57 protein-coding genes and 1 pseudogene (2 of these 58 cut by a window edge) are annotated in these 55,251 nt (G+C 71.6%); 30 read left to right on the top strand and 28 right to left on the bottom strand.

Going from position 1 to position 55,251, the window contains the following annotated elements:
* Nucleotides 1-2,469, top strand: the 3' portion of a protein-coding gene (locus tag QSK39_RS01550) for an error-prone DNA polymerase (RefSeq protein WP_285475865.1). 834 nt of this gene lie to the left of the window's left edge; 2,469 of the gene's 3,303 nt are visible here — the last part of the coding sequence; its start codon lies off the left edge, out of view; the stop codon is at nt 2,467-2,469.
* Nucleotides 2,470-2,550: 81 nt separating this feature from the next.
* A complete protein-coding gene (locus QSK39_RS01545) occupies nt 2,551-4,515 on the top strand; it encodes a cellulose binding domain-containing protein (protein ID WP_285475864.1) in 1,965 nt (654 codons plus the stop codon).
* Between the two features lie 34 nt (nt 4,516-4,549).
* Here QSK39_RS01545 and QSK39_RS01540 read toward each other — a convergent pair whose 3' ends face one another.
* Entirely contained in the window at nt 4,550-5,545 is a 996-nt protein-coding gene (locus QSK39_RS01540) for a hypothetical protein (protein WP_285475863.1), read from the bottom strand.
* Between the two features lie 46 nt (nt 5,546-5,591).
* Entirely contained in the window at nt 5,592-6,002 is a 411-nt protein-coding gene (locus QSK39_RS01535; protein ID WP_285475862.1) for a MarR family winged helix-turn-helix transcriptional regulator, read from the bottom strand.
* Between the two features lie 53 nt (nt 6,003-6,055).
* Here QSK39_RS01535 and QSK39_RS01530 point away from each other — a divergent pair, with 53 nt between their 5' ends.
* Both QSK39_RS01530 and QSK39_RS01525 read left to right on the top strand, forming a co-directional pair.
* The gene (locus tag QSK39_RS01530) at nt 6,056-6,460 is read left to right on the top strand and encodes an SRPBCC family protein (protein WP_285475861.1); all 405 of its coding nucleotides are present in this window, start codon (nt 6,056-6,058) and stop codon (nt 6,458-6,460) included.
* Nucleotides 6,457-7,140, top strand: a complete 684-nt coding sequence (locus QSK39_RS01525; RefSeq protein WP_285475860.1) for a class I SAM-dependent methyltransferase — start codon at nt 6,457-6,459, stop codon at nt 7,138-7,140. The genes QSK39_RS01530 and QSK39_RS01525 overlap by 4 nt, the downstream gene beginning before the upstream one ends.
* On the opposite strand, the gene QSK39_RS01520 is transcribed toward QSK39_RS01525, so the two are convergent.
* Entirely contained in the window at nt 7,111-9,138 is a 2,028-nt protein-coding gene (locus tag QSK39_RS01520) for an amylo-alpha-1,6-glucosidase (RefSeq protein WP_285475859.1), read from the bottom strand. The two genes, QSK39_RS01525 and QSK39_RS01520, sit on opposite strands and share 30 nt — an antisense overlap.
* A gap of 112 nt (nt 9,139-9,250) precedes the next feature.
* Here QSK39_RS01520 and QSK39_RS01515 point away from each other — a divergent pair, with 112 nt between their 5' ends.
* Genes QSK39_RS01515 through QSK39_RS01500 form a run of 4 tightly spaced genes read left to right on the top strand, consistent with a single transcriptional unit; the run spans nt 9,251 to nt 13,496 of the window.
* Complete coding sequence (locus QSK39_RS01515) at nt 9,251-10,360, top strand: LacI family DNA-binding transcriptional regulator (protein ID WP_285475858.1); 1,110 nt, start codon at nt 9,251-9,253, stop codon at nt 10,358-10,360.
* A gap of 25 nt (nt 10,361-10,385) precedes the next feature.
* Nucleotides 10,386-11,615 carry a sugar ABC transporter substrate-binding protein gene (locus tag QSK39_RS01510; RefSeq protein WP_285475857.1) on the top strand — a complete coding sequence of 410 codons (1,230 nt, stop codon included), beginning with the start codon at nt 10,386-10,388 and terminating at the stop codon, nt 11,613-11,615.
* Between the two features lie 4 nt (nt 11,616-11,619).
* A complete protein-coding gene (locus QSK39_RS01505; protein WP_285475856.1) occupies nt 11,620-12,684 on the top strand; it encodes a carbohydrate ABC transporter permease in 1,065 nt (354 codons plus the stop codon).
* The gene (locus QSK39_RS01500; protein ID WP_285475855.1) at nt 12,681-13,496 is read left to right on the top strand and encodes a carbohydrate ABC transporter permease; all 816 of its coding nucleotides are present in this window, start codon (nt 12,681-12,683) and stop codon (nt 13,494-13,496) included. Before QSK39_RS01505 ends, QSK39_RS01500 begins: the two co-directional genes overlap by 4 nt.
* Here QSK39_RS01500 and QSK39_RS01495 read toward each other — a convergent pair whose 3' ends face one another.
* Nucleotides 13,497-14,354 carry an LLM class flavin-dependent oxidoreductase gene (locus tag QSK39_RS01495; RefSeq protein ID WP_285475854.1) on the bottom strand — a complete coding sequence of 286 codons (858 nt, stop codon included), beginning with the start codon at nt 14,352-14,354 and terminating at the stop codon, nt 13,497-13,499. It lies immediately after the preceding gene.
* Nucleotides 14,354-15,373, bottom strand: coding sequence for an aldo/keto reductase (locus tag QSK39_RS01490; protein ID WP_285475853.1), 1,020 nt, complete (start codon nt 15,371-15,373; stop codon nt 14,354-14,356). The genes QSK39_RS01495 and QSK39_RS01490 overlap by 1 nt, the downstream gene beginning before the upstream one ends.
* 92 nt (nt 15,374-15,465) lie before the next feature.
* Between QSK39_RS01490 and QSK39_RS01485 the strand changes: the two genes are divergently transcribed.
* From QSK39_RS01485 to QSK39_RS01455, 7 genes are all read left to right on the top strand, one after another.
* Nucleotides 15,466-16,002 (top strand): TetR/AcrR family transcriptional regulator, encoded by a 537-nt coding sequence (locus QSK39_RS01485; RefSeq protein WP_285475852.1) that lies wholly within the window; start codon nt 15,466-15,468, stop codon nt 16,000-16,002.
* A complete protein-coding gene (locus QSK39_RS01480; protein WP_285475851.1) occupies nt 15,999-17,102 on the top strand; it encodes a cytochrome P450 in 1,104 nt (367 codons plus the stop codon). Before QSK39_RS01485 ends, QSK39_RS01480 begins: the two co-directional genes overlap by 4 nt.
* Before the next feature lie 4 nt (nt 17,103-17,106).
* Complete coding sequence (locus QSK39_RS01475; RefSeq protein ID WP_285475850.1) at nt 17,107-17,538, top strand: pyridoxamine 5'-phosphate oxidase family protein; 432 nt, start codon at nt 17,107-17,109, stop codon at nt 17,536-17,538.
* A gap of 118 nt (nt 17,539-17,656) precedes the next feature.
* On the top strand, nt 17,657-18,856 hold the full coding sequence (locus QSK39_RS01470; protein ID WP_285475849.1) for a cytochrome P450: 1,200 nt from the start codon (nt 17,657-17,659) through the stop codon (nt 18,854-18,856).
* A gap of 5 nt (nt 18,857-18,861) precedes the next feature.
* Nucleotides 18,862-19,509, top strand: a complete 648-nt coding sequence (locus tag QSK39_RS01465) for a TetR/AcrR family transcriptional regulator (RefSeq protein ID WP_285475848.1) — start codon at nt 18,862-18,864, stop codon at nt 19,507-19,509.
* Complete coding sequence (locus QSK39_RS01460) at nt 19,506-19,706, top strand: ferredoxin (protein WP_285475847.1); 201 nt, start codon at nt 19,506-19,508, stop codon at nt 19,704-19,706. Before QSK39_RS01465 ends, QSK39_RS01460 begins: the two co-directional genes overlap by 4 nt.
* Nucleotides 19,703-20,878, top strand: coding sequence for an NAD(P)/FAD-dependent oxidoreductase (locus tag QSK39_RS01455; protein WP_285475846.1), 1,176 nt, complete (start codon nt 19,703-19,705; stop codon nt 20,876-20,878). Before QSK39_RS01460 ends, QSK39_RS01455 begins: the two co-directional genes overlap by 4 nt.
* On the opposite strand, the gene glmS is transcribed toward QSK39_RS01455, so the two are convergent.
* Entirely contained in the window at nt 20,827-22,650 is a 1,824-nt protein-coding gene (glmS, locus tag QSK39_RS01450; RefSeq protein ID WP_285475845.1) for a glutamine--fructose-6-phosphate transaminase (isomerizing), read from the bottom strand. The genes QSK39_RS01455 and glmS overlap by 52 nt on opposite strands.
* 39 nt (nt 22,651-22,689) lie before the next feature.
* Complete coding sequence (locus QSK39_RS01445; protein ID WP_284743808.1) at nt 22,690-22,962, bottom strand: hypothetical protein; 273 nt, start codon at nt 22,960-22,962, stop codon at nt 22,690-22,692.
* Nucleotides 22,963-23,055: 93 nt separating this feature from the next.
* Between QSK39_RS01445 and QSK39_RS01440 the strand changes: the two genes are divergently transcribed.
* Nucleotides 23,056-23,787, top strand: coding sequence for a class I SAM-dependent DNA methyltransferase (locus tag QSK39_RS01440; protein WP_285475844.1), 732 nt, complete (start codon nt 23,056-23,058; stop codon nt 23,785-23,787).
* Here the strand turns inward: QSK39_RS01440 and dapA are convergent.
* Entirely contained in the window at nt 23,766-24,632 is an 867-nt protein-coding gene (gene dapA, locus QSK39_RS01435; RefSeq protein ID WP_285475843.1) for a 4-hydroxy-tetrahydrodipicolinate synthase, read from the bottom strand. The two genes, QSK39_RS01440 and dapA, sit on opposite strands and share 22 nt — an antisense overlap.
* A gap of 72 nt (nt 24,633-24,704) precedes the next feature.
* Between dapA and QSK39_RS01430 the strand changes: the two genes are divergently transcribed.
* Together QSK39_RS01430 and QSK39_RS01425 are read left to right on the top strand one after the other, a co-directional pair.
* The gene (locus tag QSK39_RS01430) at nt 24,705-25,586 is read left to right on the top strand and encodes a LysR family transcriptional regulator (RefSeq protein WP_285475842.1); all 882 of its coding nucleotides are present in this window, start codon (nt 24,705-24,707) and stop codon (nt 25,584-25,586) included.
* A gap of 76 nt (nt 25,587-25,662) precedes the next feature.
* On the top strand, nt 25,663-26,022 hold the full coding sequence (locus QSK39_RS01425) for a VOC family protein (RefSeq protein WP_285475841.1): 360 nt from the start codon (nt 25,663-25,665) through the stop codon (nt 26,020-26,022).
* 75 nt (nt 26,023-26,097) lie between these two features.
* On the opposite strand, the gene infA is transcribed toward QSK39_RS01425, so the two are convergent.
* The 5 genes from infA to QSK39_RS01400 all read right to left on the bottom strand — a co-directional run bounded on the left by infA (nt 26,098) and on the right by QSK39_RS01400 (nt 30,516).
* On the bottom strand, nt 26,098-26,322 hold the full coding sequence (gene infA / locus QSK39_RS01420) for a translation initiation factor IF-1 (protein ID WP_285475840.1): 225 nt from the start codon (nt 26,320-26,322) through the stop codon (nt 26,098-26,100).
* Nucleotides 26,312-27,094 carry a GNAT family N-acetyltransferase gene (locus tag QSK39_RS01415; protein WP_285475839.1) on the bottom strand — a complete coding sequence of 261 codons (783 nt, stop codon included), beginning with the start codon at nt 27,092-27,094 and terminating at the stop codon, nt 26,312-26,314. The genes infA and QSK39_RS01415 overlap by 11 nt, the downstream gene beginning before the upstream one ends.
* Before the next feature lie 170 nt (nt 27,095-27,264).
* Nucleotides 27,265-27,873 carry a TMEM175 family protein gene (locus tag QSK39_RS01410; RefSeq protein ID WP_285475838.1) on the bottom strand — a complete coding sequence of 203 codons (609 nt, stop codon included), beginning with the start codon at nt 27,871-27,873 and terminating at the stop codon, nt 27,265-27,267.
* Between the two features lie 23 nt (nt 27,874-27,896).
* Complete coding sequence (locus QSK39_RS01405; protein ID WP_285475837.1) at nt 27,897-29,393, bottom strand: phosphodiester glycosidase family protein; 1,497 nt, start codon at nt 29,391-29,393, stop codon at nt 27,897-27,899.
* 97 nt (nt 29,394-29,490) lie between these two features.
* Nucleotides 29,491-30,516 carry a hypothetical protein gene (locus QSK39_RS01400; RefSeq protein ID WP_285475836.1) on the bottom strand — a complete coding sequence of 342 codons (1,026 nt, stop codon included), beginning with the start codon at nt 30,514-30,516 and terminating at the stop codon, nt 29,491-29,493.
* 1,133 nt (nt 30,517-31,649) lie between these two features.
* Here QSK39_RS01400 and QSK39_RS01395 point away from each other — a divergent pair.
* The 3 genes from QSK39_RS01395 to QSK39_RS01385 all read left to right on the top strand — a co-directional run bounded on the left by QSK39_RS01395 (nt 31,650) and on the right by QSK39_RS01385 (nt 34,365).
* The gene (locus QSK39_RS01395) at nt 31,650-32,597 is read left to right on the top strand and encodes a hypothetical protein (RefSeq protein WP_285475835.1); all 948 of its coding nucleotides are present in this window, start codon (nt 31,650-31,652) and stop codon (nt 32,595-32,597) included.
* Nucleotides 32,598-33,271: 674 nt separating this feature from the next.
* Entirely contained in the window at nt 33,272-33,436 is a 165-nt protein-coding gene (locus QSK39_RS01390; RefSeq protein WP_285475834.1) for a hypothetical protein, read from the top strand.
* Nucleotides 33,436-34,365 carry a hypothetical protein gene (locus QSK39_RS01385; RefSeq protein ID WP_285475833.1) on the top strand — a complete coding sequence of 310 codons (930 nt, stop codon included), beginning with the start codon at nt 33,436-33,438 and terminating at the stop codon, nt 34,363-34,365. The genes QSK39_RS01390 and QSK39_RS01385 overlap by 1 nt, the downstream gene beginning before the upstream one ends.
* A 94-nt stretch (nt 34,366-34,459) precedes the next feature.
* On the opposite strand, the gene QSK39_RS01380 is transcribed toward QSK39_RS01385, so the two are convergent.
* Complete coding sequence (locus tag QSK39_RS01380; RefSeq protein WP_285475832.1) at nt 34,460-36,442, bottom strand: APC family permease; 1,983 nt, start codon at nt 36,440-36,442, stop codon at nt 34,460-34,462.
* A 165-nt stretch (nt 36,443-36,607) separates the two neighbouring features.
* Between QSK39_RS01380 and QSK39_RS01375 the strand changes: the two genes are divergently transcribed.
* A complete protein-coding gene (locus tag QSK39_RS01375) occupies nt 36,608-36,970 on the top strand; it encodes an STAS domain-containing protein (RefSeq protein WP_285475831.1) in 363 nt (120 codons plus the stop codon).
* 37 nt (nt 36,971-37,007) lie between these two features.
* Nucleotides 37,008-37,301 (top strand): DUF1330 domain-containing protein, encoded by a 294-nt coding sequence (locus QSK39_RS01370; protein ID WP_285475830.1) that lies wholly within the window; start codon nt 37,008-37,010, stop codon nt 37,299-37,301.
* Nucleotides 37,302-37,408: 107 nt separating this feature from the next.
* Here QSK39_RS01370 and QSK39_RS01365 read toward each other — a convergent pair.
* From QSK39_RS01365 to QSK39_RS01355, 3 genes and pseudogenes are all read right to left on the bottom strand, one after another.
* A pseudogene (locus QSK39_RS01365) lies at nt 37,409-37,521 on the bottom strand (Hsp20/alpha crystallin family protein); the annotation flags it as partial.
* Nucleotides 37,522-37,541: 20 nt separating this feature from the next.
* On the bottom strand, nt 37,542-38,333 hold the full coding sequence (locus QSK39_RS01360; RefSeq protein ID WP_285475829.1) for a GAF and ANTAR domain-containing protein: 792 nt from the start codon (nt 38,331-38,333) through the stop codon (nt 37,542-37,544).
* Nucleotides 38,323-38,712, bottom strand: coding sequence for an STAS domain-containing protein (locus tag QSK39_RS01355; RefSeq protein ID WP_285475828.1), 390 nt, complete (start codon nt 38,710-38,712; stop codon nt 38,323-38,325). Before QSK39_RS01355 ends, QSK39_RS01360 begins: the two co-directional genes overlap by 11 nt.
* Before the next feature lie 164 nt (nt 38,713-38,876).
* Between QSK39_RS01355 and QSK39_RS01350 the strand changes: the two genes are divergently transcribed.
* A complete protein-coding gene (locus QSK39_RS01350) occupies nt 38,877-39,638 on the top strand; it encodes a methyltransferase (RefSeq protein WP_285475827.1) in 762 nt (253 codons plus the stop codon).
* On the opposite strand, the gene QSK39_RS01345 is transcribed toward QSK39_RS01350, so the two are convergent.
* The gene (locus QSK39_RS01345; RefSeq protein WP_285475826.1) at nt 39,614-40,201 is read right to left on the bottom strand and encodes a TetR/AcrR family transcriptional regulator; all 588 of its coding nucleotides are present in this window, start codon (nt 40,199-40,201) and stop codon (nt 39,614-39,616) included. The genes QSK39_RS01350 and QSK39_RS01345 overlap by 25 nt on opposite strands.
* Nucleotides 40,202-40,307: 106 nt before the next feature.
* Here QSK39_RS01345 and QSK39_RS01340 point away from each other — a divergent pair, with 106 nt between their 5' ends.
* A complete protein-coding gene (locus QSK39_RS01340; RefSeq protein ID WP_285475825.1) occupies nt 40,308-41,201 on the top strand; it encodes an SDR family oxidoreductase in 894 nt (297 codons plus the stop codon).
* Here QSK39_RS01340 and QSK39_RS01335 read toward each other — a convergent pair.
* Nucleotides 41,198-42,865, bottom strand: coding sequence for an alpha/beta fold hydrolase (locus QSK39_RS01335; protein WP_285475824.1), 1,668 nt, complete (start codon nt 42,863-42,865; stop codon nt 41,198-41,200). The genes QSK39_RS01340 and QSK39_RS01335 overlap by 4 nt on opposite strands.
* Nucleotides 42,866-43,024: 159 nt before the next feature.
* On the bottom strand, nt 43,025-44,149 hold the full coding sequence (locus QSK39_RS01330; protein ID WP_285475823.1) for a serine hydrolase domain-containing protein: 1,125 nt from the start codon (nt 44,147-44,149) through the stop codon (nt 43,025-43,027).
* 138 nt (nt 44,150-44,287) lie between these two features.
* On the opposite strand from QSK39_RS01330, the gene QSK39_RS01325 reads away from it, so the two are divergent.
* Together QSK39_RS01325 and QSK39_RS01320 are read left to right on the top strand one after the other, a co-directional pair.
* Nucleotides 44,288-44,905: a ScbR family autoregulator-binding transcription factor gene (locus QSK39_RS01325; protein ID WP_285475822.1), complete on the top strand. Its 618-nt coding sequence runs from the start codon at nt 44,288-44,290 to the stop codon at nt 44,903-44,905.
* Between the two features lie 52 nt (nt 44,906-44,957).
* On the top strand, nt 44,958-45,908 hold the full coding sequence (locus tag QSK39_RS01320) for a zinc-binding dehydrogenase (protein ID WP_285475821.1): 951 nt from the start codon (nt 44,958-44,960) through the stop codon (nt 45,906-45,908).
* On the opposite strand, the gene QSK39_RS01315 is transcribed toward QSK39_RS01320, so the two are convergent.
* From QSK39_RS01315 to QSK39_RS01290, 6 genes are all read right to left on the bottom strand, one after another.
* On the bottom strand, nt 45,905-46,957 hold the full coding sequence (locus QSK39_RS01315; RefSeq protein WP_285475820.1) for a pentapeptide repeat-containing protein: 1,053 nt from the start codon (nt 46,955-46,957) through the stop codon (nt 45,905-45,907). The genes QSK39_RS01320 and QSK39_RS01315 overlap by 4 nt on opposite strands.
* Nucleotides 46,958-46,987: 30 nt before the next feature.
* Nucleotides 46,988-47,920, bottom strand: coding sequence for a PDR/VanB family oxidoreductase (locus QSK39_RS01310; RefSeq protein ID WP_285475819.1), 933 nt, complete (start codon nt 47,918-47,920; stop codon nt 46,988-46,990).
* Nucleotides 47,917-48,081, bottom strand: a complete 165-nt coding sequence (locus tag QSK39_RS01305; protein WP_285475818.1) for a hypothetical protein — start codon at nt 48,079-48,081, stop codon at nt 47,917-47,919. The genes QSK39_RS01310 and QSK39_RS01305 overlap by 4 nt, the downstream gene beginning before the upstream one ends.
* Nucleotides 48,078-49,109, bottom strand: coding sequence for a Rieske 2Fe-2S domain-containing protein (locus QSK39_RS01300; protein WP_285475817.1), 1,032 nt, complete (start codon nt 49,107-49,109; stop codon nt 48,078-48,080). Before QSK39_RS01300 ends, QSK39_RS01305 begins: the two co-directional genes overlap by 4 nt.
* Before the next feature lie 83 nt (nt 49,110-49,192).
* Complete coding sequence (locus QSK39_RS01295; RefSeq protein ID WP_285475816.1) at nt 49,193-49,951, bottom strand: IclR family transcriptional regulator; 759 nt, start codon at nt 49,949-49,951, stop codon at nt 49,193-49,195.
* 100 nt (nt 49,952-50,051) lie between these two features.
* Nucleotides 50,052-50,717 carry a DUF4097 family beta strand repeat-containing protein gene (locus QSK39_RS01290; RefSeq protein ID WP_285475815.1) on the bottom strand — a complete coding sequence of 222 codons (666 nt, stop codon included), beginning with the start codon at nt 50,715-50,717 and terminating at the stop codon, nt 50,052-50,054.
* 462 nt (nt 50,718-51,179) lie between these two features.
* Between QSK39_RS01290 and QSK39_RS01285 the strand changes: the two genes are divergently transcribed.
* Together QSK39_RS01285 and QSK39_RS01280 are read left to right on the top strand one after the other, a co-directional pair.
* The gene (locus QSK39_RS01285) at nt 51,180-51,734 is read left to right on the top strand and encodes a hypothetical protein (protein WP_285475814.1); all 555 of its coding nucleotides are present in this window, start codon (nt 51,180-51,182) and stop codon (nt 51,732-51,734) included.
* Between the two features lie 783 nt (nt 51,735-52,517).
* Nucleotides 52,518-53,564 (top strand): T6SS phospholipase effector Tle1-like catalytic domain-containing protein, encoded by a 1,047-nt coding sequence (locus QSK39_RS01280; protein ID WP_285475813.1) that lies wholly within the window; start codon nt 52,518-52,520, stop codon nt 53,562-53,564.
* 10 nt (nt 53,565-53,574) lie between these two features.
* Here QSK39_RS01280 and QSK39_RS01275 read toward each other — a convergent pair whose 3' ends face one another.
* On the bottom strand, nt 53,575-54,444 hold the full coding sequence (locus QSK39_RS01275; protein ID WP_285475812.1) for a LysR family transcriptional regulator: 870 nt from the start codon (nt 54,442-54,444) through the stop codon (nt 53,575-53,577).
* A 103-nt stretch (nt 54,445-54,547) separates the two neighbouring features.
* On the opposite strand from QSK39_RS01275, the gene QSK39_RS01270 reads away from it, so the two are divergent.
* Nucleotides 54,548-55,180, top strand: a complete 633-nt coding sequence (locus tag QSK39_RS01270; protein WP_285475811.1) for a dihydrofolate reductase family protein — start codon at nt 54,548-54,550, stop codon at nt 55,178-55,180.
* On the opposite strand, the gene QSK39_RS01265 is transcribed toward QSK39_RS01270, so the two are convergent.
* Nucleotides 55,161-55,251, bottom strand: the end of a protein-coding gene (locus tag QSK39_RS01265) for an alpha/beta fold hydrolase (protein WP_502873231.1). Its footprint extends 734 nt past the window's final position; the window shows 91 of its 825 coding nt (coding positions 735-825); its start codon lies off the right edge, out of view; its stop codon occupies nt 55,161-55,163. The two genes, QSK39_RS01270 and QSK39_RS01265, sit on opposite strands and share 20 nt — an antisense overlap.

The following is a 55,251-nucleotide window of genomic DNA, read 5'->3' as shown; positions in this document are numbered from 1 at the left end:
GTCGCCGCCGTCCGGGCCCGCCGGTCGGCCGAGGAGCTCGAAGGCTGGCGGCCGCCGTCGGGCCAGGCGTTCCTGCGGTCCGGGATGGAGCAGCGCCGCCGGTTCGAGCGACGCTATCCCGGCGCCGTCGGACGCGCCGCCGTCCTCGGCGTCGAGGTCGCGTTCGACCTGAAGCTCGTCGCCCCCGACCTCCCGCCGTTCCCGGTGCCGGCCGGGCGCGACGAAATGTCGTTCCTGACCGAACTGACCTGGCGTGGCGCGGCAAAACGCTACGGATCGCGGGAGGACAACCCGAAGGCCTACGCCCAGCTCGACCACGAGCTCGCCATCATCGAAAAACTCGGTTTCCCCGGCTATTTCCTGGTGGTGTGGGACATCGTCCGGTTCTGCAAGGAAGCGGACATCCTCTGCCAGGGCCGAGGTTCCGCGGCGAACTCCGCCGTCTGCTACGCCCTGGAAATCTGCCACGCCGACCCGGTGAAGTGGAACCTGCTGTTCGAACGCTTCCTCGCCCCGGAACGCGACGGCCCGCCGGACATCGACATCGACATCGAGTCCGGCCGCCGCGAGGAGGCCATCCAGTACGTCTACGAGAAACACGGCCGCTTCCACGCCGCGCAGGTCGCCAACGTCATCACCTACCGCGCGCCGTCCGCGATCCGCGACGCCGCGAAAGCCCTCGGTCACAGCCCCGGGCAGCAGGACGCCTACAGCAAGCTCGTCGATCGCTGGGGTGGTGCCCGGCAGCAGACGGCCGGCGAGATCCCCGCCGACGTCCTCGACCTGGCCGCCCGGATCGAGGACTTCCCGCGCCACCTCGGCATCCACTCCGGCGGCATGGTGATCTCGAAGCAGCCGGTGTCCGAAGTGGTCCCGGTCGAATGGGCGACCATGGCCGACCGATCGGTGTTGCAGTGGGACAAGGACGACTGCGCGACCGTCGGCCTGGTCAAGTTCGACCTGCTCGGCCTCGGCATGCTCTCCGCACTGCACTACACGATCGACCTCGTCGCCGAGCACCACGATTCCACAGTGGACATGGGCAAGCTCGACCTCGCCGACCCGAACGTCTACGACATGCTCTGCGAAGCCGACGCCGTCGGAGTGTTCCAAGTGGAGTCGCGCGCGCAGCTGGCGACGCTGCCCCGGTTGCGGCCGCGGGAGTTCTACGACCTCGTCGTCGAAGTCGCGCTGATCCGGCCCGGCCCGATCCAGGGCGGCTCGGTGCACCCGTACATCCGGCGCCGCCGCGGGGAAGAGAAGTGGCAGCACGCCCACCCGCTGCTGGCGTCCAGTTTGGACCGGACGCTCGGCGTGCCGCTGTTCCAGGAACAGGTGATGCAGATGGCCGTCGACGTCGCGAGCTTCACCCCGGCCGAGGCCGACCAGCTGCGCCGGGCCATGGGCGCCAAGCGGTCCAGCGCGAAGATGAAGGCGCTGATGGCGCGGTTCTTCGCCGGCTGCGAAGCCAACGGCCTCGACCGCGAGCTGGCGACGCGCATCTTCGAGCAGATCCACGCCTTCTCCGGCTATGGCTTCCCCGAAGCGCACAGCATGAGCTTCGCGCTGCTGGTGTACGCGAGTGCGTGGTTCAAGCACTACTACCCGGCCGCGTTCTGCGCCGGGCTGCTGCGCGCCCAGCCGATGGGCTTCTACAGCCCGCAGTCCCTGGTCGCCGACGCGCGCCGCCACGGCGTCCGCGTCCGGGAACCCGACATCAACACCAGCCTCGCGCACGCCACCCTCGAACCCGATGCCGGGAGCACCGGCGGCGTCGCGCTCCGCCTGGGCCTCGCCGGGGTCCGGCACCTCGGTGACGACGTCGCCGACCGGATCGTCGCCGAGCGTGACGCGAACGGCCCGTACGGCGGGGCCGGCGACCTGACCCGCCGCGTCCAGCTGAAGAAGAACGCCGTCGAAGCCCTGGCCACGGCCGGCGCGTTCGGCGGCGACCGGCGTCAGGACCTCTGGGCCGCGGGCGCCGCGGCGGCCACCCGGCCCGGGCACCTGCCCGGCCTGGCCCCGGGCCTCGACGCGCCCGCGCTGCCGGGCATGACGCGGCTGGAGGTCACCGCCGCGGACCTGTGGGCCACCGGCGTCTCCCCGGACAGCCACCCCGTCGAATACCTGCGCGAATTGCTCACCGCGCGCGGCGCGATCACGACGGCCGAGCTCCTGCGGGTCGAAGACGGGACGCGGGTGTGGGTCGGCGGCGCGGTCACGCACCGGCAGCGTCCGGCCACCGCCGGCGGGATCACGTTCCTCAACCTCGAGGACGAGACGGGCATGGCCAACGTCCTCGTCTCGCCCGGCCTGTGGCAGCGGCAGCGCCTGGTCGCCCGCACCAGTGCCGCGCTGCTGGTCCGCGGGCAGGCGCAGGCCGCCGAGGGGGTCGTCACGCTCGTCGCCGACCGGTTGGAACGCCTCGACCTGTCGATGCGGCCGGGGCCGTCCCGGGACTTTCGTTGACTTCCGGGCCGCACACTGGTTCTCTGCTCTGAGAGCGCTCTCAGCCATCCGTGCGTCTCGACGAGTGAGGATGGACGATCCATGACAGCTCGACGTCTGCGCTGGGCAGCGTGGCCGGTGGCCGCCGTGCTCGTGGCGGCCGTGCCGGCGGCGGCCGCGGCGACTCCGCCCGAAGCGACCGTGACGGTCGACGCGCGAGCGGGGCTGGCCACCGTGCCGGACACCGCCCTCGGCGTCAACCACGCGGTGTGGGACAGCCAGCTCGGCACCGATGCCGTGGCCGACCTGTTCGGCGCCGCCGGGGTCGCCGCGATGCGCTACCCCGGCGGCTCCTACGGCGACATCTACCACTGGAAGGACAACACCGCGCCGGGCGGCTACGTGGCGCCCGGCACGGACTTCGACACGTTCATGGGCGGGGTGAGACGGGCCGGCGCGCAGCCGATCGTCATCGCCAACTACGGCACCGGGACGCCGCAGGAGGCCGCGGACTGGGTGCGGTACGCGAACGTCACGAAGGGTTACGGCGTCAAGTACTGGGAGATCGGCAACGAGCTGTACGGCAACGGCCACTACGGTGCGAACTGGGAGGCCGACGACCACGAGGACAAGAGCCCGGCCGCGTACGCCGCGGGCGTCGTGGCCTACGCCGACGCGATGAAGGCCGCCGACCCGTCGGTGAAGATCGGCGCGGTGCTCACGACGCCGGCGAACTGGCCGGACGGCATCGTCGGCGCGGGCGACACCGGCACGTGGAACCAGACGGTGCTGTCGATCGCGGGCCCGCACGTCGACTTCGTCGTGCTGCACTGGTACCCGGGTGGGTCGACGGCCGCGGAAGCGCTTTCCAAGACCGAGCAGGTGGACGACATGATCTACCTGGCGCGCGACCAGATCACGCGGTACGCGGGCCGGCCGCTCGGCATCGCCCTGACGGAGACGAACACGCCGATCGGCATGAACACCCAGCCGGGCGCGCTGTTCGCGGCCGAGGCGTACGCGTCCCTGCTGGAGAACGGCGTGTTCACGGTCGACTGGTGGGACACGCACAACGGCGGGACCGCACTGTCCACAGTGGCCGGCTACCCGGACTACGGTGACTACGGCCTGCTGTCCAGTGCGACGTGTCTCGACGGTGGTTGCGAGCCCGCGCTGAACACGCCGTTCGCGCCCTATTACGGGCTGAAGATGCTGAGCGCGTTCGCGCGTCCCGGCGACCAGTTCGTGCGAGCCAGTGCGGACGACCCGCTGCTCGACGTGCACGCGGTCCGCCGTCCGGACGGGGATCTCGCGGTGCTGCTGGTGAACAAGGATCCTTCGTCGGCTCGGGCGGTGACGGTGGACTACGCAGGTTCTGTCGCCGAGGTGTTCACCTTCACGAACGGCGCATCGTCGATCACCCGCGCGACGTCGTGGGACCGGACGCTGCCGCCGTACTCGCTGACGACGGTGGTGCTGCATCCTGCGGCGGCTCCGGTCGGGGTCGCGGCCCCGGGGCAGCCGACCGCGACGACGACCGACACGACGGCGACGATCAGCTGGCCACCGTCGGCGTCCGGCGTGAAGTACGAGGTGTACCGGCAGGAGGGCGGCCAGTGGGGCGAGACGACGGCGACGTCGTTGACGGTGCGGAACCTGCTTCCGGGAACGCGTTACACGGTGAACGTCCTGGCGCGCGACGCGGCGGGGAACGTGTCGTGGGCGTCCCCGCCGTTGACACTGACGACGGGCGCGCCGGCCGCGAGCAGTTGCACGGTGCGGCTGACGGACGTGAACGACTGGGCGAGCGGGTTCGTCGGCGGGATCCACGTGGTGTCCACGGATCCGACGACGGACTGGACGTTGACGTTCTCGTGGCCGACGGCGCGACAGCGGGTGACGAGCGGCTGGAACGGGACGTGGACGCAGGAAGGTGCGGCGGTGAAGGTGATTTCATCGGGGTCGTTGGCGGGTGGTGTGGATGTCGGGTTCGTGGCGGATTATGGCGGGCCGAACATCCTGCCGACGGCGTTCAGGCTGAACGGGACGCTCTGTTCGGTGGGCTGACGGTGGCGCGGGTGGCAGGTTCGCTTGCCACCCGCTAACCGGCGGTGGCCAGGCAACCCGGGTCTGTCGGAATGCCGGTCGCGTCTTCAGCCCATTCGCGAAGGCGTTCGGCGAGGCAGTCCGAAAGTTCGCTGAGGTAGCCGTCCGGATTGTCCGGCGGGTAGTCGGCCGCTCGTATGAGCTGTTCGATGGTCACCATGACACCGCCCTGGGCGAACTCCTTGCTCTTGCACCGTTTCAACGCGGGGAGCAGGGCCTTGATGAGCTTGCCGACGCAGGCTTTGACTTTGATTTCAGGGTCCGTGGAGACGCCGTGAAGCCGCACCGCGACCGATCTCAGCGCCGCTTCGTTCGCGGGTTTTCCCGGGCACGTGGTCATGTTCACCAGCGCTTCGACGAGGAGGAGTTTGGTGCGTTTGCCGAACTCCTCTCGCCAGCAGCCGTCGATCACGGCCGGCCAGTGCAGGGACTGGGTGGCGGTCAGCCTGGTCGCGTTCCGGCACAGGAGTTCGGCGGCCATCAGCTGAGCGTTGCGGCAGTCCGCGGACAGGGCGCCGTTGATCACCAGGATCGCGATTTCGTTGGCCACCTGGCACCGGTCGTTGTCCTGGCGCTTGCCGTCATCGGCGACCCGGACGGACCACAGGTCGACCAGCAGGGAAACGGCCAGCTCGGCCTGGTTGAGGTTGGTCAGTGCCACCAGTCCCGATGCCAGCGCGGACGGGCTGGCCGAAGAGCCGTCCTCCGGTGCGATCAGCCGGCCCGCTCGCATCGCCGCGTCCAGTTCGAACTGGCGGTTCTGCTTGACTTGCGCCTGACGCTGTACCGAAAAGCCGATGACGGTCGCGGTGAAGGTCACCAACGCTCCGACGAAGGCGAGTACGGCGGTGGTGAGCTGGTCGGACATGCCCCGGCCGAGCGGGCTGAGCACGAGGCCGGCCGCGATCAGGCCGAACACCATTGCGGCAGTTACCCTCTTCGCCAGCCACCACCGGCCATCCTCACCGGTCCGGCCTTTCTCCGCGTTCACGACGATGAAGTCGCCCGCGACGGGTGAAACGTGACAGCGGCACTGGTCAGTCCGAGTGGGCCAGGTGTGCCAACCCCGCCCGCAACACCCGCCGCTCCTCGGTGGTCATCCCCGCCAGCAACTCCTCCTCCACCACCCGGATCGCGTCGCGCACCGCGGCATGACGGCCTACCCCGAGCGGCGTCAACCGCACCACCCGGGCCCGCCGGTCCGACGGGTCGGGCGAGCGGCTCACCAGCCCCTCCGCGACCAACCCGTCCAGCAGGGCGATCAACCGCGTCTTGTCGTAGTGGATCTGCTGGGCCAACACCAGCTGGCTCGGCGCCGCCCCCGGGGACAGGGCCGACAGCACCACGTACTGCCACATCGAGAGCCCGTGCTCCTCCAGCACCGGGCGCTCGGCCTCGGCCAGCACGCGGGCCGCTCCGGCGCACAACGCTCCGAGATCCTCGCTCACCGGCCAGATCTTACGCGTGGACAAATCATACGCAGGTGCGTATCGTTTCCGGCATGACATCAATCGAGACAGGGCGCGCCGAGACGCGCACGATCACCCTCACCGCGAAGCCCGACCGTGTCTTCGACTACCTCTCCGACGCCCGTCACCTGCCCGAGTGGGCGCCCGGCTTCGCGCCGGCCGTCGAGCACGAACACGGCGACGTCTGGCGGATCCCCGACGAGACCGGGCCGCGGCGAGTCGCCGTCAAGGTCGCGAAGGACCACGGTGTCGTCGACTTCGTCAGTGCCGACGCCCCGAACCTCGGCCTCTTCGCGCGCGTCGTGCCCAACCTGACCGGCGCCGAACTCATCTTCAGCCTCTTCTTCCCCGCGGGAACCGACCCGGCGGCGGTCGACGCGCAGATGACGGTCGTCGACCAGGAACTGAAGACCGTGCGAGAGCGCGTCGAAGCGTGAACCGGGACGTCCGGTCGGTCGAAGACCTCCTGCGGATCCTGGACGGCCTCTTCGAAGACATCGAGTGGGACGGCTTCTACGAGGACCGCGACCGGCCCGTCCCGTTCTTCGCCGACCAGCCCGACGAGAACCTCGACGCCTGGCTCCGCGAAGGGCCGCTGACCGGGGGCCGCGCGCTGGAACTGGGCTGCGGGCCCGGGCGCAACGCGCGGAGGCTCGCCGAAGCCGGCTACGACGTGGACGCCGTCGACCGGTCGCCCGCCGCGATCGCCTGGGCGACCGAACGCGGCACCGGCGTCCGCTTCCACCAGGCCGACATCTTCGCCATGGGCCTGCCGCACGAGACCTACGACCTGATCTACGACTCGGGCTGCCTGCACCACCTCGCGCCGCACCGGCGGATCAGCTACCTGGCCCTGCTGGAGCGGCACCTGAAACCGGGTGGCCACTTCGGCCTCGCGTGCTTCGCCGCCGGCACCCGCGATCCCGGCTCCGGCAGCGAAGTCCCGGACGCCCAGCTCTACCGCGACCGCAGTCTCCACGGCGGCCTCGCGTACACGCCGGACGAGCTGCGCCGGCTGTTCGGCGCCTACACCGAGGTCGAACTGCGCCCGATGCGGCCCGGCACCGGCCTGTTCGGCGTGCCCTTCCTACTCGTCGGACCGTTCCGGAAGGACTGAGAAACCCGGGGGCAGCCGCAACTCCGTCACTTCGCCGGCCGCGTCGATCGTGACGTCCAAAGTGGACCCGGCCAGTGGCAGGCCCTGGACCCGCAGCGCCCCGACCGGGCTCGGCCGGGGCGGGTCCAGGGTGACCGTCCGGGCGGGAACGTCGACGTCCAAGCCGAGGAACGCCATGAGCAGGCTCACCGCGGCCGCCGCCGACCACGCCTGGGGCCGGCACGACGCCGGGTAGGGGAGGGGCGACGACGTCTCCGCGACGTCGTGTCCGGAGAACAGCTCCGGCAGCCGGTAGCCGAACGCCGGGGCGGCCGAAAGCAGTTGGGTGGCCAGGGAAGCCGCACGCGAACCCTGCCCCGACCGCTGCAGGCCGCGGATGACGACCGCCGTGTCGTGCGGCCAGACCGAGCCGCAGTGGTAGCTCAACGGCGAGTAGCCGCCCGAGGCTGCGCTCATCGTGCGCAGGCCGAACCCGGACGCCAGCGCGGGGTCCAGCAGCAGGGCCCCGATCGCCGAGCTTTCCGGGGCGGACAGCAGGCCGGTGCCGAGGAGGTGGCCGATGTTGCTCGTCAGGGCGTCCACCGGCCGCTTGTCGCCGTCCAGGGCCAAAGCCGGGTAGTGACCGTCCGAAGTGGACACCCAGAACCGGTCGCGGAACCGGGTCCGCAAGGCCGACGCCCACTCGGGAAGACCGTCGGAAGCTTCGCCGAGAGCCGTCAGCAACTCGGCCGCGCGCACGACGGCTTCGTGCTGGTACGCCTGGACTTCAGCGAGGGCGATCGGCGGTTTCGCCTGCTCACCGTCGTGGAAGCGGACGGCGTCCCCGGAGTCCTTCCAGCCCTGGTTGGCCAGGCCGTGGCCGCTCTCGTCGCGGTACTCGGCGAACCCGTCGCCGTCGGAATCCGCGGCGCCGGTGATCCAGGACAACGCGAACCGCAAGGTCGGCAGCAGGTCGCGGACCTCGTCCTCGGGCAGGCCCCAGCGCCAGGCGTCGTGCAGCAGGCAGACCCACAACGCGGTCGCGTCGACGGTCCCGTAGTACTCGGCGGGCAGCGAAGCGCCACCGATCGTCTCGAAGACGTCCCGGCGCCGCTCGTGCAGGATCTTGCCCGGCGCCTCGCCCGTCGCCGGGTCGTGCCGGGTGCCCTGCGCCCGGGCGAGCGTCCGGAGCGTGCCGAGTGCGACGTCGACCGAGAGCGGCAACGCGAGCCGCGCGGCCCAGAGGCTGTCGCGCCCGAACAGCGTGAGGAACCAGGGCGCGCCGGCGCCGGCGAACGCGTCGCCGGGGTGGTCGCGCTCGGCGAGCAGGAGGCCGTCGAGGTCGTCGAGGGCGCGGTCCAGCAACGCGGTGAGCCGGCGGTCGTCGGCGTGCACCGCCGGGCGCGGCAGCCGGGTGCCGGCCGGCACGAACAACGCGCGTTCGTCGGAAACCCGCAGTGACCAGCGCAGCGTGGCCGGCGCCTCCACCGTCCAGCGCAGCCGGACGCGGGGACCGTCGGCGACGGCTTCGGCGCCCTCGGCCGTCACCTCGGCCGTCGCGGAGTCCGCGGCCCACCGCGTGCCGTCCGGGGCCACCGGCGGGCGGCGGCCGCCCGACTTGATCTCGTCGATCGGCGCGAAGTCGGCCGCCAGCACCACTTCCACGACGCAGCGCCGGCTCACCCCGTCCGTCGAGACGAGTTCCATCTCTTCGCTCATCCCGGACGCCGTGACGCGGCGGTCGCGCCGCAGCCACACCGTCGGATCGGGCCCGGGGCTGCCGAGCCGGCGCAGCAGCCCGGTGAACCGCGCGTGGTCGGCGCCCGGTTCGTCGCTGCCGATGGCCTCCGGCTCGTCGCCGTCGACCGTCACGACGGCTTCGCTGAGCAGCCGCAGGTCCCCGTGCAGGAGGCCCTGCGTGCCGCCGCCGCGGATCTGCCCGTCGCGGCCGGACAGGACGACGGTCGGCGCGTGCAGGGCGATCGCGAGGTCGTGGAGAAGGGGCTGGAGGTCGGCCATGACTACGATTGGATCGATCAAACGAAAGAATGTCAACTGGATTCGAGGTCTTGACAGCTCAGCGCCACGGGTTCAGAGTAGCCGCGAGTTGAACGTTCAAAACGGAGGCGACATGGGACGGCCCACGCTGAACTCGGTGGCCGAGGCGGCCGCGGTGTCGCGGCAGACCGTGTCCAACGTGATCAACTCGCCCGAGGTGGTCAGCCCGGAGACGCGCGAACGCGTGCTGGCGGCCATCGAGCGGCTGGGGTACCGCCCGAACACGGCGGCGCGGCAGATGCGCACGACGCGGTCGCAGATCATCGGGCTGTGCATCCCGCCGTCGGGCAACGGCGTCAGCGGCGTCGTGCTCGACCAGTTCCTGCACTCGCTGACCGCGACGGCCGAGCGCTACGACCACCGGATCATGCTGTTCACCGCGGCGGACGACGAGGCCGAGACCCGGGCGTACGCCGACCTGATCGCCTCGGTCGGGATCGACGGTTTCGTGCTGACCAACACCCACCACGACGACCTGCGCACCCGCTGGCTGCTCGAGCGCGAGCTGCCGTTCGTCACGTTCGGCCGGCCGTGGGGGGCGGAGGACACCCACCCGTGGGTCGACGTCGACGGCGCGGCGGGCACCCGGCTGGCCACGGACCACCTGGTCCGCCAGGGCCACCGGAGGATCGCGTTCGTCGGCTGGCCCGAGGGATCGGGCAGCGGCGACGACCGCCGCGCGGGCTGGGCGGCGGGGCTCGCGGCGGCCGGGCTCGGTGAGGGCCCGCAGGCCGCGGTGTACGACGGGGTGGAGGGCGGCCGCTCGGCGGCGGCCCGGCTGTTGGACGCAGGTGGGCGCGGCAGCTCGGCGGGCACGCTCGGCAGCGCAGGGGCGGCCGGGAGCGAGGAAGGCGGCCGTTCGGCGAACCAGCCCAGCGGCGAGGGCCACCCCGCGCGCCTGCCCGACGCCGGCCCGCCCACCGCGTTCGTCTGCGCCAGTGACTCGCTCGCCCTCGGCGTCACCGCCGAACTGCGCGACCGCGGCATCCGCCCCGGTGCCGACGCCGCCGTCATCGGCTTCGATGACACCCCCACCGCCTCCGTCCTCGGCCTGAGCAGCGTCGCGCAGCCGATCGCCGACGTCGCCGCCGAGTGCGTGCGGCAGCTGCGGACCATCCTGCGCGGCAAAGCCGAACCCGCGACCACCCTCTTCACCCCGCACCTCGTACTCCGCACCACCTGAGTCCCCGCGCGATCAAGGAGGATCGATGCTTCCCCGCCGAACTGTGGCCGCCTTCGCGGCAGCCGGCCTGCTGCTCCCGCTTTCCGCCTGTGGCAGTGGCTTCAGCGACTCGTCGCAGCCCGCCACCCAGCAGGCCGGGCCCGCCACCCTCAAGGTGATGATCGCCGCGAGCGGGGGCGCCGAGCTCAAAGCCATGCAGGACGCCGCCGCGGCCTGGGGCAAAGACGGCTCCAAAGCCGAGGTCGTCTCCGCCAACGACCTCGCGCAGCAGCTGAGCCAGGGCTTCGCCGCGGGCAGCCCGCCGGACGTCTTCGCCGTGGACGCCACCAAGTTCCAGGGCTACGCCGCCGAAATGCTCCCGTACGGCGACGGACTGTCCTACAAGGACGACATCTACCCGACCCTGCGCACGACGTTCACCCAGGACGGCAAGCTCTACTGCGCCCCCAAGGACTTCTCGACGCTCGCGCTGGCGATCAACACCGACGACTGGGCCGCGGCCGGGCTCACCGACGCCGACTTCCCCAAGACCTGGGACCAGCTCAAGACCGTCGCGCAGAAGCTGACCACCGGCGGCCGCACCGGGCTGGTCTTCAACGACACCCGCGACCGCATGGGTGCGTTCCTGGTCCAGGCCGGCGGCTGGGCGGTCGACGCCGACCAGAAGAAAGCCACCGCGGACAGCCCGCAGAACCTCCAGGCCCTGACCTACGTCCGCGACCTGCTTGCCTCCGGGGTGGCCAAGTACCCGAAGCAGATCGGCGCCGGCGACTCCGGCGAGGCCTTCGGCCAGCACAAGGCGTCGATGAGCATCGACGGCAACTGGATGGTCGGCGGCATGAAGAAGGACTACCCGGACGTGAAGTACCGCGTCGTCGCGCTGCCCGCCGGCCCGGCCGGGCCCGGGACGCTGTCGTTCACGCAGTGCTGGGGCATCGCCGCCAAGAGCAAGTTCCAGGACCAGGCCAAGCAGCTCGTCGACTCGTTCATGCAGCCGCAGCAGCAGCTCGCGTTCGCCGAGGCCTTCGGCGTGATCCCGTCGCGGCAGTCCGTGCGGGCGCAGTACGAGCAGAAGTTCCCGGCGCAGTCGGCGTTCGTCGCCGGCGCCGACCACGCGCACGGCCCGGTGACCCTGACCAAGATGGACCCCGTGCTGACCGACTTCGACGCCCAGCTGCAGCAGTTGCCGGGCGCCGACCCGAAGCGGATCCTGCAGCAGCTGCAGCAGAACACCGCGGCCGCGCTGGGGCAGTGACGCCATGGGCACGCTGCTCACCACGCCGGTGGCCCCGGGTACCGCACCCCTGCGCGGCACCCGGGGCCGCCGCCCCCTCCGGCGCGACGGCAAGGCAGGCTGGCTCTTCCTCGCCCCGACGCTGATCGTGCTCGGCCTGTTCATGGTGCTGCCGATCCTGATGGCGCTCTGGGTGAGCGTCAGCGACTGGACCGGCAACGGCAGCCCGTTCTCCTCCCGCGTGCACTTCGTCGGCGGGGACAACTACGCCGCCCTGCTCGCCGAACCCGGGCTGACGCGGCAGAACTTCGCCACCAGCGTCCGCAACAACGGTTACTTCGTGCTGTTCGTCGTGCCGCTGCAGACGGCGCTGGCGTTGTTCCTCGCCCTGCTGCTGCACCGGAAGAAGCTGAAGGGCCGCCAGTTCTTCCGGACCGCCTTCTACTTCCCGACCGTGACCAGCTCGGTCGCGATCTCCGTGGTGTTCCTGTTCCTCTTCTCCAGCACCGGCACGGTGAACGCCGCGCTGAAACTGTTCGGAGTGGACGGTCCGAGCTGGTTCGCCGACCCGCGCGGCATCTTCCACCTCGCGCTCGGCGACCCCGCGAACCCGCCGTCCGCGCTGGCGGGCCACGGTTTCCTCGGACTGTCCTGGTGGGACTGGCTGGCCGGCCCGAGCGTGGCGATGTGCTCGATCATCGTGCTCGTCGTCTGGACCTCCACCGGCGGGTTCATGCTGATGTTCTACGCGGCGCTGCAGAACCTGCCGCCGTCGGTCGACGAGGCCGCCCTCATCGACGGCGCGACGTCGTGGCAGCGCTTCTGGCGCGTCACGCTGCCGCAGCTGCGCCCGACGCTGTTCCTCGTGCTGACGCTCGGCCTGATCGGCACCTGGCAGGTCTTCGACCAGGTGTACGTGCTCAGCCGCGGCAACCCGGCCAACACGACGCTGACGCCGGCGTACCTGTCGTACTCGTCGTCGTTCATCGGTCACCAGTGGGGCCAGGGCGCGGCGATCGCGTTCCTCCTGTTCCTCGTGATCGTGGCCTTCACACTGGTGCAGCGCTGGGTCCTGCGGGAGCGCCGATGAAGAAACGCTGGCTCGGGTACGCGGTGCTGCTGCTGGTCGCGGCGCTGTACATCTACCCCTTCCTCATCCAGCTCGCGACGGCGTTCAAGACCGACGCCGACGCCACCGCGCACCCGCTCCTGCCCTGGCCCCGGGAGTGGTCGGCGAGTGTCTTCAAGACGCTCGCCGAGCAGGACTTCCCGCGCTGGGCGGCGAACTCGGTGTTCGTCTCGGTGACGATCACCGTCGGCCGGGTCGTGTTCAATTCGCTCGCCGGGTACGCGCTGTCCCGGCTGCGGTTCCGCGGCCGGCGCGCGGTGTTCGGGGCCGTCCTGGCGGTCATCGCGGTCCCGAGCGTGGTGCTGCTGATCCCGAAGTTCCTGGTGCTCAACCAGCTCGGCATGTACGACAGCTATTCGGGGATGATCATCCCGCTGCTGGTCGACGGCACCGGGGTCTTCATCATGAAGCAGTTCTTCGACACGGTGCCGGTGAGCGTGGAGGAGGCGGCCCGCATCGACGGCGCCGGCCCCTTCCGCACGTTCTGGTCGGTGGTGCTGCCGATGTCGAAACCGGCGTTGATCACCGTGACCATCCTGTCGTTCCAGGGATCCTGGAACGAGCTGCCGCACTACATCGTGTCGCGGCAGGACCCGGCGCTGAACACGCTGACCTCCGGGGTGGCTTCCCTGGTGTCCGGCGAGCTGGGCCAGGGCAACCAGTTCCCGCTGAAGCTCGCCGCGGCGCTGCTGATGACACTGCCGGTGGCGATCGTGTACTTCGTGTTCTCGCGCCGGTTCACCCAGGGCACGTACGAAGGTGTCGACAAGTAGCTAGCGGATCAGCTCGTCGGCAACCCACCGCACCACGCCGTCCGGGTACGGGTTCGCCAGGCCGAGGACGATGTGCCCGAAGCCGGCGCCGGCGGCTTCCTCGATCTTCTCGCGCGTGGCCGCGGGCTTGTCGTAGTCGACCGGCAGGAAGATCGACCGCGTGATCTCCGCCGGGTCGCGGCCGACCTCGGCGCAGAAGCGGTCGAGGAGCTTGCTGCGGCCCGCGAGGTCCTCGATGTCGCCGCCGCCCGGGATGTTCCACAGGTCGGCGTGCTCGGCGACCACGCGCAGCGTCGCGCTCGCCCGGCCGCCGATCATGATCGGCGGGTGCGGCCGCTGCACCGGCTTCGGGTTGCCGAACGCGCCCTTCAGCTTGACGTACTCGCCGTCGAAGTCGAACGGCCCGTCCTCCGTCCACAAGCGACGGATCACGGTGCAGGCCTCGGCGAGCGCGGCGACGGCGTCGTCCTGGCTGTGGTACGGCAGGCCGTGGCCGTCGTACTCGCGGCGGGCCAGCGGATGGCTCGGGCGCGAGCCGGCGCCGATGCCGAAGTCGAGCCGGCCGCCCGACACGATGTCCACGGTGGTCGCGATCTTCGCCAGCATCGCGGGCGGCCGGAAGCGGTTGCTGGTGACGAGCAGGCCGAGGCGCATCCGCCGCGTCTGCGCGGCCAGCGCCGAAAGCAGCGTCCAGCCTTCGAAGATCGGGCCGTCCGGGTCGCCGCCGATCGGCATGAGGTGGTCGAACAGCCAGGCGTGCTCGATCTCGGGGATCTCGTCGGCCTCGCGCCAGACGCGCAGGACCTCGTCGTAGCCGACGTTCATGGGTGCGGTCAGGATGCCGAAACGGGGGGTCATCAACGCCTCCGGAGGGACGGGTCGAGCAGGGCGGGCGGGGTGTCGAACTTCTCGTGCGCGGCCAGGTCGACGCCGGGGGCGACGATCGTGTCGATCTCGTCGAGCACATCGGCGGGCAGCACGGTGTCGGCCGCTTCCAGCTGCGACTTCAGGTGGTCGAGCGTCCGGGGGCCGATGAGCGCACTGGTCACGCCCGGGTGCGCGGTCACGAAGCCGAGCGCCAGCCGGATCAGCGAAAGTCCCGCCTGGTCGGCGAGCTTGGCCAGCTTCTCGACGGCGTCGAGGCGGGCCTGGTTGACCGGGTCGGTGAGGTCGAAGCGCTGGGGCAGGACCTTCGACCGGCTGGTCGTGATCTCCTGCCCGGCGCGGACGGCGCCCGACAGCCAGCCCGACGCGAGCGGGCTCCACGCCAGGACGCCGAGGCCGTACTCCTGCGTCACCGGGAGCACGTGGGCCTCGATGCCGCGCTGCAGGATCGAGTAGCCGGGCTGCTCGGTGGCGTACCGGCCCAGGTGGTTTTCCCGCGCGGCCCACTGGGCCTGGACGATGCGGTAGGCCGGGAACGTCGACGAGCCGAAGTAGCGGATCTTGCCCGCGCGCTGCAGGTCGGTGAGCGCGGAAAGCGTTTCCTCGTCGCTCGTGGCGGGGTCCCAGCGGTGCACCTGGTAGAGGTCGACGTGGTCGACGTCGAGCCGCCGCAGGCTGTCGTCCAGGGCTTTGAAGAGCCAGCGGCGCGAGCTGCCGCGGTGGTTGCGCTCGTCGCCCATCGGCATGGTGGCCTTCGTGGCCAGCACGAGGTCGTCGCGGCGGCCCTTGATCGCCTGGCCCACCATCTCCTCCGACTCGCCCTGGCCGTACATGTCGGCGGTGTCGACGAGGTTGATCCCGGCTTCGAGGGCGGCGTCGACGAGGGCGGTGGCCTCGTCCTGGGTGGTGCGCCCGATGGCGCCGAAGTTCATCGCGCCGAGCGCGAGCGTGCTGACCTGGACGCCGGTGCGGCCCAGGGTGCGGTACTGCATTTCGATGGCCTCCGTGACAAGATGGCAAACGGAACGTTGCTCCGCTAACGATACGGAGCAGTGTTCCGTTTAGCAACCCGGGAGGTCGTGTGGTGGGCAAACCCAAGCGGGCCGACGCGCAGCGCAACGAGAAAACGCTGCTCGACGCGGCCGCGGCGGTGTTCGTCGCGTCCGGGGTCGACGCGCCGGTCCGCGACATCGCGGCCAAGGCGGGCGTCGGGATGGGCACGATCTACCGCCACTTCCCGACGCGGGCGGACCTGATCGTCGCCGTTTACCGGCACCAGGTGGAGGAGTGCGCCTCGGCCGGTCCGGCGTTGCTGTCCTCGGCCGCTTCCCCGCACGCGGCGCTGGCGGAGTGGATCGACCTGTTCGTCGACTTCCTGGTGACCAAGCACGGGCTGGCCGGCGTCCTGCAGGGCGACGGCTTCGACACGCTGCACGCGTACTTCCTGGACCGCCTGGTCCCGGTGTGCGCCGAGCTGCTCGAAGCGGCCGGGCTGACCGCGCGGGTGCGGGCGCTGGAGCTGATGCGCGGCGTCGGCAACCTCTGCATCGGTGCGGAGGACAACCCGGACTACGACGCGCGCCGCCTGGTCGGCCTCCTGATCGCCGGGCTGAAGGCGTGATCGAGCAGCTCACGGCCGACCCGTACCCGCTGCTGGCCCGGCTCCGCGCGACCGAGCCGGTGGCCTGGCTGCCGGAGTTGCACGGCTGGCTGGTCACGCGGCACGACCTCGCCGTGCAGGTCATGCGCGACGCGGCCACCTTCACCGTGGACGACCCCCGCTTCTCGACGGCCCGGGTCGTCGGCCCGTCGATGCTTTCGCTGGACGCGGCCGAGCACACCCGGCACCGGACGCCGTTCTCCCGGCACTTCCGGCCCCGGGAGATCGAGGACCGGTTCGCCGGGTTCGTCCGCGCCGAATGCGCCCGGCTGGTCGACGGGTTCGCGGCGGCCGGGAAGGCCGAGCTGCGGCGGGCGCTGGCCGGCCCGCTATCGGTCGCGGTGGTGGCCGAGGCGCTGGGCCTGGCCGGCACCGAGGCGGCGCAGGTGCTGGCCTGGTACGACGCGATCGTGTCCACAGTGGACGACATTTCGGCGGGCCGTCCGCCGGGTTCCCGCGGTGGCGAAGCGTTCGGCGAACTGCGTGCGCACCTCGAGGGCTCGGTCGGCCGGCGCTCGCTGCTGACCGAGGCGGCGGAGACCCTGGCGCTGCCGGAGGTGGTGTCGAACGCGGCGGTGCTGATGTTCGGCGGCATCGAGACCACCGAAGGCATGATCACCAACCTCCTGCTGCACCTGCTGCGCGAGCCGGCGCCCCTCGACCGTGCCCTCATCCCGGCGGCGATCGAGGAGTCGCTGCGGCTCGAACCCGCGGCGGCGGTGGTCGACCGGTACGCGACCCGCGACGTCTCGCTCGCGGGCGCGTCGATCGCCCGGGGCGACCTCGTCACTGTGTCGCTCACGGCCGCCAACCGCGACCCCGCGGTGTTCCCGGACCCGGACGTCTTCGACGTGCACCGCCCGAACCTGCGCAAGCAGCTGGCGTTCGCGCACGGCCCGCACTTCTGCCTCGGCGCCGACCTCGCCCGGCTGGAGACGCGGATCGCCGTGGAAACCGTGCTCGACCGGTTGCCGGGCATCACCTTGGCGGAGCCGGCCGCGCCGTCGGGGCTGGTGTTCCGCAAACCCGCGGCGGTGCACGCCCGGTGGCTGCCATCATGACCGCATGACGGCGTGGCGTGAGTTCGAAGCGGCGGAACCGGAGTTCGCTCGGCGCGTGCAGGGGTTGTTCGACGCGCACAAGCACAAGACGATGGCGACCCTGCGGGCCGACGGGGCACCGCGGATCTCCGGCATCGAGACGAAGTTCGCCGACGGCGAGCTGACGTTCGGCTCGATGCCGAACGCCCGCAAGGGCGTGGACCTGAAACGCGATCCCCGGCTGGCGCTGCACAGCGCGACGGTCGACCCGGTCGACGGTGAAGAGGCGAAGTGGCCGGGGGAGGCGAAGATCTCCGGCCGGGCGGTCGACACGGGTGACGGCTTCCGCGTGGACGTCGCCGAGGTGGTGCACACCCACCTGAACCCGGAGGCCACGCTGCTGGTCGTGGAGTGGTGGACGCCCGAGGGCGGGCTGCGCAAGGTCGAGCGCGAGTAGGCGTCGCCCGCGTCGCCGAGCATCCTCTCGTCGGCAAGATTTAAGTCAAGCGCTTGACGTAATGACGGACCTTGGCCATGCTCGGTGGCAGGGGACATTCACCAACGAGGAGTCCGTCATGACGCAAAGCCACACCGAGCTGCCGCGCTTCCCGTTCGACGCCGAGACCGCGCTCGCGCCGCCGGCCGAATGGGCGGAATTCCGGGCGAAGTGCCCGGTCGCGCACGTGCGGCTGGCCAGCGGGGACGAGGCCGCCCTCATCACCCGCTACGCCGACGTCAAGAGCGTGCTCTCCGATCCGCGGTGGACCCGGCCCACGCCCGCCGACAATGCCGCGCGGGTCGCCGACACCGAGTCCGGCGGGGTCTTCAACAGCGAGATGGCCACCGTCCTCCCGCAGCACGGCGAGGCCCACCTCACCTGGCGCCGCACGCTCGGGAAGTGGTTCACCGCCAAGCGGATGACCGCCCTGCGGCCCGGCATGGCCGCGATGGCCGAGCAGCTCATCGACGACCTCGTCGCCAAGGGCGCGCCGGGGGACCTCAAGGCCGGGCTGGCTTTCCCGCTGCCCGTCTGGGTCATCTGCGACATGCTCGGCGTGCCCGACGCCGACCGCGACCGGTTCGCGCACTGGTCGGACGTCATGCTCAGCATGACCCGCTACACGCAGGCCGAGTTCGACGCCGCGCAGCAGGAGTTCGGGGCGTACATGGGCGGGCTCATCGCCGCCAAGCGCGCCGAACCCGGCGAGGACATCCTCAGCGCGCTGCTGCCCGAGGGCTGGTCCGACGCCAAGCTGATCGCCACCGGCATCGGCCTGCTGATCGCCGGCCACGAGACCACCGCCAACATGATCGCCAAGATGGTCGCGATGCTGCTCGCCGACCGGAGCCGGTGGGAACGGCTGCTGGCCGACCCGGCGCTGGTGCGCACCGCCGTCGAGGAGTCGCTGCGCCTGGACGCCAACGCGGGCGTCGGGATGATGCGCTACTTCACCGACGACTTCGAGGTCGCCGGCACCGTGCTGCCCGGCGGGACCACCGCGATGTGCAGCATGGCCGCCGCCAACCGCGACGAGGGCGCGTTCGAGAACGCCGCCGAGATGGACTTGGGCCGCAGCCCGAACCCGCACCTGTCCTTCGGCGCCGGCGCGCACGCGTGCCTCGGGCAGCCGCTGGCTCGCACCGAGCTGCAGGTCGTCCTGGAGGTCCTGCTGCGCAAGCTGCCCACGCTCGAGCTCGCCGTCCCGGCGGACGAGCTGCGCCGCGTCGAAGGGCTCGCCGTCGGCGGACTGCGGGAACTGCCCGTCCGGTGGTGACCGCGGTGGACCGGGCGCACGCGACGCGGGAGGCGATCCTGACCGCGGCGGAACGGCTCTACGCCGAGCACGGCGTGCTCGCCGTGTCGAACCGGCAGATCAGCGAGGCCGCCGGGCAGGGCAACAACACCGCCGTCGGCTACCACTTCGGCACCCGGGCCGACCTCGTGCGCGCCATCGCCCGCCGGCACTCCGCGGCGGTCGAGGACTTGCGCGGGCGCATGCTGGCCGAGGTCGGCGACAGCGCGGACCTGCGCGACTGGGTCCGCTGCCTGGTGCACCCGTCCACCGAATACCTGGCCGCGGCGGGCCGGCCGAGCTGGTTCGCCCGGTTCACCGCGCAGGTGATGACCGAGCCGTCCCTGCGCTCGGCCGTCGCCGCGGAGACGCTGTCGTCGCCGTCGCTGGCGCGGACCGTCGAGGGGCTGAGCCGGTGCCTGCCCGAGCTGCCCGCCGAGGTCCGCGCCGAGCGCAACGCCATGACCCGCCAGCTGCTGATCCACACGATGGCCGAGCGCGAACGCGCGGTCGCCGAAGGCGGCGACACCCCGAGAGCCAGCTGGCGCGAAGCCGCCACCGGCCTGACCGACGCACTGGTCGGGCTCTGGCTCGCACCCGTGACCCACCCCCGCGAAGGAGAGGAACGACCATGAAGGTCACTGTGGACGAAGGAAAGTGCTGCGGCGCCGGGACGTGCGTGATGCTCGCGCCGGAGGTGTTCGACCAGCGCGACGACGACGGCATCGTGATCCTGCTCGACGAGACCCCGGGTGAGGCTCTGCACACGACCGTCCGGGAGGCGGCGAGCGTGTGCCCCGGCGTCGCGATCTCGGTGAGCGAGGACGCGTGACGGTCCTGGTCGTCGGGGCTTCGGCCGCCGGGCTCGCCACGGTGGAAGCGTTGCGGCGCAAAGGCTACGAGGAGCGCGTGACCGTGCTGGGTGCGGAAGCGCACCTGCCCTACGACCGGCCGCCCTTGTCCAAGCAGGTCCTCGCCGGGAGCTGGGCACCCGAGCAGGCGAGCCTGCGCACCCCCGATGCACTGTCCGCATTGGACGCCGACTTCGTGCTCGGCGACCCGGCTGTGCGGCTGGACGCCCGCACGCGGACCGTCCACACCGGAAGCGGGCGCACCCTGACCGCCGACGCGATCGTGCTCGCCACCGGGCTGTGGCCGCGCACCCTGCCGGGGCAGGACGGCCTCGCAGGTGTCCACGTCCTGCGCACGCTCGACGACGCGCTGGCCCTGCGCGCGGACCTGGCACCGGGCAAGCGGGTGGTGGTCGTCGGGGACGGCGTCCTCGGCGCGGAGATCGCGGCGACCGTGTGCGGCCTGGGCGTGGCGGTGACGCTGGCCGGGCCGCAGCCCGCGCCGCTCGCGTACCAGTTCGGGCCCCTGGCCGCCGGGCTGCTCGCCGAGCTGCACGCCGCGCGCGGTGTCCACTTGCGGCTCGGCGCGGCGGTCACCGGACTGTCCTCACAGGACGGACGCGTCACCGGCGTCTGCTTGGCGACGGGAGAAGAGCTGCCCGCCGACGTCGTCGTGGTGGCGTTCGGCGCTGCACCGGTGACGGACTGGCTGGCGGGCAGCGGGGTGCTGTGCGACAACGGCGTCGTGTGCGACTCCCGGTGCCGGGCGGCGGACGGGATCTACGCGGCCGGTGACGTCGCCCGCTGGCACCACGAAGGCCTCGACGTGCTGCTGCGCCTGGAGAACCGGACCAACGCGACCGAGCAGGCAGTCGCCGTCGCGGGGAACATCCTCGGTGACGACCGCCCGTACACGCCGGTCCCGTACTTCTGGACCCACCAGTTCGACGCGCGGATCCACGTGCACGGCACGCTCTCCGCGGACGCGGAGGTGTCCATTGTGGATGGCGACGTGACGGCGGGCCGGTTCGTGGCCGAGTACCGCGAGGGCGGCCGCGTGACCGGGGTGCTCGGGTGGAACATGCCCAAGCAGGCCCGGGTTCACTCCACCGTGACGGACTTGGCGAGGTTGCGCGGCTTGTCGATGTCGTAGCCCAGCGTCAGCGCGGCGTGGTAGGCGAGCAGCTGCAGCGGGATGGTCAGCAGGATCGGGTCGAGCTCCGGCTCGGTCCGCGGCACCACGATCCGCGGGACGTCCAGCTCGCCGAAGTCGACGTCGTCGTGCGTCACGGCCAGGACCGCGCCGCCGCGGGCCCGGATCTGCTGCATCGCGGCGAGGTTGCGGTCGGCCAGCTCGTCGGCGGGCACGATCGCGACCGTCGGGAGCGACTCGTCGATCAGGGCGAGCGGGCCGTGCTTCAGCTCGGACGTCTGGTAGGCCTCGGCGTGGCGGTAGGAGATCTCCTTGAACTTCTGCGCGCCTTCGCGGGCCACCGGGAAACCGCGGACGCGGCCGATGAAGAACAAGCTGTTCGCGGCGGCCGCGACCTTCGCGTGCTCGGCGATCTCCGCTTCCGCGGCCAGGACCGTCCGGATCTGGTCCGGCAGCGCGCGGATCGCCTCGATGATCCGCTGTCCGTCCGCATTGGACAGATCGCGCACCCGGCCGAGCGAGAGCGCGATCAGCGCGAACCCGACGGCCATGTTGGTCAGCGCCTTGGTCGAGGCGACCGCGATCTCCGGGCCGGCGTGCAGGTAGACGCCGCCGTCGCAGGCGCGGGCGATCGTCGAGCCGACGACGTTGACCAGGCCCGCGACCCGGCCGCCCTTGCGCTTGATCTCTTCGACGGCGAAGGCGGTGTCGATCGTCTCGCCGGACTGGCTGACCGCGATGTAGAGCGTGTCCGCCTCGATGATCGGGTTGCGGTAGCGGAACTCCGACGCGGCTTCGGCGTCGGCCGGGATCCGGGCCAGCTCCTCGATCATCGTCGCGCCGATCTGCCCGACGTAGTACGCGGAGCCGCAGCCGAGGATCTTCACGCGGCTGAACCCGCGCAGTTCGCGGGGTGTCAGGTTGAGGCCGTCGAGGCGGGCGACGCCGAACCGGTGGTCCAGCCGGCCGCGGATCATCCGCTCGACGGACTCGGGCTGCTCCTGGATCTCTTTGGCCATGTAGTGCGGGAACCCGCCGAGGTCGAGGTCTTCGGCGGCGATGTCGATCTCGGTGGCCGGCTTGGTGGTGTCGCTCTCGTCGACGGTGAAGGTCCGGTAGCCGGTCGCGAAGACCGTCGCGAACTCGCCGTCGTCGAGGTGCGCGACCTGCGAGGTGTGCCGGACCAGCGCGGCGAGGTCGCTCGCGACGAACATCTCGCGCTCGCCGACGCCGATGATCAGCGGCGAGCCGTTGCGCGCGATGACCAGGCGGTCCGGGTGCGCGGAGTCGGTGACGGCGATCGCGTACGTGCCGGTGATCCGCGAGACCGCCTCGACGACGGCGTCTTCGAGGGTGTCGGCGCTCGACCGCGCGATCAGGTGGGCGAGGACCTCGGTGTCGGTCTCGGAGGTGAGCTTGACGCCGGCGTCGGCGAGCTGGGCGCGCAGGGCGTCGGCGTTGTCGATGATGCCGTTGTGGACGACGGAGATCCGGCCGTCTTCGGAGGTGTGCGGGTGCGCGTTGTCCTCCGACGCGGGACCGTGCGTCGCCCACCGCGTGTGACCGATGCCGACCTTCCCGGTCAGGCGCTTGGGCAGCGCGGCGGTGAGGTTGCGGACCCGGCCGACGACGCGGTGGACCTGCGTGGTGTCCTTCGGGCCGAGGACGGCGATGCCCGCGGAGTCGTACCCGCGGTACTCGAGCCGGGTCAGGCCCTCGAGGAGGATGGGGGCGGCGTTCTGGCCGCCGATGTAGCCGACGATCCCGCACATGGCGAACCTCTTCTTCTAGGGGGCTGAGTCGGGCCTGTTTCAGCCGTAGACGATGCGGCGCAGCTGGCGCTCGGACAGGTCGGGCGCGGCGACGAGCCGGCCCCGGAGCTCGGCGGCGATCAGCGGGAAGATCTCGGGGTTCTTCCGGCCTTCGGCCTGCAGTTCGGCGTGCCTGCGGCGCACGTACTGCTCGGTGGGTGTCCGGTAGAAGGCGAGGACGTCGTCGACGACGCGGGCGGCCACGCCCGGCGGCAGGCCGGTGGACGCGGCCACGCGCTCGACGATGTCGGTGTCTTCCACGCCGGTCATCATGCACTGCGCGGGAGTGAAACCCAAATTCTTGCCCGAAATCGGGCAAGTTCAAATCGTTGGACAGTTTCAGGGGTTGCGTCGAGGGTGGTCCGCGTGCGCCAGGAAGACATTTGGGACGTCGAGACCGCCGAACGCTACGACACCCCGGGCCGCGGCGTGTTCGCGCCCGAGGCCGTCGACCCCGTCGTGGACCGCCTCGCCGCGCTGGCCGGGGGCGGGCGGGTGCTGGAGTTCGCCGTCGGCACCGGCCGGATCGCCGTCCCGCTGGCCGCGCGAGGCGTGTCCGTCACCGGCATCGAGCTGTCGGAGCCGATGCTGGGGCAGCTGCGGAAGAAGGCCGACCTCCCGGTGGTCGTCGGGGACATGGCGACGGCCGCGGCCCCGGGCCGCTTTTCGCTGGTCTACCTGGTCTTCAACACGATCGGGAACCTGCTCACCCAGGACGAGCAGGTCGAGTGCTTCCGCAACGCGGCCCGCCACCTGGACCCCGGCGGCCGGTTCGTGATCGAGCTGGGCGTCCCCGAGCTGCGGCGGCTCCCGCCAGGGCAGGCCGCGGTGGTGTTCGGCGGCGAGTCCGGGTACCTCGGGGTGGATACCTACGACACCGTGCGCCAGCACCTGGTGTCGCACCACTTCACGTTCGGCGAGGGCCGGTCGGCGCGGCTGGGGCGGTGTCCGCAGCGCTACATCTGGCCGGCCGAGCTGGACCTGATGGGCCGGCTGGCGGGCTTCGGGCTGGAGTCCCGGCACGCGGACTGGACCGGCGGGGAGTTCACGACGGAGTCGTCGTCGCACGTGTCGGTCTACCGGCTGCCCACGAGCTGACGGATGGCCGGCCGGTCGTGGCCCTCGACCAGCGGGAGCCGGACCGTCGCGTGCGGGAGCACGCCCAGTTCGGCCAGCGCCGCCTTGGCCGTCGTCACGCCGGGGCCGGAGCGCATGATGGCGTCGGTCAGCGGGAGCAGTGCGTCGTTGATCTTCCGGGCCGACTCGAGATCGCCGCGGCGGACCGCGTCGATGAGGCCCGCCGTGCGGTCGGCCGTCACGTTGGCCACGACGCTCACCACGCCCGCCGCGCCGCACGCCAGGTACGGCAGGTTCAGCTCGTCGATGCCGCAGTAGTACGCCAGCGACGTGCGGGTCATGACCGTCATCGCCTCGAACAGGTCGCCCTTGGCGTCCTTGACCGCCCGGATCCGGGGGTGGGCGGCCAGCTCGATCAAGGTCGACGGCGTCATCGCGATGCCGGCCCGCGCCGGGACGTCGTAGAGCATCACCGGCAGCTCGGTCGCGTCGGCCACCGCCAGGCAGTGGGCGATCACCCCGGCCTGCGTCGGCCGGGAGTAGTAGGGGCAGACGAGCAGCAGCCCGTCCGCGCCGGCCGCCTCGGCTTCGCGGGCCCGGCGGACGCTCGCGGCCGTGTCGTAGGTGCCGATGCCGGCGATCACGCGGGCCAGGTTCCCGGTCCGTGCCACCACGCTGCGGACGAGCCCGGCGGCTTCGGGCTCGGTCAGGGTGGGGGACTCGCCGGTGGTCCCGCCGACGACGAGGCCGTCGCAGCCGGTGGCCAGCAGGTGCTCGACGAGGCTCGCGAGGCCGGGTTCGCTGAGCGCTCCGCCGGGCTCCATGGGGGTCACCATCGCGACGAGGTTGGCGCCGAAATCGGTCATGGTTCGACCTTGCCCGGCGCAATTGATGTGGTCCAGCGATGCTTTCTTGCCGATATTGCGTAATCTGGCTTAATGATCGAGGTAGGTGCGCTCCGGGCGCTGCGGTCGGTGGCGGCGCTCGGGACGCTCGCGCGGGCGGCCGACGAACTGGGGTTCACGGCGTCCGCGGTGTCGCAGCAGCTCAAGCGGCTGGAGCGGCAGGTCGGGGTGCCGGTGCTCGCGCCGGCGGGCCGCGGGGTCGTGCTGACCCCGGCCGGGCAGGCCATCGCCGACTCGGCGCCGGAGGTGTTCCAGGCCTTGGAGCGCTGTGCGGAAGCGGCCCAGTCGGTCTCCGAAGGCGCGCCCCGCGGCACCCTGCGCGTGGTGGCGTTTTCGACCGCCATCCGCGGCCTGCTCGCGCCGGTGCTGGGCGGGTTGTCGGTGCGGTGTCCCGAGTTGCGCGTCGAGATCACCGAGCAGGACCCCGACGAAGCCCTGCGCAGCGTCGACGCCGGGACGGCCGACCTCGCCCTCGTCCACGACGCCGACGGGCTGCCGGCCGCGCAGCCGCCGTCGGTGACGCAGCGGCTGGTGCACACCGACGTCGGCGACGTGGTGATGAGCCGGTCACACGCGCTCGCGTCGGAGGCCGGCCCGCTCGACGGCCTCGCGGGCCACGCGTGGGTGACCAGCCCGCCGGGAACGGTGTGCCACCAGTGGTTCCGGCGCCTGTTCGCGGACGCACCGGAGGAGCCGGACGTCCGCCACCTGGTCGACGACTTCGCGACGCAGCTGTCGTTGGTCGCTTCCGGTGAGGTGCTCGCGCTGGTTCCCCGCTTGGCCCGGCCCCCACTGGGCGAGGACCTGGTGGCGCGTCCGTTGCGGCGCCAGCCGAAGCGGGAGGTCCACGCGGCGTGGCGGCGCAGCGCCGACGCGAGCCCGGCGATCCGGGCGCTGCTGGCGGAACTCGGCTAAGCTGATCGTGAGCGGGTGCAGCGTCGGAACGCCCGCCCGGCCCACCTTTTGGCGCACCGAGCCGAAGGAGTGCGCCTTGATCACGTTCGCCGGGATGAGCCTGCCCGTCACCGACCTGGACCGTTCGGTCCCCTTCTACGAATCCCTCGGGTTCACCACCGAGATCCGCAACGGCCGGTTCGTGTTGCTGCGCCTGGAAACCGCGACGCTCGGGTTGCTGGAGCTCGGCGCCGTCGTCGAGCGGGAAGCCGATCGGCTGCGGCAGTTCGTCCAGGTCGAGCTCCTGGCCGACGACCTCGACGAGCTGTACGCGGACTTCGTCGCCCGCGGGGTGCCGGTCCCCGGCCCGCCCCGGGACCGCGGCTTCGAGCGGCAGCTGCAGCTGCGGGACCCGGACGGCTTCACGGTCGAGTTCGCCGATCGGAGCCCGCGCTGAGCTCTCCTCGCCACGCGGTCGTGAGTGTTCAGGACGGTTCTAACCGTCCTGAACACTCACGACGAGCCGCGGTGACTAAGACCGGTAGCGGAACAGGATCCGGCCGCGGCTCAGGTCGTACGGGCTCAGCTCCACCAGTACCCGGTCGTACGGCAGGATCTTGATGTAGTTCTTCCGGATCTTGCCGCTGATGTGCGCCAGCACCTGGTGCCCGTTCGGCAGCTCCACCTTGAACGTGGCGTTGCGCAGGCACTCGAGCACGGTGCCCTCGACTTCGATGCCCCCCGCCTTATTCGCCATGGCGCACCAGCTCCAGGTTGCTGCCGGCCCGCCGGGCGCCGACGCTCTCGAACAGCGCCGTCGCCGCCGGGTTGGCTTCGTTCACTTCCGCCGATGCCGTCGGGATTCCCGCGGTGTGCAACGAACCCAGCACCTCGGACAGCAGCGCGCGGGCGATGCCGCGGCGCCGGTGGTCCGCGCGGACCGCGATCAGGCCGATCCGGGGCAGCCGCGTCACCTGCACCACCCGGACCAGCCCCACGTACTCGCCCGCTTCGGCCGCGGCCGCGTACAACGCCGGGTCCACCACGGTGTCCCCGGGCGGGTGCGGCCGCACCTCGGCCGGCATCTCCTGCCAGCCGACCGTCGCCTCGACTTCGGCGCGGACCACGCGGTCCAGCGCGCGCAGCGGACCCTCCGCAGCCGAGCCGCGGGGCACGATCGTCACGCCCGGCGGCGGGAGCACCCGGCCGCCGCCGGTGGGCACGACGTACTCCCACTCGCGGCGCCGGGTCGTGAAGCCGGCTCGTTCCCAGCCGGCCGTCAGCTCGACGTCGGTCTCGTCGACGATCGTGTGGAGCGGGGCCGGGAGCTCGGCCAGCATCGCGTCGGCGAGCTGGTCGAAGACCGAGCGGTGCCAGGCATCGACGCTGACGAAGGTCCGCCCGTCGGGCCGGGTCGACGCCTCGCCGCGGCCGACCACCCGGTCGTCCTCCAGCGCGTGCCAGTGCCGCGGCGCGATCCGCGTGATCACCACCGCGGGCTCACCCGAGGTGAAATGCGTAGTTTGCATAGGTCTGTACCTTTCGGGAGTGCTTGAAGCGCTCCCGGCGACCCCTACGTCAGTCGCCCGACCGTGACGACGAGGGGAGCACCCACATCGAAACAGCGTTCATGGGGCTCACCTCCCGGCGTCGAGTCACGGTCACCGGCACGATAGCGGGCCGCCGCGGCCCGGCCCACTCATTTACCGGCGCGCCCCAGTGCCCGGCGGACGATCGTCGACGGGAACGCCAGCAACAGCAGCACGTAATAGCCGAAACCGGGCTTGATGAACCCGACGATGACCGCGAGCGCGAACACGGCCGAGCTCACCACGAAGTTCCAGAGCGTCTCGTCCGACACCGGCTCGGCGTCCCCGCGCACCTGCGGGTTGCGGCGGACGATGACCACCAATGCCGTGTGGCACAGGCTGCTGGCCAGCAGCGTCCCCAGGTAGAAGACGACGGTGAAGCGCTCGGACTGGTACGCGCCGATCAGCTCGCTGGGGAAGGGCAGCAGGGCGATCGTCAGCAGCCAGCAGAAGTTCACGCGCACGAGCGCGGTGCTGTAGGCGCGCACGTGCTCGAAGATGCGGTGGTGGACGGACCAGAACCGGCCGATGACGACGAAACTGAGCAGGAAGCTGACGATCTTCGGCCAGTTGTCGGTGACGGCTTCGACCGCGGGCTTGTGCTCCGAAACCAGCTCCGGCACCAAGTCGGTCAGCGGCAGGACCAGCAACGTCAACGCGATCGCGACCACGGCGTCGGTGAAGAACACCAGCCGCTCGGATGATTTCTTCTGCTCCACGCGGTCATCCAACCACCCGGTGATCAGCGCCGGGGCAGCACCAGCAGCGCGTCGCCGACCGGGCGCTCGCCCGTCGCGTCCGAGGGGGAGCTGACCAGCTTGCCGTCGATCGCCATCGCCGTCGAGCCGCCGCCGTCGAGGTTGATCGCGGTCACCGCGCCCAGCCGCGCCATCAGCCGCGCGCCCTCGATCAGCGAAAGCCCTTCGGCGAACCCCGGCTGACGGCCGTCGGCGGTGACGATCAGCAGCCGCCCCTGGCGGTCGAGGCCGACCATCGTGCGCGGGTTGCGCTTGACGCCCCAGCCGTACACGAACGACGGGTCGCCCGGGTGCACGATGCCGTCCGCCGCCGCGTTCACCGCGATCCGGCCGCCGCGGACCAGCCACGGGCCGCCGTTGACGACGCCGGCGGGGTGGATCGGCCGGCCGGCTTCGAAGATCCGCGTCCCGACCGCCAGCTTCGCGCCCGGCCGCGCGTGGTCGCCCAGCCAGGTCGCCGCTGTGCCGATGCCCTGCACGGTGTGGCCGCCGGCGGGCACGTCGCCGCCCGCGGGACGCACCGCCGTGACGACGTCGTGGGCGTCCAGCACGGCTTCGACGCCGTCGCCGGCCGGGGTGGGCGTGCCGAGCTGCGGCGTGAAGAGCACGAGCTCGTCGGGGTGGGTGCAGGTCGTGTCGTGCAGCGGCCGGTCCGTCGGGACGTCGCCGGGCTCGCCGCAGTTGCGGATGAGGCCGGGCTTGCGGTTGACGCCGTCGACCTCGTGGCCGCCGACGGTGAGCGCGGTCCGCGGGACGCCGATCGAAGGACGGTCGCCGAGCAGCAGCGCGGGCCGCCCGGTGGTGGCTTCGCTTTGCAGGAGGCCCTGGTAGACGCCGATGCCGGCCGGTTCGCCGGGGATGCCGTCGCGCGGGTCGATGACGAAGAAGCCGCCGTTGGTCCCGACGAGCGCCCCCGCGGCGGCCGACAGCGCCGACGTCGTGCGCCGCCCCGCGACCGACTCGCCGTGCGACGCGACCACGTCCCCGCGGAACCGCCGCGGATCGACCGTCGCGACGCGGATGCGTTGCGGCCCTTGCGCTTCGGGCCCGTCCTGCCCGGTCCATTCGACGGCGTTGGTGAAGCCGTTCGCGGTCATGGCACTCGCGGTGGCGGCGGCCTGCGCGCGGTCGGCGAAGGAGCCGACCCGCACCCGCCAGCCGAGGGCACCGCGCGGCGTGTCGCTGAACGCCGGCCAGTCGACCCGCTCGGCGCGGGCCGCGAAACCCTTGCCCCGCAAGGACGTCACGAGGACATCGGCGTGCTCACGGCTGCCGAGCGCGGTCGGCGGCGCGTCCGGATCGGGGCTCGACCCGCCGGGCACGAGCGCAGTGACGGTCCAGGTGTTGTGCCCGGTGCCGTCCCCGCTGACGGTGGTGGAGACGGTCAGCCCCGGCGCGAGACCCGCGGCCGAGGCCGGCGTGCTCAGCGCCAGGGTGAGCGCGGCGGACAGGGCCAGGGCGAGCGGCGCCGGAGTCTTCACGCGAAGCAACGTACCCAGCCGGGGTGACCGGCGCACGGGTTCCCGAAGAACTCTCGGTGTAAAGCGGTCCCGAGGAGCCGTGATCAGCGGAACGACCTCACCCCGGACGACGTGACGACCGCCCGTTCCGCGTCGGCGCAGCTGGTCGCCGGCTGACGACTCGTTCGGTGCCGGCAGGCGAGGCCGGGTCCGGTCGTTCCAGCCATTCGACGTCGTTGCGGAATTCCCATTGCTGCGGGCGCCCGGGAGCGATCTGCTCGAAGATCATGCTGCGGAGGGTGTGGTCGTCGAGGAACGGGTACTGGTAAACGCGGAGCAGATCCACTTGGCGCTGGACCAGCCGGTCGAGCTGAGAGGCGACCTCACGGTGGCGCCGGCCTTCGTCGGAGCTACGCCGCTGCTGCGGAGGATGAACCTGTCCGCGGAGGGCGGCGACCTCCGCTCGGAGCGACTCGTTCTCGGTCTCCAGCTCGCGGTAAACGCGAACTGTGGAGAGGAGCAGTGTCGTCGTGTTGTCGAGTCTCTCCTGCAGGCGGGCGAGCTCAGTGCTCTGGATGCCGCCGGTGGCTGCGGCGGAGCCGCCTCCGACGGCATCCGGTGAACTCGCGCGGATCATGCCGACGTCGACCGTGCTCTCGGTCGCCCAAGCGGGAAGCCGTGGCTCGATCTCGTCGGCCGCCGGGATCTCGCATCCGGTCGCCTGCTCGTACAGCGCGGCGGCGACGGCAAGTGCTTCCGGCAAGTGCTCCACCTGCACCTGAACGGTCAGGGCGTCGCGAATCCGGTCCCAGCCGGCGCACCGGACCGCCGACTTGCCCAACCACTTGCTCATCGAATCGCGCAGTGATTCGGCTGTCCTGCCGAAGGCCCAGTGTCCTTCCCGGCCGGCGTAGGTTTCATGTAGCCGCCTCGCCACGGACGTGATGCGGCCGTGATCGTCGCTGAGCATCACGACCAGGTACAGCACCAGCACCCGCGTCGCGGGGGTGAGCTTGTCCCGATGCCGGAAATCATCGGTCGAAGACAGGCCACTGAGGACCGACCGGCCGCGTCGGGCCGGCCATCGCAGCGGCTGATGGGGTACCGGTGAGGCCGGGCCGTCCTCGACGGGTTCTTCCTTCATACGGTGCGCCTCCACCAACGCCCGTCCTTTCACTCGCACTCACGGCGCTCCCTCGGCAACCCCCGTTGCCGCTCGTCCCGACTGTGAAAGAGGAGCCCTTTCCAGATTCTCCGAACCTCGTACCTCTCCAGCCAGCCGGATCCTGGTTCAGGCGAACGATGCGCAACCTGGTCCGGGCGGCGTGCCTTGCGGTCGTGCCACGGTGGGTTCGACCGAATGTCGCAGCGTCACGTTGTGCAACGTGCCGGTCTGGCGTCCACCTGTCGGGCAGGGCGGGCGTCCCCGTTGAGGAGGACAACCTAGCGGGTGACGGATGACTACGCGGCGTGGACCCGGCTTTGGCCTGCCAAGGCCGGCGGTGTGCGGGAGAATCGTCCGGCTGACCGAAGGGGGAACGAGGAAAAGCCCGGCGGAACCAGGGTTCTCGCCGGGCTTTCGTGGTCACCGGTGTTCTCTGTCGAGCGACCGGCACTGGCGCCGAGCCCAGGTGATCTTCGTGCACCCGAAGATCACCTGGGAGCCCGGCTACTCGATCCCCACCCGCGTCGAGGTGTGTCGAGAAACCGTGATTCCTGATCCGGCGAAGTGCGATTATCGCTGCTTCCGGATTGGAATTTCCCTCGGTGATCAATGTAGCCGCTGGTCAAGGGTCGGGCCATACCTATCACCCGCTTATCGGAATAGATCCGGACAGAGGGTTTGTGCCGCGCACGTGCGCGGAGTGTTGCTGAGCAGGGGTTTCTCCGCGATGACCGGCCGGGCAAGTTAGACGGCATGTGATCCGCGACACAACTGGTCGGTAACTTGCACCAGCCGTTTCACTTGCCGTCCGAGCCGGACAAAGTCGGACAATGGAAACGCGGTCGGCCGACTTGGAAAATGTGACCCGTTCGTGTTCGATTGTCGATGAGCTGGATCGAGTGACCCATCGCATCCACGGCGGTGCACCCCGCCGCGACCGGGTGCCTGGTCCGGTTCGCCCGTCCCCATCCGCGTCGGCGTCCCGTCTGGGCGTGCAGGAATCAGTTGAGGATCTCCATGAAGATGTGCTCGTTGTTGCGATACCCGCTGCCGGTCGGCCGGCGGTGCAGAAACAGCGTTCGTGCGGCCGAGCGGGTGGTGGGACACCTGCCGTGATCGCGGACCCCGAGTTCGCGGCGCGGGACCTGCTGCGCCGCCTGCACCTGCTGATCGCCGGGTATCCGGTGGAGCGGCACCGGGTCGAGATCATGGCCGCCCTGCCCGACGTACCCGAACAGGTGTTGTCCCTGGCCTGGGATCCCGAGGCCACGGTGTTGCTCGCGCCGGAGATCTATGTCGCCGTCGTGCGGGCCTGCCGTGGTGGCGACGACGCCGTCGCCCGGATGTTCGTGCTCTACGTCCGGGCTGTGCTCGCTCGCGACGCTGTCGATTCCGGTGGCCTGGGCGTCACCGGCGACCGACTCGATCCGGCTCGCATCGACCTCGCCCTCACCGTGCCCACGGTGCCTTCGGCTCGTCCGGAACCTCCGGCACCGGCCGGCCGTCGTCCGGCCGGCCGGAACGCGGTGGACCAGCCGACCGTGCCGCGGTTGCGGCTGCCCACTTCGGGACTGGGGCTCCCGCCGGAGCTGCAGGAAATCGGTACCCAGGCTCAGTTCGCGACCTACCTGAAGACCTTGATCGCCGATTCCGGCCTGACACTGCGACAGTTGGAGAAGGCGACCAAGGAGTACGACAAGACCGCGGTCAGTTGCCGCAGCACGCTGTCCGACGCGTTCGGCCGGGGCACTGTGCCGAAGAACGAGCGGACGCTGGAGGTGCTGCTCATCGTGTTGATCAGTCAGGTCAGCGGCCGTGACGCGGACGGAGCCACGGTGCAGCGGCGCGTGGCGGAGGCGTTGCAGGTCTGGCGGCGTGTGCTGCGGGTGCGTCCGGAAAACGCGCCGGTACTCGTCGCCGGACGCGCGAGTGGTTGCCCACCGGTGTGCGACGCCGTCTTGGAAGAGTTGGCTCGCGCCACCCAGGCCGCGATCGCAGAAGGATCGCCCGAAGCTTCAGGTCTCGCTCGTGCGCAGCGAATCCTGCGCGGCATCGCGTGAACCTGTGGCGGCAAGTGTGCGGCCGGTGAACTCGCCCGGCTCAGCCCGGCGACGGGCGAGCCGGGCGAGCCGGCGACGGGCCGCCGCGGCAACGGCGCCTCCCGTCGGTTCCCTGGTGCTCCGGCCGGTCACAGCAGCAAGCCCAGGGCCGTGCCGCACCGGACGACACCGGACACGACACGACTCGAACATACCGCCTCGCCGCGAGGAGGACCTGCTCGAGTTGGACAGGTGGAACGGGTGCCTACCTGCGGCGATATGGCCCGACCTGCCGGGTTGCCGCCCTCTCGCGCTATTCGCGGCTCGAGTATTCACTGTCCAAATCGGCCGTCAAGTTGGACGGATTCCCTGCTGTACAAGACTTTTTCACGTCGATTACCGTCTTCGGGGCACCCGCCGGCCGCGGCCTCGTGCAAGGATGTCGGCCAGGCACTTCCGATCGCGTGGTGTGCACGCGGAAGCTCCCCGCCTGACGGGACGGCAATCCCGGCGGCGGCGACCTGAGACCACAGTCTCCGGCCGGTCACCTCGCAGAACGCCGCCCGGCACACCCGGGCGGCGCCGAAAGTCCATGATGGGAAAGAAGCATGTCCTCATACCCTCCGCCGACCACCGCTGTGGTGTCCGCAGCCGACGAGCCCGGTCCTGGCCGGACGCCTTGGTCGATTCCCCAGGTGCTCGCCCTAGCCGTCGAGCTGGGCTTCGTCGGCTGGATGTTGTGCCAGCACCAGTCCCTGGTCACTGCGCTCGAAGCCGCGGGCGGAAGCACGGCGCTGGTGCTGGGCATCGGCACGGTGCCGGCCGTCGTGCGCAGGCTCGCCGGCAAGGCGGCAGGCTGATGACGGCCGCTCACGACGGCCGCGGAATACGAGAGAAGAAGCAGTTCGCGGACGAACGGCTCGCCAACGCGATCAACGATCTCGACAACACGGGCGGACGGGGCAGGATCGTCACCGTCCTGACCAGCGCGCCTCCGCGCAAGTCAGCGGCCGGTTCAGCCGCGCACCGCGGCAGGCACCCGGGCCAGCCGGCGTCGGCGAGCCAGGCGGTCATCCACGGTGGCGTCGGAACCTTGCTCCTGCCTCAGGACGAGCTGATCGTCGACAGTCCGGTGGACTTGGCCCGGCTACTGGCCCGGTGCATGGCGTCCGCCGGGCTGACCGCGGGACAGACCGCGGCGAAGTCGGGAATTCCACGCTCGCAGACGTACTACCTGATCGATCCGAAACGGAACTCGTTGCCACGTAAGGAAGCCCAGGTTCGGGCGTTCTTGACTGCCTGTCGCCTCCATTGCCGGCAGGTCGATTTCGTGCTGATCCAGTGGCGTCGGCTCGACGCCGACCGCGGGCGCTACAAGGTCGCGACGACGTTGCCGGCCGGTCGGCCCAGCGTCCCCTCGCCGGCGGATGCGGCGTCCGGTACACAGAACCGAGCGGCCGTAACAGCCAGGAGTTCATCCGAAATCCGGCTGTGCAGTCCCGAAGTGCCGGCGATCTCGCGCCGAGCTCCGGCCAGATCGCGGTTGTCCAAACCGGAGGCATCGGCGACGTCGCGCCGAGATCTGGCCGGGTCCGTTGTCGTGGTACTGCTCGGCGGGATTGCCCTGGTCGTCGATCCGACCGCCATCTCGTCGGTGATCACCACAGCGATGGCCACCGCGATCGTCGTCGGAAAGGTCCTGCGGCTGAAGGAGCGGCTCGGCTACGCTCTGCGCGTCTGGGTCATGCAAGCGGCCGCACCTGGTGGCGAGCACTCGCCTTCCAGATGAGGGCACCCGGGCGCGGCGCGACCCTGCGGGTACGCGCCGTGCCCGGGTATCACGACGACCGGGCCGGCGCACGGGTTCCGCGTGAACTCCCGGGTCAGCCGCCCACGTGTATGCCCGGCCGGCGGGCCGGGTCCTTCTCCGTGCTGCGGATGATCTCCCGGACCACCGGTGCCGTGTCGCCGCGGCCCAGGATCAGGTAGCGGAACAGGTGCCCGAGCGGGTTTCCCTCCGCCCACTCGAAGTGGCACTGCGGCCGGACGCCCGTGACGTCGCGCAGGGCGAGCAGGACCGCGGCGATCGCGTTCGGTGCCGCGGGGCTGTCCGCGCGGAGGATCCGGTACCCGTCGATGTCCACGCCGCGCACCTTGAGCACGTTGGCGAACTCCGACGGGTCCACCACGTCGATCTCGAGGAAGATCACGTCGGCGGCGCCGGGGACCGGGTTCAGCGAGCGCTGTTCGGCTTCCTTGGCCGAGTACTCGGCTTCGTCGCCGCCCTGGCGCTTGTTCGCGATGATGTGCAGCTTGCCGTCGTGGGCCAGCGAATCGGTGATGAACCGGCGTGCTTCCTCGTCGAACTCGATGCGCTCGGCACGCAGCTCCGTCGTCCGCGAAACCCGCGAAACCAGGGACACCACGATGATCCCGAGGATGAACAGGGCCGAGATCGCGATGCCGTCCGGCTTTTCGATGACGTTCTCGACGAGCGCGTACAGCAGCACCAGCGTCAGGACGCCGAACCCGATCGCCGCGCCGCGCTGGCTGTGCCGGATCGCCGAGATGGTCACCGCGACGGCACCCGAGACCATCATCGCGAGGATCCCGGTCGCGTACGCGCCGGCCTGCGCGTTGACGTCGGCGCCGAACGCGACGGTGATCAGGATGCTGATCACCGTGTAGACGATCACCACCGGCCGCACCGCGCGGCCCCACTCCGGCGCCATGCCGTAGGAGGGCAGGTACCGCGGGACGATGTTGATCAGCCCGGCCATCGCCGACGCGCCGGCGAACCACAGGATCAGGACGCTGCTGATGTCGTAGGCGGTGCCGAAGATCTCGCCCAGCTCGTGGTGGGCGAGGTAGGCCATGGCGCGGCCGTTGGCCTCGCCGCCTTCCTTGAACGCGTCCGCCGGGATCAGCACGGTCGTGATGAAGCTGGTCGCGATCAGGAACACCGACATGATCAGCGCGGCGACGGTCAGCAGCTTGCGCGTGTTGCGGACCCGCGACTCCATCCGCTCTTCGGCGGTCTTCCCGTCCGCGGCGACCAGCGGCATCATGCTGACGCCGGTTTCGAAGCCCGACAGGCCCAGCACCAGCAGCGGGAACGCGATCACGGCGGGCCCGATGACGCCGGTGAACCCGCCGCCGCCCGCGGTCAGCGCGTCGGTCCAGCGGGAGAGGTCCGCGGAGTCGCCGAGCAGGTCCACCAGGCTGACGACGGTGACCACGGCGTTGAGCAGCAGGAAAACGGCGACGAGCGGGATGGCGACGCCGACCGCCTCGCTGAAGCCCAGCAGGAACACCCCGCCGAGGATCAGCAGCAGGACGACGGTGATGAGCACGGCGTGGCCGTGCAGGAAGCCCGGCAGGTACGGGTTCTCCAGCATGTGCACGGTGGCGTCCGCCGAGGACAGCGTGATCGTGATGATCCACGACGTCGCGACGAACCCGAGCAGGGTGAGGACGAAGAGCTTCCCGCGCCAGAACGGCAGCAGGTCCTCCAGCATCGCCACCGAGCCCTGCCCGTGCGGGCTTTCGCGGGCGACGCGGCGGTACATCGGCAGCATGCCGAGCAGCGTCAGCGCGACGATCAGCAGCGTCGCCAGCGGGGAGAGCGCCCCGGCGGCGAGCGCGGCGATGCCGGGCAGGTAGGAGAGGGTGGAGAAGTAGTCGACGCCGGTCAGGCACATGACCTTCCACCAGGCCTGCGGCGTGCCGTGGTCCTCGCCGCCCTGGCGGCCGACCGGCGCGACCCGGTGCTCCAGCAGCCAGCGGGCCACCCCGGAGGCCGGCGGCTTCGGCGGTACCGGGCTGTCGACGCTCGCCGGTACGGTCACCTCGGGTGAAGCACCCATCCTCGTCCCCTCGTCCCTGGACAGTCAGGGGCACAGAATGCCCGACGCCGGTGGGGCCCGGCGGCGCAGGTGGCCGGTCGGCGGCGCCGCTCGGCTCCGGCGCGCCGAATCGCTGACAAAACGATGCGGGCCCCTTAAGGTCGGGCACCGGCGGGAGGAGACGTGGTGGCCGACAAGCTGGCGGTGCGGGTACGCACGGTGCCCGAAGCCGTCGTCGTGGCGGCCGACGGCGACCTGGACCTGGAGACGGCGCCGGTGCTGCGCGCGCGGGCCGGGGCGGTGCTGGCCGACCGGCCGGAGGCGCTCATCGTCGACCTGGGCGACGTCGGCTTCTGCGGCTCGGCGGGCCTGCAGGTGCTGGCGGAGCTGGTCGCGGAGACGGCGGACGCCGGCATGCCGCTCGCGCTGGTCGCCGCCCACTACCCGGTGGTGCGCGTGGTGCGCCTCAGCCAGCTGGACGAGGCCGTCGCGCTGCACGCCACGGTGGACGACGCCCGCGCGTGGATCCGGCGGCAGCCCGGGCGGTGAGCCCGTTCGATGCACTCATCCCCACATTGGAGGTTCCATGCCCAAGGGCTACTGGGTCAGCGTCTACCGCACCATTTCGGACCCCGAGAAGCTGGCTGCCTACAACAAGCTGGCCGGTCCGGCGGTCAGGGCCGCGGGCGGACGGCTGCTCGCCCGCGACGGCCGGGTCGTCGCCCACGACGCCGGAATCGCCGAGCGCACCATCCTGATCGAGTTCGACAGCTTCGAGCAGGCGGTCGCCGCACGTGCGAGCGAGGCTTACCAGGAGGCGCTGGCCGCACTGGCCGACGGCGTCGAGCGCGACTTCCGCATCATCGAAGGCCTCGACTGACGATCGAGGCTGCATCGGCGGACGAGCACCTCAGGCCTTGATCCGCTTCCGGCCGGCGTCCTCGCCGGTGATCTCGATGCGGCGCGGCTCGGCCTTCTCGGCGACCGGTCGCCGGCACGGTCGGCGTCCATCGGCATCGCGGCCGGCTTCGACCAGGTGCCGGGGCCGCCGAAGGCCTGCTGGGCGAAGCGTCCGGCTCGCGGAACGGGCCGGTGCGCATCACCGTCGGTCGTGATGACGTCAGCCCGCCGGGAGATCGATCTCCCGGTGGCGCTCGGCCAGCGTCCTGGCCAGCTCGGCCAGCTTGACGTTCAGGTCCTGGGACGTGCGCCGCAGGACGTCGAACGCCTCGTCCGCCGAGACTCCGCGGCGGGCCATGATGATGCCCTTGGCCTGGCCGATCACGTCCCGGCTGTCGATCGCCCGCCGCAGGTGGGCCGCCTGCAGCTCGCTGCGGGTCACCGCGTCGGTCGCCCCGACGGCCAGTGATGCGTGCGTGGCCAGCAGCAGCAACACGTCGCGGTCGGCTTCGTCCAGTCCGCCGGCCGAGCGCGAGTAGACGTTGAGCGCGCCGACGGAGCGGCCGGTCGGGGCGCCCGGGATGAGCGCCGTGGAGAGGACCGCGCCCACGCCGAGCGCGACGGCCGCCGGTGCCCACTGCGGCCAGCGGGGCTCGTCGGCCAGGTCCGGCGCGATCGCCACGGCCGGGCCGGCCGGCACCGCGGACTCCACGCACGGCCCTTCCCGGAACCGGTACTGCAGCAGGTCCAGCTCGACGGCGACCTCGTCGGTCTCCGCGGGCGTGTGGAACTGCCCGTCGGTGCCGATCAGCGTGAAGCTGGCCAGGTCCGCGGAGGGCACCATGAGCGTGGTCGCTTCGAGGACGCGCTCCAGGACGGCTTCGACGCTGGGGGCGGTGAGCAGCCGGCTCGTCAGCCGGGCGAACTCCCCGGCCAGCGGGCCGGCGGCGGGCCGGTCTTCGCCGGCGACGAACGTCTCCTTGGCGAGCCGCCACTCCTGCTCATCGGGCACGGTGGTCCTCCGCGTCGGCGAGCGTGCGGTACAGCGGCAGCACGTCCTCGAGCCCCAGGGCTTCGACCGGGCGCAGCACCGCCCGGCCGTCGGCGACGACCGCCACCGGGATCCCCGCCGCGCGGGCCTCGGCCACCGCGTCCAGCACCACGCCCAGCCCGCGCGCCGAGCAGAACGTGAGGTGCGTCAGGTCGATGACCAGCGCTCGCGGCGCGAGGTCGAGCTCCTCGCCGAGCAGGGCCTCGAGGCGGCCGGTCGCCGACAGGTCGAGCTCGCCCGTGACGGCCACGACCGTGCGGTCGGCCGTCGTCGTGATGGCGATCCGGGGTGGCGCTCCCAGCAGGAAGGCGACGCCCGGACGGGTGATGGTGTCGTGCATGGCGTCCTCACCTCGGTGAGGCGGGTCGAGCCCGCCGTCCCGGCCGGCGCGCGGAATCGCGCGGGCGAATGGGTTCCAGGGGGCGGCTGCTCTGCTCAACCGCAGCGACGACGACAGTACTCCGCGCGCCGCCCCGGAGTCACCACGCCGGTACCTTGGCGCGCGTGGGCGACGACACATGGGCAGCGCTCGCCGGCCAGTTCGCCGATGACGCCTACGCGTCGGTGAAGGGGCGTGTCCGCACCTACGTGCTGCACCGGCAGCTGCTGGAGCACCTCCCGCCGCCCCCGGCCACCGTGCTCGACGTCGGCGGCGGCGCGGGCCACCAGTCCTTTCCGCTGGCCAGGGCCGGGTACGACGTCACGCTGCTGGATTCGTCGCCCGCGATGCTGGAGAAGGCACGACAGCGGCTGACTTCCGAGCGCGTGACGTTCGTGGAAGCGAGCGGCGAGCACGCCGAAGAGGCCGTGGGCGGGCGCCGCTTCGACGCCGTCCTGTGCCACGGCGTCCTCGGGTACCTGGACCGCCCGGATCCCGTCGTCGACCAGCTGTGCCGCTGCGTCACCAGTGGGGGCGTGGTCTCGATCATGACCGGCAACGCCCACGCGATGGCCGTGCGCCCGGCCCTGGAACAACGCTGGGAAGACGCTCTGGCGGCGTTCGACTCCGTCGAGGAGGTCGGCGTGCTGGGCGTCCCGACCCGGGCCGACACGGTGGAGGAGCTCGGTGAGCTGCTCCGGAGCCGGGGTGTGCCGCCCGTGCGGTGGTACGGGGTCTGGCTGTTCGTCGACTGGCTCGGGTTCGGCGGTGCCGAGGTGGACCCGGCCGATGCGGAACGCGTGGCGGCCGTCGAGTTCGAGGCGGGCCGGCGGGACCCCTACCGGGCGCTCAGCCGGGTCTTTCACCTGGTGGGGCGCAAGGCCTGAGCGGCCGTTTCGGCCAGTGTCAGCAGCTCGGCGAGCACGTCCGCCGCGATGTCAGCCAATGACCTCTCCTCCCGCAGCCACCGGGTGAACGCGATCCCGAACACGGTCGCGCCCGACTCCGCCGCCAGCTTGGCCGCGAGCTCGTCGACGCCCCGGGCCCGCAGGGCGTCAGCGACTGTCGTCGCCAGGGTGGTCAGCTTGTGCTGCTCCCGCTCCTGCAGCGCCGGGTTCCGGTCGATCACGGACTGCCGCGTGCGGGAGTGCGGGCGGCGCTCGTCCGGGAAGAAGGACGCCGCCGAGCCCAGCGCGGCGGCGACGACCTCGAGCGGTGACGCTTCCGGAGGGGCGGCGTCGATGCCGTCGAGGAACGCCTGGACCAGCAGTTCCTGCCCTTGGAAGAGCACCTCGCGCTTGTCGCTGAAGTGCCGGAAGAAGGTGCGCTCGGTCAGGCCGACGGCCTGCGCGATCTCCGCGGCGGTCGTCTGCTCATAGCCGCGGGTGGCGAACAGTTCGAGCGCGGCCTTCTGCAGCCGCTCCGCGGTCCCCGGTTTCCAGCGCACCATGCTCCCGAGTCTAGTGATGGCAGGGGCTGACATAAAGGCGTAGGCTGCGTATGTCAGCGACTGACGTCGGTCACTGACATCGATCTCTCTCGAAGGAGTTCACGCCATGCGCGTTTTCGTCACCGGAGCCTCCGGCTGGATCGGCACCGCCGTCGTCGGCGAGCTGCTCGCCGTGGGCCACGAGGTCACCGGGCTGGCCAGGTCGGCCGAGTCCGCCGCGAAGCTCGAGGCGAAGGGCGTCGAGGTCCGGCGCGGCGACCTCGACGACCTCGACGGCATCCGGGCCGGCGCCGAGGCGGCCGACGCGGTCATCCACTTGGCGAACAAGCACGACTTCGCCGACCAGGCCGCGTCGAACGCGGCCGAGCGGGCCGCCGTGCAGACCATCGGCGACGCGCTCGCGGGCAGCGGCCGCCCGTTCCTGCTGGCGTCGGGCGTCGCCGGCCTCGTCCAGAGCAAGCCGGCCACCGAAGCCGACGCGTCCCCGTTCCACGGCCCGGACTCGCCGCGCGGCGGCGCCGAGAACCTCGCGCTCGAGTACGCCGACCGCGGCGTGCACCCGGTGAGCCTGCGGTTCTCGCCGACCGTGCACGGCACCGGCGACCACGGGTTCATCGCGCACCTGTCGGCGATCGCCCGCGAGAAGGGCGTGGCCGGCTACCCCGGCGACGGCACGAACCGCTGGGCGGCGGTGCACGTGACGGACGCCGCGCGCATGGTCGTGCTCGGGCTGGAGAAGGCACCCGCGGGCAGCCGCCTGCACGCGGTCGCCGAGGAAGGCGTGCCGACGAAGGAGATCGCGGAGGCGATCGGCCGCGCGTTCGACCTCCCGGTCGCCTCGATCGCCGCCGGCGACGTCCCGGGCCACTTCGGCTGGATCGGCGGGTTCTTCGCGATGGACCTGGCCGCGACGAGCACCGGCACGCAGGAGCTGCTGGGGTGGACGCCGACCGGGCGGACGCTGATCGAGGACCTCGACACGGGCGCGTACTCGGGCTAGTACCCGCGGTTGACCGCGCTGATCTCGTCCTGGAGCCGTTGCCGCGCGGGCGAAAGCGCGTCCCGCGGGGCCGGTTCCGGGGCCGGCTGCCCGGTCGGTTCGCCCGCCGGGCCCGCCACCGGGAAGACTTCCTTCTCCCCGGGCAGCGGGACGCCGGGGCAGATGGTGGCGGCGGGCCGGGCGGCGCCGAGGAAGTAGCCGCTCACCAGAGCGTCCACACAGGAATTGCCGCTGACCGCGTACTGGCCGTGGAACGGCGAATCCGCCACCGAAACCATCGGGACGCCGGCCGCCCGCGCGGCCGCTTCGGCCTGTTCGTAGCCGGTCTGCGGGTCGAACTCGCCCTGGACGACGAGCACGTTCTTCGCCGCTTCCGGCGGCAGCGTGGGCAGCTGCTGCCGGGGGAGGTCGGACCAGTAGCCGCACGCCTCGCTGAGCCCGTACGCCCAGCCGAACAGCGGGTACTGCGGGCCCTGGAGGTCGCTGAGCAGCTTGTACCAGGTGGCCGCGCGCGTCGGCTGGTCGCCGCACGCCACGGCCAGGCGGGTGCCGCCCACGTCCGCGTAGTCGGGCTCGGGCGGCGCCACGTCCCCGGCCGTCAGCTCGGCCGCCGGGCGTCCGAACACCGACCGCGCGACGCGGTCGAGGTCCGCCGACGGCGGCGGGGCCGTGCCGTCGAGGGCGGCCAGGCCCTTGGTGAGGACCAGCGCGCCGAGCAGCCACTGCTTCGTGCTGCCGTTGCCGACGAAGACGTGGTCGAAGAGGTCCGGCGACAAGCCCTCCTCGCGGAAGTAGGCCCGCACCCGTTCCTGGTTCTTCTTGACGTCGGCGGCGGTCTTGCCCAGCTGGTCCGGGAACCGCCGGGCCAGCCAGGGCGCGTAGACGCGGTCGAACTGCCGCTGGTCGATCTTCGGGAACGCCTCGAACGCGGCCTGCAGCCGGCCTTCGAAGTTGACGCTGGAGTCGAGGACCACCCGCCCGGCGTGGTCCGGGAACAGCGACGCGTACTTCGCGCCGAGCCAGGTGCCGTAGGAGTAGCCGAGGTAGTTCAGCTTCCCGTCGCCCAGCAGCGCGCGGATCAGGTCCATGTCGTGCGCGGTCTGCCAGGTGGTGACGAACGGGGCGAGCGCGTCGCTCTGGCAGGCCTCGGCCACGGCGCGCGGCGTCCGCTGGTGCAGCGCGATGCTGGCGGCCGACCGGTTGCGCGCGTCGAGGTCGTCCTCGGTGGGGATCCGCCCGGTCGGCACCCGGCAGACGAACCCCTTGTCGTCGCTGCCCTCCTGGCCGGTGCCGCGCGGGTCCATCCCGACGAAGTCGTAGTGCGCGTTCACCGCCGGTTCCAGGCCGGCCAGCGCGCCGGCGAGCGAAGTGCCCTGGCCGCCGGGCCCGCCCGGGTTCACCAGGATCGCGCCCCGCCGCTCGCCGGTCGCGGCGGCGCGGCTGATCGAGACCTGCAGGTCCTTTCCGGCGGCCGGCCCGGCCCAGTCCCGCGGCACGGTGATCCGCGCGCACCGGGCTTTCTCCCCCTTGAAGGGACAGCCGCCCCAGGCGACCTTCTGCGTCAGGTAGGGCGTGAGCGGATCGGGCGTGGTCGCGGCGGCGGGCGCCGTGGCCGCCACCAGGACCGCGACGGCCACCGCCAACCCCGCTCGCGACGTCCGCACCGCAGCTTCCTTCCCCGAGTCCCGGCAAACCCCCGGATCACCCAAGCACGGCGGGCCGGGCGCGGGCAGCCCGGAGACCACCGTTCGCGCCGCGAATTCCCTCGATCCGGTGATCAGCCCGGTGGCGCGGTCACCCCTGACCGCCGGCTCAAGCGGGCCTCACTTGCAGAACGCGGTGTCCATAGTGGACAGCACGGCGACCGCCGCCTGCTCGCCGTCGCCGAAGGTGCCCGGCAGCGCGGTCACCGCCAGGCCGACCGAACGGCCGTCTTCGGTGGCGCCGCCGCGGGTTTCGTAGCCGTCGATGTCGCCGCCGTGGCCCCAGTAGGCGCCGCCGCAGCTCAGCGGGACGCGGAACAGGCCGAGGCCGTACTGCCAGCCCGGGAACAGCGGCGCGTCGACCGTCTTGCGCATCTCGGCCAGCTGCGCGGGCGGCAGCAGCTCACCGCCGAGCAGTGCCCGCGAGAGCTTCGCGAGGTCGCTCGGCGTCGAGATCAGCTGGCCGGCCGCCCCGCCCCACGACGGGTCCATCTCGGTCGCGTCGACGACCTTCGTGCCCGTGCTGTTCGCGAGCGCGTAGCCGTGCGGGTGCGGCCCCTGGATGGTCTCGTCGCCCGGCTGCGGCCAGTACGTGTCGCGCAGCCCCGCCTTCGCGATCACCCGCCGGGTGATCTGCTCCTGCACCGGCCGTCCGGTCACGTGCTCGATGAGCAGCCCGGCCAGCAGGTAGTTGGTGTTGCTGTACTCCCACTTGGTGCCGGGCGCGAACTTCGCCGGGTGGGCCAGCGCCGCGGCGAGCAGGTCGTGCGGCTGGAAGAACCTGTGCTGCACGTCTTCGAAGTTCTCCACGCCGAGGTACTCGGTGTAGTTCGGCAGCCCGCTGGTGTGCTGCAGCAGCTGCCGGACGGTGATGGCGTTCCCGTCGATGCCCTCCCCGCGCACCAGCCCGGGCAGGTACTTCTCGATCGGCGCGTCCAGCTCGACCTTGCCCTCGGCCACGAGCTGGAGGACGACGACCGCGGTGAAGGTCTTCGTGTTGCTGCCCGCCCGGACCCGGCCGTCGCGGGGGACCGGGACGCGGCGGTCGAGCCGCGCGGACCCGGCGACCAGCGACGTGCCGGCGCCGTCCCGCCCGACCCAGGCCAGCGCCGCCGGGAACTTCTGCTGGCTGACCAGCGCGTCGAGGCTCGCCTGCACGGGCGGCTTCGGCGTCGTGGCCGCCGCGGTCGTGGTCAGGCCGCCCAGCAGCCCCGCCACCGTCAAGATCACTGCACTCTTGCGCATCGATACTCCCTTTGATCCGGTTCGACACCGGAAATGCTGGTCGAATCCGGCACGAAGATCAGTAGCGCGGGCTACCGGATCCGGGGTGGTGCCGGCGCTACCGTGCAGGTTCCAGCCCGCGCAGAAACGGACCGCCTCGTGAGTGATGCTTCCCGCCGCCCGCCCCGCCGCGCACCGAGGCAGGCGCGGTCCGCGCACACCCGGGCCCAGGTGCTCGCGGCGGCGGCCGAGCTGTTCGCCGAGCGGGGGTTCCCGCACACGTCCATCGCCGACGTCGCCGAGCGGGTCGGCATGACGAAGGGCGCGGTCTACTTCCACTTCCGCGACAAGCACGACATGGCCGCCGAGGTCGTCCACGAGCTGTACGACCGCTGGCGGGCGCTGGTGGACCGGGCGCGCGCGGCGGGCCTGCCGCCGCTGGGGACCGTCCGGGCCTTGCTGGACGACGCGTCCCTGAGCTTCTTCAACGACGACGTCGTCAAGGCCGGTGCACGCCTGCAGGCCGAGCGGTCGCTGGCCGACCCGGACCTGCCCGCGCCGTACGTCGAGTGGATCGCCACGCTGGCCACGCTGCTGGCCGAGGCTCGCGACGCGGGCGAACTCCGCGAAGGCCTCGAGCCGGAGGCGCTCGCGCAGACGCTGGTGTCGACGTTCTTCGGGGTGCAGCACGTCTCCGACGTCCTCGACCGGCGGGCCGACCTGCCGCGCCGGTGGGCCGAGGTCAGTGCGCTCCTGTTCCCGTCGATCGCACGCTGAGACCGGAAAAAAATACGTTGCCGAAGGTATTTTTCCGTGCGACGGTGGCGCCGTGAGCACGACTATGCGCGCGGCGGTCTGTGTCGGAGCGGGTGGCCCGGAGGTCCTGGAGGTCCGTGACCTGCCGGTACCGGCCGTGCGGGAGGGCTGGACCCTGGTCCGGGTGAAGGGCGCCGGCCTGAACCGGTCGGAGCTGCGGACCCGGCAGGGCCACTCGCCGGACGTGCGGTTCCCGCGCGTGCTCGGCATCGAATGCGTGGGCGTCGTCGCGGAGTCCGCGGCGCTGCCGGCGGGGACGACCGTCGCGGCGGTGATGGGCGAGATGGGGCGCGAGTTCGACGGCGGCTACGCGGAATACGCGCTGCTGCCGGACGCGCTGCTGATGCCGATCGAGACGACGTTGTCCTGGGAGGTCCTCGCGGCGCTGCCCGAGACGTACCTGACGGCCCAGGGAGCGCTGGACACGCTGGGCATCGAGCCGGGAACGCGGCTGCTGATCCGCGGCGGGACGTCGTCGGTCGGGCTGGCGGCGGCGTCGATCGCGGCGGGCCACGGCGTCGAGATCGCGTCGACGACCCGGCGCGCGGACAAGGCCGACGCGATGACGGCGGCGGGCGTTTCCCACGTGCTGATCGACGACGGGCCGCTGGACCTGCCGTGGGAGCCCGACTTCGTCCTGGACCTCGTCGGCGCGCGCACGGCGGTGGACTCGCTCCGCCTGGTGCGCCGCGGCGGGACGGTGTGCGTGGCGGGGTCGCTGAGCGGCTGGTCGATCGCGGACTTCCAGCCGGTGGCGATGATCCCGTCGGGCACCCGGCTGACGGCGTTCCACAGCAAGGACATGGCGGGCCGCGCGGACGTGCTGCAGCGGATCGTCGCCGAGGTCGAGTCGGGGGTGTACCGGCCGCACGTCGACCGGGTCTTCGGGCTGGCCGAGATCGTCGCCGCGCACCGGTACATGGAGGAGGACCGGGCCAGCGGGAAGCTGGTCGTGGTTCCTTAGCCGAGCGGCGAGGTCGCCCAGCCGCTGCCTTCGTCGACCTTGAGCTCGACGTCGCCGACGAGCGTCAAAGCGCCGAGCGGCCCTTCGGGCGCGGGGGTACGCAGATCGGCGAACTCCCGCACCTGCGCATCGGACACTCGCCAGGGTCCCTTGAGTTCCGCTTTCAGCACCGACAACCCGCCGTCGAACCGGGCGCCGGACAGCTCGGTCCGGCCGTGGAAGGTGGCACCGGAGAACAGCGCCGGCCCTTGGATCCGGACGTCGCCGAGCCGGTTGACGCCGTGCAGCCGGGCGCGGCGGGCGATGAGCCGGCCGAGCCGGCGCCCGGTCAGATCGAGGTACTCGAGGTTAGCCGCGGTCAGGTCGAGGTCGTAGGGGACGGCCTGCTCGTCGGCCGCGCCGGGGAGCAACGCGGCGATCAGCCGCTGGGCGGTGAGGCGGACCTGCTGTTCGCGATCGGCTTCGGCGATCCGCTCGGCCGGCCAGGTGGAATCGGGCGCCGGCTCGGCCTCGTCGGGGTTGTCCGGCCGGGTGTCGTAGCCGGGATGGGTGAACGGGCGGCGCAGGTACGCACAGAGCACGTCGAGCACCGTCTGGGTGTTGGCGGGGCGGCTGCGGGCCAAGCCGGTCAGCGCGTGCAACGCGCCGACCCGGACCTGGTCCGCGCCGTGCCCGAGCAGTTCGACGGCCTTGGCGAACTGCTCGTTCTCCGTTCGCTCGCGATCCTGCTGCGCGCGGCCCCGCTCGACTTCGTGCCGGGCTTCCTCCGTGCGTCGCCGGCGGTCGTTGATCCACAGGGCGTAGACGGCGAGGATCGCACCCCCGGCCAGGCCGCCGGTCTTGAGCGCGTCACCCCTCGGTGTGCCGGGGTCGCCCAGCAGCCAGCCGGTGACGGCGAGGAGCGCGCCGGCCGCGCCCAGCACACTCCCGATCAGCAGCAGCCGGTACCGCGCGACCGCGATCCGCGAGCCGAAGAACGTCATCGCCGCGAGCACGACGGCGGCCAGGCCGAGCGCGACGCCGGGAACCAGCAGCCAGAGGAAACCCACAAGACGCAGATTGTGGCACGGTTCCGGGGTTCAGAGGTCGAGCACCAGCCGGGGTGAGCACGAGCGGGACACGCAGATCATCATCACCTCGCCCGCCCGCCGTTCCTCGGCGGTCAGCACCGAGTCGCGGTGGTCCGGAATACCGTCCAGCACACCGGTTTCGCAGGTGCCGCACGTGCCTTCCTGACACGACGAAAGGACCGGAACCCCCGACTCCTCGACCACTTCGAGGATCGACCGGCCGGCCGGGACCGTCAGGACACGACCCGAACCGGCGAGCTCCACCTCGAACGCCGTCCGCGGGCCGTCGTCCGCGACCGGGGTGAACCGCTCGACGCGCAGGGCGCCCTCGGGCCAGCCGGCGCACTGCCGCTCCGCCGCCGTCAGCAGCGGTTCCGGGCCGCAGCAGTACACCGCCGTGTCCGGTCGCGGCTCGGCCAGCAGCGCCGGGAGGTCGAGCAGCCCGTGTTCGTCCTGGGGGCGGATCGCCACCCGGTCGCCGTGCCGGCGCAGGTCGGCGGTGAACGCCATCGAAGAACGCGTCCGGCCGCCGTAGAGGAGCTGCCACTCGCGGCCCGTCTCCGCGACCGCGTCGATCATCGGCAGGATCGGCGTGATGCCGATGCCGCCGGCGACGAACAGGTAGCGCTTGGCGTCGACGAGCGCGAAGTGGTTGCGTGGCCCGTCCACCTGAACCTGTTGTCCCGCACCGAGTTCGTCGTGCACGTACGCCGACCCGCCGCGGCCGCCGGGTTCGCGCAGGACCGCCACCTGGTACGCCGTGGTGTCGCCGGGCGCGCCGCACAGCGAGTACTGCCGGACGACGCCGCCGGGCAGCCGCAGGTCGACGTGCGCTCCCGGTTCCCAGGACGGCAGCGGCCGCCCGTCCGGCGCCCGGAGCGTCAGCCGGACGACGCCGTCGGCGAGCTTTTCCTTGTCCGCCACCACCAAGTCGAGCGTCATGCGTCGTGCCCTTCGGGATGGGCGAGCAGCCAGTCCCACAGCTGCACCGGGTCGTCGAACTCGCGCTCGGCCGAACAGTGGCAGACCGCGCGCAGCCGGTCGGTGCCCAGCACCCAGTGGATCCGGTAGACGCGCTCGCCGGTGAGCATCGGCCGCGTCACGACGTGACCAGCCGCTGCAGCAGCCGGCGCGCCGCGAGGCCGCCGGTGTCGATGTTGATCGACAGCTCCTGGTAGCCGTCCGGTTCGGCGGTGAGCACCCGCTCCAGGACGTCGAGCGCTTCGACGTCCTGCAGGACGACTGTGCGGTTGTTCTCCGCGAGGAACGCCGAAACGCCGTCGTCGTCGAGGGCGAAGTCCCGGGCCACCGCCCAGAAGTCGTGCGTCGAGTGCTCGGTCTCGGGCGTGATCGCGTAGACGACCTCGACGTGGAAGGCGTCCGGGTCGCTGCCGTCCGGGTGCGGCACCGAGCCGACCGGTGCGATGCGGCTGTGCAGCTTGTACAGGCACGGCGGCGTGTACTCGATGTCCTGCCAGCGCGTGATCCGGCCCTGCAGCCCGGTGGACTTGGCGTAGAACGGCGGGCACGCCGCGTCGGCCATGTGCCGCGAGACGTAGACGATCCCGGCCTCGTCGTCGACCTCCGTCGTGATCGGCGTTTCGGCGACCTCCGGCGTGCCGATGTACCCGCCGTGCAGGTAGGTCTCGTGCGAAAGGTCCAGGAGGTTGTCGACCAGCAGCGAGTACCGCGCCTTCAGCGGTTCCATCCCGGCGACCGTCGTGTAGCCGGGGGAGTCGAGGTAAGGCGCCCGCGGGATCTTCGCGACGTCCGCCTTGCCCGGGTCGCCGATGAACACCCAGACGAAGGAGTCCTGTTCCGCCAAGGGATAGCTCCGCAGCCGCGCGGTCCGCGGCACCCGGGCCTGGCCGGGCACGGACACGCACTTGCCGTCGACGCCGTAGGTGAAGCCGTGGTAGCCGCAGACGACCTGGTCGTCGACGAGCCGCGACGGCGCCTGCGACAGCGGGAACCGGCGGTGCACGCAGCGGTCGGCCATCGCGGTGACAGCGCCGTCACGCTTCCGCCAGAACAGGATCGGCTCCCCGCAGATGGTGCGGCTGAACAGGTCCTGGCCGATCTCGGAGCCGTACGCGGCGACGTACCACTGGTCGCGGGGAATGGCGCTCATCGGTTTCGTCCTCTCGTGGCGGGGCTCACAGCGTGCGGGAACGCCCCGGCGCCCACGAAGGGCGTTTCCATAAGATGGAAAGATCAGCCGAGCGCGCGGGAGATCGCGCGGGCGCTGGTCATGACCAGCGGGGCCAGCGCGTGCGGCGACGCGCTGCCGTAGTGCACGACGAGCGACACGGCGGCGACGACCTGGCCGCGCGCGTCGTGGATCGGCGCGCCGACCGAAAGGCTGTCGAGGGTCACCTGGCGCTCGCTGGTCGAGAAGCCGTGGGTGCGCACGTCGGCCAGCATGTGCCGCAGGCGGTCCGGGTCGGTGACGGTCTCGGGGGTGTACCGCTCGATCGGGTTGCGCAGGACGTCCTCCTGCACCTCGGCGGGCGCGTGGGCGAGCAGGACGAGCCCGACCCCGGTCGCGGTGAGCGCGAACCGGCCGCCGACGCGCGTCAGCACGGGCACGGCCCCGGTACCGGCGATCCGCTCGATGTAGACGACTTCGGTGCCTTCGCGGACGGCGAGCTGCACGTTCTCGCGGGTGATCTGGGAGAGGTCCTCGAGGAACGGCAGGGCCCGCTCCCGCAGCCCCAGCCCCCGCGGCGCGAGCGACCCGAGCTCCCACAGCCGCAGCCCGACGCGGTAGACCCCGGATTCGTCGCGTTCGAGCGCACCCCACTCGCAGAACTCCCGCAGGACGCGGTGCGCGGTGGCGGCGGGCATCCCGGCCCGGCGGGCGATCTCGCTCAGCCTCAAGGCGGGCCGGTCGGGGGTGAAGGCCCCGAGCACCCGCAGCGCCCGCCCGAGCACGGGCCCGGTGGCCCCCGGAGCACGACCTCGACGCGGCACGGCCACCGAGCATAGTGGACGCGCGCGCCGGGAGCGGCGAGCCGAAGGGCACCTTCCTCGCGGCGGAGGGTGCCCTTCGGCGTCCGTCGCCACCGGCCGTTCAGAGGCTGTGGGCGACGATGTCGCCCTGGCTGGTGGTCGCGCGGATCGAGAGTTCGGCGGTGCCGGTGTTCTTGAGGGTGTTGTCGATGCGGCCGTAGGTCGTGCCGGCGTCGAGGGACGCCGAGACGCCGGGGGCCGCGCCGACCGTGATGCTGCCGGACTGCGTGGTCAGCGTGACCAAGCCGGCGGCGGCTTCGCCGATGCGGATGTCGCCGCGGGCGGTGCTGATCTCGGCCGGGCCGTCGAGGCGGCCGACCTCGACGTCGCCGTCGGTGGCGGTGAGGTGGACGCTCGCGGCTTCGGCGAGCTTGATGTGGCGGTACGCGCCGGTGAAGGTGACTTCGCCGAGGCGGCCGGTGCCGTCGAGCTCGGCGCTCGCGGTGGTGGCCTCGACGCGGGAGCCGGTGGGCAGCCCGACGGTGACCTCGATCGAGCCCGACGGGCCGAAGTACTGGTTCTTGCCCTGCGGGGTGTGGATCCGCAGGACGCCGTCGGCGTAGGTCACGGTGGTCTCCCCGGCGGCCTTGACGTCGCGGTTCTTGCCGGGGTCGGCGGGGCGGACCTCGACGGTGGTGTCGGTGCGGTCGGTCGCGGCGAGCCGGACGCGGCCGGCGGCGAAGTCGAGGGTGGCGGTGATCGCGGCGGGGGTGGCGAAGGTCTGCATCGTGGTCTCCTGTGGTCGGTGGCCCCCGGTGGTGGGGACGAGAACCACTGTCGCCGGGCGGGCTGACACCCGGCGGCCACCGCGCTGACACGGCGGCTGACACGGCGGGGAGGTGACGCGGGAATCACGGGTGATCACGTACCGGCATTCGGGGGTGGCCCCGGTCGTGCATTCGGTTGAACCGGCGCCTGGGAACATTTCTTCCGGTCTGTCACAGTAGTTCTGAGTGGACAGTTCTTTTGCCACGGTCGGAGCGTAGTCACGCTCGATAAACGTGCTACAGTAAGGAAAATTACGGCTCGCGCGGCACGGCGCAAACGAGCCGGTGCCGGATCGGTTACGGCCGGATCCGATGTCGATCAGTTGAGATTGCTCACCCCGGTATTTTCGGCCTTTCACGTTTCTCGATGCCGTTTTGGTGGATCCCTGGAGCGTCCCATTCCTCCACGGAAGGAGCTCACCATGAGAGTCCGGAAGACCGGCATCGCGGCGATCGTCGCGATCCTCGTGACCGCGATGGTCGCCCTCTTCACCGGCGCCGGCACGGCAGCCGCCGCCCCGGCCGCACCGGCCGTCCCGGCGCTGTCCACCCCGATCACCGGCACGTTCACCGACGCGGCGGGTGGCACCGGCACGGCGGTCGGCACCTTCACCCCGACCGACTTCGCCACGGACGGCAGCAATCTGCTGGCCAACGGCGTCGCCGACGTGACCCTGACGGACTCCGCCGGCCAGCCGGTCGGTACCGAGTCCCGCGCGGTCACCGTGCCGGCCGCCGCCGCGGCGGCGTCCTGCGAGATCCTCGACCTGGTGCTCGGGCCGCTCGACCTCGACCTGCTCGGCCTGGTCGTGCACCTCGACCGCGTCCACCTGAACATCACGGCCGACGCCGGCCCGGGCAACCTGCTCGGCAACCTGCTGTGCGCGATCGCCGGCCTGCTCGACCCGGGCCCGCTGACCAACCTGCAGGCGCTGGTCGACCTGCTGAACCAGATCCTCGCCCTGCTCCGCGGCTGACCCCGAACACCGCGATGACGGGTCGGCTCACCCTCGGGTGGGCCGATCCGTCGCGGCGTCGGGCGCTGTGGCGTTGCAGTGCATCGGAAACCGTGGTGCGGACCTGCCGGGACAGCGCTTTCAGTACCTCCGAACGGCTTTCCGTACCGCGGGCGAGTGCGGCGGCCGTGAGCGCGATCCCACGCACCGGCCCCACCAGCTCGGCCGGCCGGAGCGCCCGGTTGTACACGTCCAGCAACCGCTTCGTCAGCCCGTCCCGCTTCCGCACCGCACGGAACAGCTCCATTTCCAACGGGTCATCGGCGAGCCGGCTGCGAGCGCGTTGGTCCACTGGTAGACCTCCAGGCAGTCACGCTCCCACCCGGCAGCGCCGGTGCGACCGACTCGCCGAGCAGCCTGCCGTACCTCAGCGCGTCGCGGATCCCTGCGCGGTCACGGGATCCTTGAAGTGCTCGTCGAGGCGGTGGAGAACGAGCTGGGCGCGGGCACGGACGAGGCGCTGCAAGGGTTGTTCGACGCGGCGGCCGACCACGGGGACGGCCCGGCGGGGGCGGAGCGGCCATGACAGCCGTCTACCACACCCACCCCGCGGGTGCTGCGCGCGCCGGCCGAAGTTTCCTACTGCGACGAAGAAGTCGGGGCGTACTGGCTGGGCATGGTGGAACGCACATCCGGCTGACCGTCTACGGCTGAGGATCACCGGAAGGGCGCCGACCCGGAAAGCCGTTCCCCGGCGTAACACGCGACCGTCCGGATGCGACTCACGCGTGTCCGGGAGGCGAAATGAAGAAACGACTGGTGATCTGCTGCGACGGGACGTGGAATTCCCTCAGGCAGCCGGCTCGGACGAACGTCGCGCGCCTGTGGGACGCCGTGCCCGGTGAGGGCGCCGACGGCGTGCGCCAGACTTCCCGCTACCTCAAGGGCGTCGGCGCCGGCCTGCCGTTGCTGGGGCACCTCGCCGGCGGCGCGTTCGGTGTGGGCCTGTCGGCCAACGTGCGAGAGGCCTACCGGTTCGTCGTCGAGAACTACGTGCCCGGCGACGAGCTGTTCTTCTTCGGCTTCAGCCGGGGCGCCTACACCGCGCGCAGCACGGTCGGCTTCATCCGCAACTGCGGCGTCCTGCGCCCCGAGCACGCCGGCCTGATCGGCGAGGCGTACCGGCTCTACCGCGACCGCGACGCGACGACCGGGCCGGACAGTCCCGCGGCCGTCCGGTTCCGCACCGAGCACGCCCACGAGAACGTGACACCCGTCCGGTTCATCGGGGTCTGGGACACGGTCGGCGCGCTGGGCATCCCGCTCAGCGGCGGCCGGTTGCTCCACAAGCTCAACCGGCGCTGGCAGTTCCACGACATGACGCTGAGCTCGACCGTGCAGTCGGCCTTCCAGGCACTGGCGGTGGACGAGCACCGGAAGTCCTACGTCCCGGCCGTCTGGCAGCCGTCGGCCAAACCGGCGGAGCAGAACCAGGAACGCGAGCAGGTCTGGTTCGCCGGCGCGCATTCCGACGTCGGTGGCGGGTACCGGGAGCGCGATCTGGCGGACATCGCCCTGCGCTGGCTGGCGAACCGGGCCGTCCGGTGCGGCCTCGACTTCGACCCGGGTGCGTTCGGCGCCGCGGCCGACGCGAACGCCGAAGGGGAGTTGCACAACTCCCTCAACGGTTTCTTCCGGCTCTTCGGCTCGGCCGACCGCCCGATCGGTGCGGCGGACGCGCCGTCGGAGTCGCTGGCCTCCAGCGCGCGCGACCGGCACCAGGCGATGGCGTACTCGCCCGAGAACCTCGTGACCTACCTCGAAGGCAGCCCCAAGATCACCACCGTCTGAGCGAATCTCCTCACACGGCCGCGGCGGCTTCGGTCAGTGCGGCGAGGAGGGCGGTGGTGGCGGGCGGATCGGGCGGTTCGCCGTAGGTCGCCGCGTAGATGTGCTGGCGCGATCCGGGCAGCTCGCTCGCCTCGATGCCGTCGGCCCGGTGGGCGCGCAGGGCCAGGCCGGGACTGGTCGTCACGCCCAGCCCGGCGACGACCAGCGCCTGCATGACGACCATGTCGTCGGAGGTGTAGCCGATCCGCGGCTCGAACCCGTGCTCGGCGCACATCGCCAGCAGGTGGCCTCGGCACCGGTCGCAACCGGCGATCCAGGTGGCGTCGCGCAGGGCCGGCAGTGTCTGCCCGGGGCTGGTGGACAGCACGTACAGCGGATCGTCGAGCAGGTGGTGCAGGCGGACGTCCGGCGGTTCGGGCTCGGTGTCGTCGTAGCGGAAGATGATCGCGACGTCGATCCGGCCGGTGCGCAGCAGTTCCAGCGCTTCGGGTGGTTCCGTGTCGGTCAGGCCGACCCGCAGGCCGGGGTGGTCCGCCGTCAGCGCGGCCACCGCCCGCGGGATGAGCGAGCCGATCACCGACGAGAAGCTGGCCACGCGCACCCGCCCGGCGCTCAGCCCGACGTGGGCGGACAGCTCGGCGTCGGCGGCGTCGATCCGCCCGAGGATCTCGGCCGCCCGGGACGCCAGCAGCTGCCCGGCCGGCGTGAGCCGGATCCCGCGGCCGGCCCGCTGCAGCAGCTGCGCGCCGGTCTCGGCTTCGAGCCGGGCGAGGTGGTGGCTGACGGTCGGCTGCGTGTAGTGCAGCTCCTTCGCCGCGGCGGTGACCGAGCCGGTCCGCGCGAGCGCGTCGATGACCCGCAGTCTGGTGACGTCCAGCATGCATCGACTCTATCTATGGAAAGGCATCAGCATTGACATTGGACGGATGAGCCGATCCGCTGCAGGCTGGGTCGCACCACCCGATCACCTGAGGAGCACCGCCGTGAGTCTCGTCCGCGTCCACAACTTCGCCGTCTCTCTCGACGGTTTCGGCACTGGTGAAGGCCAAAACGCCGACGCCCACTTCGGGCACGCCGGAGAGCGGCTGCACGAATGGATGTTCACCACGCGCTGGTGGCAGCCCGGCGGCAGCGGCGGCGTCGACGACGTGTTCGTCCGCCAGCACGACCCGGGGATCGGCGCCGAGATCATGGGCGCCGGCAAGTTCGGCCACCCGGGCTGGCACGAGGACCCGGAGTGGAAGGGGGCGTGGGGCCCGAACCCGCCGTTCCACTCGCCGGTCTTCGTGCTGACCCACCACGTGCGCCCGCCGATCGAGATGGAGGGCGGCACGACGTTCCACTTCCTCGACGCGTCCCCGGCCGAGGCGCTCGACGTCGCCCGCGAAGCCGCGCAGGGCAAGGACATCCGCCTCGGCGGCGGCGCCACGACGATCCGCGAGTTCCTCTTGGCCGGGCTCGTCGACCACCTGCACGTGGTGATCGTCCCGATCCTGCTGGGCCGGGGCGTGCGCCTGTGGGACGGGCTGGAGGGGGTGGAGAAGGACTACCAGGTGGAGGCGACGTCGTCCGCGAGCGGCGTCACGCACGTGACCTTCACGCGCACGGTTTCCTGAGCAGCAGCGGCACCAGGGCGTCCGGGCGGTCCAGCGGGATGATGTGGCCGCAGTCGTCGATCACGTGGGAC

Source organism: Amycolatopsis sp. NBRC 101858 (genome assembly GCF_030269325.1).
GTDB classification, from domain to species: Bacteria; Actinomycetota; Actinomycetes; order Mycobacteriales; family Pseudonocardiaceae; genus Amycolatopsis; species Amycolatopsis ponsaeliensis.
This window is presented reverse-complemented; position numbering and strand designations above follow the sequence as displayed.

Bases quoted from the DNA above. Each gene is read 5' to 3' on its own strand.
- QSK39_RS01545 (WP_285475864.1), top strand. From the start codon at position 2,551: ATGACAGCTCGACGTCTGCGCTGGGCAGCGTGGCCGGTGGCCGCCGTG.
- QSK39_RS01530 (WP_285475861.1), top strand. From the start codon at position 6,056: ATGACATCAATCGAGACAGGGCGCGCCGAGACGCGCACGATCACCCTC.
- QSK39_RS01520 (WP_285475859.1), bottom strand. From the start codon at position 9,138: ATGGCCGACCTCCAGCCCCTTCTCCACGACCTCGCGATCGCCCTGCAC.
- QSK39_RS01515 (WP_285475858.1), top strand. From the start codon at position 9,251: ATGGGACGGCCCACGCTGAACTCGGTGGCCGAGGCGGCCGCGGTGTCG.
- QSK39_RS01510 (WP_285475857.1), top strand. From the start codon at position 10,386: ATGCTTCCCCGCCGAACTGTGGCCGCCTTCGCGGCAGCCGGCCTGCTG.
- QSK39_RS01505 (WP_285475856.1), top strand. From the start codon at position 11,620: ATGGGCACGCTGCTCACCACGCCGGTGGCCCCGGGTACCGCACCCCTG.
- QSK39_RS01500 (WP_285475855.1), top strand. From the start codon at position 12,681: ATGAAGAAACGCTGGCTCGGGTACGCGGTGCTGCTGCTGGTCGCGGCG.
- QSK39_RS01495 (WP_285475854.1), bottom strand. From the start codon at position 14,354: ATGACCCCCCGTTTCGGCATCCTGACCGCACCCATGAACGTCGGCTAC.
- QSK39_RS01490 (WP_285475853.1), bottom strand. From the start codon at position 15,373: ATGCAGTACCGCACCCTGGGCCGCACCGGCGTCCAGGTCAGCACGCTC.
- QSK39_RS01475 (WP_285475850.1), top strand. From the start codon at position 17,107: ATGACGGCGTGGCGTGAGTTCGAAGCGGCGGAACCGGAGTTCGCTCGG.
- QSK39_RS01470 (WP_285475849.1), top strand. From the start codon at position 17,657: ATGACGCAAAGCCACACCGAGCTGCCGCGCTTCCCGTTCGACGCCGAG.
- QSK39_RS01460 (WP_285475847.1), top strand. From the start codon at position 19,506: ATGAAGGTCACTGTGGACGAAGGAAAGTGCTGCGGCGCCGGGACGTGC.
- glmS (WP_285475845.1), bottom strand. From the start codon at position 22,650: ATGTGCGGGATCGTCGGCTACATCGGCGGCCAGAACGCCGCCCCCATC.
- QSK39_RS01445 (WP_284743808.1), bottom strand. From the start codon at position 22,962: ATGATGACCGGCGTGGAAGACACCGACATCGTCGAGCGCGTGGCCGCG.
- dapA (WP_285475843.1), bottom strand. From the start codon at position 24,632: ATGACCGATTTCGGCGCCAACCTCGTCGCGATGGTGACCCCCATGGAG.
- QSK39_RS01430 (WP_285475842.1), top strand. From the start codon at position 24,705: ATGATCGAGGTAGGTGCGCTCCGGGCGCTGCGGTCGGTGGCGGCGCTC.
- infA (WP_285475840.1), bottom strand. From the start codon at position 26,322: ATGGCGAATAAGGCGGGGGGCATCGAAGTCGAGGGCACCGTGCTCGAG.
- QSK39_RS01415 (WP_285475839.1), bottom strand. From the start codon at position 27,094: ATGCAAACTACGCATTTCACCTCGGGTGAGCCCGCGGTGGTGATCACG.
- QSK39_RS01400 (WP_285475836.1), bottom strand. From the start codon at position 30,516: ATGAAGGAAGAACCCGTCGAGGACGGCCCGGCCTCACCGGTACCCCAT.
- QSK39_RS01385 (WP_285475833.1), top strand. From the start codon at position 33,436: ATGACGGCCGCTCACGACGGCCGCGGAATACGAGAGAAGAAGCAGTTC.
- QSK39_RS01380 (WP_285475832.1), bottom strand. From the start codon at position 36,442: ATGGGTGCTTCACCCGAGGTGACCGTACCGGCGAGCGTCGACAGCCCG.
- QSK39_RS01370 (WP_285475830.1), top strand. From the start codon at position 37,008: ATGCCCAAGGGCTACTGGGTCAGCGTCTACCGCACCATTTCGGACCCC.
- QSK39_RS01355 (WP_285475828.1), bottom strand. From the start codon at position 38,712: ATGCACGACACCATCACCCGTCCGGGCGTCGCCTTCCTGCTGGGAGCG.
- QSK39_RS01345 (WP_285475826.1), bottom strand. From the start codon at position 40,201: ATGGTGCGCTGGAAACCGGGGACCGCGGAGCGGCTGCAGAAGGCCGCG.
- QSK39_RS01340 (WP_285475825.1), top strand. From the start codon at position 40,308: ATGCGCGTTTTCGTCACCGGAGCCTCCGGCTGGATCGGCACCGCCGTC.
- QSK39_RS01330 (WP_285475823.1), bottom strand. From the start codon at position 44,149: ATGCGCAAGAGTGCAGTGATCTTGACGGTGGCGGGGCTGCTGGGCGGC.
- QSK39_RS01310 (WP_285475819.1), bottom strand. From the start codon at position 47,920: ATGACGCTCGACTTGGTGGTGGCGGACAAGGAAAAGCTCGCCGACGGC.
- QSK39_RS01300 (WP_285475817.1), bottom strand. From the start codon at position 49,109: ATGAGCGCCATTCCCCGCGACCAGTGGTACGTCGCCGCGTACGGCTCC.
- QSK39_RS01290 (WP_285475815.1), bottom strand. From the start codon at position 50,717: ATGCAGACCTTCGCCACCCCCGCCGCGATCACCGCCACCCTCGACTTC.
- QSK39_RS01285 (WP_285475814.1), top strand. From the start codon at position 51,180: ATGAGAGTCCGGAAGACCGGCATCGCGGCGATCGTCGCGATCCTCGTG.
- QSK39_RS01280 (WP_285475813.1), top strand. From the start codon at position 52,518: ATGAAGAAACGACTGGTGATCTGCTGCGACGGGACGTGGAATTCCCTC.
- QSK39_RS01275 (WP_285475812.1), bottom strand. From the start codon at position 54,444: ATGCTGGACGTCACCAGACTGCGGGTCATCGACGCGCTCGCGCGGACC.